General features: G+C 74.3%; 27 protein-coding genes and 2 pseudogenes (2 of these 29 cut by a window edge). 16 read left to right on the forward strand and 13 right to left on the reverse strand.

Annotated features, from left to right (window positions below; all coding sequences use genetic code 11):
• The 6 genes and pseudogenes from ABZW10_RS07415 to ABZW10_RS07440 form a co-directional block, all read right to left on the reverse strand.
• Positions 1-7,406 carry the start of a type I polyketide synthase gene (locus tag ABZW10_RS07415; protein WP_355361310.1) on the reverse strand. Its footprint begins 7,711 nt before the window's first position, so the window shows 7,406 of its 15,117 coding nt (coding positions 1-7,406); its start codon is at positions 7,404-7,406; the stop codon falls past the left edge of the window.
• A gap of 16 nt (positions 7,407-7,422) precedes the next feature.
• Positions 7,423-21,855 (reverse strand): type I polyketide synthase, encoded by a 14,433-nt coding sequence (locus tag ABZW10_RS07420; protein WP_355361312.1) that lies wholly within the window; start codon positions 21,853-21,855, stop codon positions 7,423-7,425.
• 208 nt (positions 21,856-22,063) lie between these two features.
• A pseudogene (locus tag ABZW10_RS07425) lies at positions 22,064-22,432 on the reverse strand (aminotransferase class I/II-fold pyridoxal phosphate-dependent enzyme); the annotation flags it as partial.
• Between the two features lie 341 nt (positions 22,433-22,773).
• A complete protein-coding gene (locus ABZW10_RS07430; RefSeq protein WP_355361314.1) occupies positions 22,774-23,865 on the reverse strand; it encodes a hypothetical protein in 1,092 nt (363 codons plus the stop codon).
• A gap of 15 nt (positions 23,866-23,880) precedes the next feature.
• The gene (locus tag ABZW10_RS07435; protein ID WP_355361316.1) at positions 23,881-28,746 is read right to left on the reverse strand and encodes an RHS repeat-associated core domain-containing protein; all 4,866 of its coding nucleotides are present in this window, start codon (positions 28,744-28,746) and stop codon (positions 23,881-23,883) included.
• A 225-nt stretch (positions 28,747-28,971) separates the two neighbouring features.
• Entirely contained in the window at positions 28,972-29,175 is a 204-nt protein-coding gene (locus ABZW10_RS07440; protein WP_355361318.1) for a hypothetical protein, read from the reverse strand.
• Between the two features lie 131 nt (positions 29,176-29,306).
• On the opposite strand from ABZW10_RS07440, the pseudogene ABZW10_RS07445 reads away from it, so the two are divergent.
• Positions 29,307-29,487: pseudogene (locus ABZW10_RS07445) on the forward strand (IS5/IS1182 family transposase); the annotation flags it as partial.
• A gap of 108 nt (positions 29,488-29,595) precedes the next feature.
• On the opposite strand, the gene ABZW10_RS07450 reads toward ABZW10_RS07445, so the two are convergent.
• On the reverse strand, positions 29,596-31,170 hold the full coding sequence (locus ABZW10_RS07450; protein ID WP_355361320.1) for an FAD-binding oxidoreductase: 1,575 nt from the start codon (positions 31,168-31,170) through the stop codon (positions 29,596-29,598).
• Positions 31,171-31,490: 320 nt separating this feature from the next.
• Here ABZW10_RS07450 and ABZW10_RS07455 point away from each other — a divergent pair, with 320 nt between their 5' ends.
• From ABZW10_RS07455 to ABZW10_RS07475, 5 genes are all read left to right on the forward strand, one after another.
• The gene (locus tag ABZW10_RS07455; RefSeq protein WP_355361322.1) at positions 31,491-32,012 is read left to right on the forward strand and encodes a MarR family transcriptional regulator; all 522 of its coding nucleotides are present in this window, start codon (positions 31,491-31,493) and stop codon (positions 32,010-32,012) included.
• A 129-nt stretch (positions 32,013-32,141) separates the two neighbouring features.
• Entirely contained in the window at positions 32,142-32,615 is a 474-nt protein-coding gene (locus tag ABZW10_RS07460) for a hypothetical protein (RefSeq protein WP_355361324.1), read from the forward strand.
• 88 nt (positions 32,616-32,703) lie between these two features.
• A complete protein-coding gene (locus tag ABZW10_RS07465; RefSeq protein WP_355361326.1) occupies positions 32,704-33,582 on the forward strand; it encodes an NmrA family NAD(P)-binding protein in 879 nt (292 codons plus the stop codon).
• Between the two features lie 370 nt (positions 33,583-33,952).
• Positions 33,953-38,005 carry a Pls/PosA family non-ribosomal peptide synthetase gene (locus tag ABZW10_RS07470; protein WP_355361328.1) on the forward strand — a complete coding sequence of 1,351 codons (4,053 nt, stop codon included), beginning with the start codon at positions 33,953-33,955 and terminating at the stop codon, positions 38,003-38,005.
• 131 nt (positions 38,006-38,136) lie between these two features.
• On the forward strand, positions 38,137-39,480 hold the full coding sequence (locus tag ABZW10_RS07475; RefSeq protein ID WP_355361330.1) for a M1 family metallopeptidase: 1,344 nt from the start codon (positions 38,137-38,139) through the stop codon (positions 39,478-39,480).
• Between the two features lie 55 nt (positions 39,481-39,535).
• Here the strand turns inward: ABZW10_RS07475 and ABZW10_RS07480 are convergent, their stop codons facing one another.
• The gene (locus ABZW10_RS07480) at positions 39,536-40,849 is read right to left on the reverse strand and encodes a DUF3533 domain-containing protein (RefSeq protein WP_355361332.1); all 1,314 of its coding nucleotides are present in this window, start codon (positions 40,847-40,849) and stop codon (positions 39,536-39,538) included.
• A gap of 157 nt (positions 40,850-41,006) precedes the next feature.
• Complete coding sequence (locus ABZW10_RS07485; protein ID WP_355361545.1) at positions 41,007-42,647, reverse strand: carbohydrate binding domain-containing protein; 1,641 nt, start codon at positions 42,645-42,647, stop codon at positions 41,007-41,009.
• 285 nt (positions 42,648-42,932) lie between these two features.
• Between ABZW10_RS07485 and ABZW10_RS07490 the strand changes: the two genes are divergently transcribed.
• Positions 42,933-44,312, forward strand: a complete 1,380-nt coding sequence (locus ABZW10_RS07490; protein WP_355361334.1) for a serine hydrolase domain-containing protein — start codon at positions 42,933-42,935, stop codon at positions 44,310-44,312.
• A gap of 67 nt (positions 44,313-44,379) precedes the next feature.
• Here the strand turns inward: ABZW10_RS07490 and ABZW10_RS07495 are convergent, their stop codons facing one another.
• Positions 44,380-44,838, reverse strand: a complete 459-nt coding sequence (locus ABZW10_RS07495; RefSeq protein ID WP_355361336.1) for a hypothetical protein — start codon at positions 44,836-44,838, stop codon at positions 44,380-44,382.
• A gap of 236 nt (positions 44,839-45,074) precedes the next feature.
• Here ABZW10_RS07495 and ABZW10_RS07500 point away from each other — a divergent pair, with 236 nt between their 5' ends.
• Positions 45,075-45,944 carry a GNAT family N-acyltransferase gene (locus ABZW10_RS07500; RefSeq protein ID WP_355361338.1) on the forward strand — a complete coding sequence of 290 codons (870 nt, stop codon included), beginning with the start codon at positions 45,075-45,077 and terminating at the stop codon, positions 45,942-45,944.
• Positions 45,941-46,765: a lysophospholipid acyltransferase family protein gene (locus tag ABZW10_RS07505; RefSeq protein WP_355361340.1), complete on the forward strand. Its 825-nt coding sequence runs from the start codon at positions 45,941-45,943 to the stop codon at positions 46,763-46,765. Before ABZW10_RS07500 ends, ABZW10_RS07505 begins: the two co-directional genes overlap by 4 nt.
• A 36-nt stretch (positions 46,766-46,801) precedes the next feature.
• Here the strand turns inward: ABZW10_RS07505 and ABZW10_RS07510 are convergent, their stop codons facing one another.
• Positions 46,802-48,424, reverse strand: coding sequence for an MFS transporter (locus tag ABZW10_RS07510; RefSeq protein WP_355361342.1), 1,623 nt, complete (start codon positions 48,422-48,424; stop codon positions 46,802-46,804).
• A gap of 160 nt (positions 48,425-48,584) precedes the next feature.
• Here ABZW10_RS07510 and ABZW10_RS07515 point away from each other — a divergent pair, with 160 nt between their 5' ends.
• From ABZW10_RS07515 to ABZW10_RS07525, 3 genes are all read left to right on the forward strand, one after another.
• Positions 48,585-49,268, forward strand: a complete 684-nt coding sequence (locus ABZW10_RS07515) for a TetR/AcrR family transcriptional regulator (protein WP_355361344.1) — start codon at positions 48,585-48,587, stop codon at positions 49,266-49,268.
• Positions 49,269-49,413: 145 nt separating this feature from the next.
• Positions 49,414-50,391 (forward strand): prolyl aminopeptidase, encoded by a 978-nt coding sequence (pip, locus tag ABZW10_RS07520; RefSeq protein WP_355361346.1) that lies wholly within the window; start codon positions 49,414-49,416, stop codon positions 50,389-50,391.
• Between the two features lie 130 nt (positions 50,392-50,521).
• Positions 50,522-52,075 (forward strand): alpha/beta fold hydrolase, encoded by a 1,554-nt coding sequence (locus ABZW10_RS07525; protein WP_355361348.1) that lies wholly within the window; start codon positions 50,522-50,524, stop codon positions 52,073-52,075.
• Positions 52,076-52,154: 79 nt separating this feature from the next.
• Here the strand turns inward: ABZW10_RS07525 and ABZW10_RS07530 are convergent, their stop codons facing one another.
• Complete coding sequence (locus ABZW10_RS07530; RefSeq protein WP_355361350.1) at positions 52,155-52,742, reverse strand: MarR family transcriptional regulator; 588 nt, start codon at positions 52,740-52,742, stop codon at positions 52,155-52,157.
• An 88-nt stretch (positions 52,743-52,830) separates the two neighbouring features.
• Between ABZW10_RS07530 and ABZW10_RS07535 the strand changes: the two genes are divergently transcribed.
• Positions 52,831-54,147, forward strand: coding sequence for an MFS transporter (locus ABZW10_RS07535; protein WP_355361352.1), 1,317 nt, complete (start codon positions 52,831-52,833; stop codon positions 54,145-54,147).
• The gene (locus ABZW10_RS07540) at positions 54,144-55,151 is read left to right on the forward strand and encodes a YdcF family protein (RefSeq protein WP_355361354.1); all 1,008 of its coding nucleotides are present in this window, start codon (positions 54,144-54,146) and stop codon (positions 55,149-55,151) included. The genes ABZW10_RS07535 and ABZW10_RS07540 overlap by 4 nt, the downstream gene beginning before the upstream one ends.
• 162 nt (positions 55,152-55,313) lie before the next feature.
• Here the strand turns inward: ABZW10_RS07540 and ABZW10_RS07545 are convergent, their stop codons facing one another.
• Positions 55,314-55,856, reverse strand: a complete 543-nt coding sequence (locus ABZW10_RS07545; protein WP_355361356.1) for a PaaI family thioesterase — start codon at positions 55,854-55,856, stop codon at positions 55,314-55,316.
• 140 nt (positions 55,857-55,996) lie between these two features.
• Here ABZW10_RS07545 and ABZW10_RS07550 point away from each other — a divergent pair, with 140 nt between their 5' ends.
• Together ABZW10_RS07550 and ABZW10_RS07555 are read left to right on the forward strand one after the other, a co-directional pair.
• Entirely contained in the window at positions 55,997-56,680 is a 684-nt protein-coding gene (locus tag ABZW10_RS07550; protein ID WP_355361358.1) for a DUF6445 family protein, read from the forward strand.
• Positions 56,681-56,730: 50 nt separating this feature from the next.
• A protein-coding gene (locus ABZW10_RS07555) for a hypothetical protein (protein ID WP_355361360.1) crosses the window boundary here: on the forward strand, positions 56,731-57,671 show its 5' portion. The gene runs 598 nt beyond the window's last position; 941 of the gene's 1,539 nt are visible here — the first part of the coding sequence; its start codon is at positions 56,731-56,733; its stop codon lies beyond the right edge, outside the window.

The raw sequence follows: 57,671 nt of genomic DNA on the forward strand, positions 1-57,671 counted from the left end.
GCGAGGAAGCGGCCGGGGCCGCCCTCGGCGCGGCGCAGGGTGCCGACGACGGCTCCGTCGCCGGCCCCGGCCGCTTCGACGGCCTGCTGGAGCCAGACGGTCAACGCGGGGTGGGTGCTGCACTCGACGAAGGTGTGGTGTCCGTCGGCGATGAGTGCGTCGACCGCCCGTCCGAACTCCACTGGCCGGCGCAGGTTCTCGTACCAGTACGCGGCGTCCAGGCCCAGGGTGTCCAGGGGGCCGCCGCTGACCGTGGAGTAGAACGGGATGTCGGACGTCCGCGGCACGGTGCCGCCGAGGAGGGTGAGCAGTTCCTCCCGCAGCTCCTCCACCTGGGGCGAGTGTCCGGCGAAGTCCACGCCGGGAACCGGCCAGGTCAGGACACCCTCCTCGGAGTACTGCTCGCGCAGTCGTTCCAGTGCCGCCGGGTCGCCGGAGACCGTCACCGACGTCGGCCCGTTGACCGCGGCGACGTCGAGTGCCCTGTAGTCGGCGGACAGTGTGTCGCGGACGGCCTCGACCGGCTGCGGCACGAACAGCATGCCGCCCCGTCCGGTCAGGGCCAGCAGGGCCCGGCTGCGCAGGGCGACGATCCGGGCCGCGTCGTCCAGCGAGAGCGCGCCGGCCACGCAGGCGGCGGCGATCTCCCCCTGGGAGTGGCCGACCACGGCGTCGGGGACGATCCCGTGCGCCCGCCACAGCGCGGCCAGCGACACCATGACGGCGAACAGCACCGGCTGCACCACGTCCACCCGGTCCAGCGGGGGCGCGTCGGGCTCCTCCCGCAGGACCGCGAGCAGCGACCAGTCCAGGTGCGGGGCGAGGGCGCGTTCACAGGCCGCGATCCGGTCGGCGAAGGCCGGGGCGTGGTCGAGCAGTTCCCTGGCCATGCCGGCCCACTGGGATCCCTGGCCGGGGAAGACGAAGACGGTCCTGGCCGATCGGGCGACGGTGCCTTCGACCAGGCCGGGTGCGCGGTCTCCCGCGGCCAGCGCGGCCAGGCCGCCCAGCAGGGTCGTGCGGTCGTCGCCGACGACGGCCGCGCGGTGCTCGAAGGCGGTCCTGGTGGTGGCCAGGGAGTAGCCGACGTCGACGGGCGACAGCTCCGGATGCTCCGTCAGGTACGCGTGCAGCCGCTCCGCCTGGGCCTTCACCGCCTCGGTGGTCCGCCCGGACAGGACCCACGGGACGGCGGCCTGCGGAGTGTCCGGATCCGTCGCACCGGACACGGCGGACGGCCCGGCGGTGGGGACGGATACGGATCCGGCAGGCGCATCGGATCCGGCGGCGGGTGCGGACCCGGCCGGCGAGGCGGGCAGCGGGAGTGCGGGCTCGGCGGGCGGCTGCTCGATGACGACATGGGCGTTGGTGCCGCTCAGGCCGAACGAGGACACTCCGGCCCGGCGCGGTCGGCCGGTCTCCGGCCAGGGTGTGGCCTCGGTCAGCAGCGCGACGGCGCCCGCCGTCCAGTCGACGTTCGGGGACGGCCGGTCGATGTGCAGGGTCCGCGGCAGCTCGCCGTGCCCCATGGCCAGCACCATCTTGATGATGCCGCCGACCCCGGCGGCGGCCTGGGTGTGCCCGATGTTCGACTTCAGCGACCCGAGCCACACCGGCCTGTCGGCCGGCCGGTCCTGGCCGTAGGTGGCCAGCAGCGCGTCGGCCTCGATCGGGTCGCCCAGCCGGGTACCGGTGCCGTGCGCCTCGACGGCGTCCACGTCGGCGGCCGTCAGCCGGGCGTTGGCCAGCGCGTCGCGGATCACCCGCTGCTGGGCCAGGCCGCTGGGCGCGGTCAGCCCGTTGCTCGCGCCGTCCTGGTTGATCGCCGAGCCGCGCAGCACCGCGAGCACCGGGTGGCCGTTGCGGCGGGCGTCCGAGAGGCGTTCCAGGAGCAGCAGGCCCACGCCCTCGGCCATGCCGAAGCCGTCCGCCGAGGCGGCGAAGGACTTGCAGCGCCCGTCCTCGGCGAGCCCGCGCTGCCGGCTGAAGCCGGTGAACGACAGCGGGGTGCCCATCACCGTGGCGCCGCCCGCCAGTGCCAGCGCGCACTCGCCCGAGCGCAACGACTGCGCGGCGAGGTGGACCGCCACCAGTGACGAGGAGCAGGCCGTGTCCACGGTCACGGCGGGCCCCTGGAGGCCGAGTTGGTAGGCGATCCTCCCGGACAGCACGCTGGTGGAGATGCCCGCGATGAACAGGCCCTCCAGTTCCTCGGGAAGGTCACGCAGGGTGCCGCCGTAGCCCTGGTAGGAGGCGCCGGCGAAGACCCCGGTCGGGGTGCCGTGCAGGGACGCCGGGTCGATGCCGGCGCGCTCGATCGCCTCCCAGGAGGTTTCGAGCAGCAGTCGCTGCTGCGGATCCATGGCCAGTGCCTCGCGCGGCGAGATCCCGAAGAACCCGGGGTCGAAACGGTCCGCGTCCCTGACGAACCCGCCCGCGGCGGTGTAGCTCCTGCCGGGCCGGTCAGGGTCCGCGTCGTACAGCGCGTCGAGGTCCCAGCCCCGGTCGGACGGCAGCCCGGAGACGGCGTCGCGCCCGTCGGCGACCAGGCGCCACAGGTCCTCGGGGGTGCGTACGCCGCCGGGGTAGCGGCAGCTCATGGCGACGATCACGATGGGGTCGTCGTCCGCGGCGGGTGCCACCGACGGCGGCTGCCGGACGGCGGCGGGTTCCTCGGCGGCGCCCAGCAGTCCGGTCTCCAGGCGCCGGGCGAGCGCGGTCGCCGACGAGTAGTCGAAGACGACGGTGACCGGGAGCCGCAGGCCGGTGGCGGTGTTGAGCCGGTTGCGCATGTCCACCGCGGTCAGGGAGTCGAAGCCCAGGTCGCGGAAGGCGCGGCCGGGGGCGACCGCGTCCGGCGAGTCGTGGCCGAGGACCGCGGCCGCGTGGGTCCGGACCAGGTCGACCAGCGCCCGGGTCCGCTCGGCCGCCGGGAGCGGCTCCAGCCGGTCACGCAGCGCCGAGGGCGTGCCCTCGGCCCCGGCCCCGCCGGTCTCCGGTTCGGCGGCCAGCGCGGTGCGTACCTCGGGGAGTTCCCCGATCAGTGGGCTGGGGCGCGCCGAGGTGAAGACCGTCGCGAAGCGGTCCCAGTCGATGTCGGCGACCACGACCACCGTCTCGTCGTGGTCCAGGACCTGCTGGAGCCCGGTGATCGCGACCGCGGGCGGCATGAAGAGCACGCCGTGGCCGCGCAGGGTCTCCTCCGCCAGTTCGGCCGCCATCCCGGCCCCGCCCTCGGGGTTCCAGATCCCCCACACCACGGAGGTCGCGGCGAGGCCGCGGCTCCTGCGGTCCTCGGCGAGGCCGTCGAGATAGGCGTTGGCGGCGGCGTAGGCGCCGTGGACGGCGCTGCCCCACACCCCGGAGATGGAGGAGAACAGCACGAACGCGTCGAGCGTGTCCCGGTCGAAGAGCAGGTCCAGGTTCCTGGCCCCGCCGACCTTGGCGTGGAGGGTGCCGGCGAACTCGTCCGCGTCGGTGGCGGGCAGTGGCACCAGCAGCCCGGCCCCCGCGGCGTGGAAGACGGTACTGATCCGGTGGCCGTCCTGTTCGAGGCCGTCCTTCAGTGCGCGCAGGGCCTCCAGGTCGGCGACGTCGCAGGAGGCCAGGGTGACCCGGGCGCCGAGGGCGGCCAGTTCCTCGGAGAGCTCCGGCGCACCCGGCGCGTCCACGCCGCGCCGGCTGACCAGCACCAGGTGCCCGGCTCCCCGCCGGGCCAGCCAGCGCGCGATCTGCGCGCCGATCCCGCCGGTACCGCCGGTGATCAGCACGGTGCCCCCGGGCTGCCACCTCCGCCGCGGCGCGGTGTCGCCCAGGGCGGACCGGACCAGCCGCCGGCCGTGGCAGCCGGTGGCCCGTACGGCCACCTGGTCCTCGTCCCCGGCCTCACCGGCCAGCACCCGGCACAGCCGCGATGCGGTGTCCGCGCCCAGGACCTCCGGGAGGTCGATCAGACCGCCCCAGCGCTGCGGGAACTCCAGCGCGGCGACCCGGCCCAGACCCCAGAGCAGGTTCTGCGCGGCGCTGACCGCGCTCCCGGTGTCCGTGCCCCCGACCGACACCGCACCCCGGGTCGCCCACCACAGGGGCGCGTCGATCCCGGCGTCGCCGAGGGACTGCACCAGGGCCAGGTTGAGCGCGGTGCCCAGCGGGACGGAGGGGTGCGCCGAGTGCGGGCGCTCGTCGAGGCCCAGCAGCGACAGCACTCCCGTCACCGGGCCGGGCAGCGCGTCGAGGGACGCGCGGACCCGGTCGGCCAGCACGGCGCGGTCGGCCTCCGCCTCGGTGATCCGTACGTGGACCACCGAGGCGCCGGCCTGTTCCATGACGTGGACGGCCGCCTCCGACCGGCGCACCCCGTCCTCGGGCTGACCGTCCGACGACAGGACGAGCCAGCTGCCGTCCAGTGGGACCGGAGGGCCCTCGGGCAGGGCTCGCCAGGTCACGCGGTAGCGCCAGGAGTCGAGCACCGAACGCTCGGTGCGCTCGTCGCGCCAGGTGGCGAGCGCGGGCAGCACCACGTTCAGCGGGTCCTCGGGCGCCACCCCGAGGGCCGTGGCGAACCGGTCCAGGTCACCCCCGCCCAAGGCCTCCCAGAAGTCGTCGCCCTCCGAGGACGTTCGGGAAGGACCGCCCGCCGCGGGGCCGGTGTCCTCCAGCCAGTACGGGCGACGCTGGAAGGGGTAGGTGGGCAGGGAGACGCCGTCCGGACGGTGTCCGGCGAACACCCGGTCCCAGTCGGGCATCAGACCGCCCGCGTGGGCCTCTCCCAGGGACGTCAGGAAGCGGTCGAGGCCGCTCTCGCCGCGCCGCAGCGTGCCCACGACCACGGCGGGGCCCTGCGCGGAGCCGGCGGTGTCGGCCTCGTCGGCGCTCTGCTGGACACCGAAGGTGAGCACGGGGTGCGGGCTGGCCTCGATGAAGAACCGGAAGCCCTCCCCCAACAGCGTCTCCGTGGCCCGCCCGAACTCGACGGTCCGACGGAGGTTGCGGTACCAGTACTCCGCGTCCAGCGCCTCCGTCTCCAGCCAGCCACCCGTCACCGTCGAGAAGAACGGCACCGAACCCGAGCCGGGAGCGACCCCGGCCAGATCGGAGAGCAGCCGCTCACGGACCTCCTCCACATGCGAGGAGTGCGACGCGTAGTCCACCTCGATCAGACGCGCCCGCACACCCTCCGCGACCAGTTCTTCCACCAGGGCCGTGACCGCGTCCGCGTCACCCGACACCACCGTCGACGACGGACCGTTCACCGCCGCCACCGACAACCCACCCGCCCACGGGGCGATCCGCTCCCGCACCGCATCCACCGGCAGAGGCAACGAGGCCATCCCACCCCGACCGGCCAGCACCTTGATCGCGCGGGAACGCAACGCCACCACCCGCGCCCCGTCCTCCAGACTCAGACCACCCGCCACACAAGCCGCAGCGATCTCACCCTGCGAATGACCCACCACCGCGTCCGGAACAACACCGAACGAACGCCACACCTCCGCCAACGACACCATCACCGCCCACAACACCGGCTGCACCACATCCACCCGCGCCAGCAACCGCTCCGAACCCAACGCCTCCGTCAACGACCAGTCGACATGAGCCGCCAGAGCCCGTTCGCACTCCGCCATCCGCCCCGCGAACACCTCCGACCCGGACAGCAACTCCGCAGCCATCCCCACCCACTGCGAACCCTGACCCGGGAACACCAACACCACACGACCCGACGACACCCCGTCGCCCCGCACCAGCCCCGGCACCGACCGGCCCTCGGCCAGCGCCTTCACGCCGTCGATCAGCCGGTCCGGGTCGGTGCCCACAACCACGGCCCGCCGCTCGAAGGCGGTACGCGTGAGGGCGAGGGCGCGGCCGGTGTCGGCGGCCCGCACGGGGCCGGGACCGGCGCTCAGGTGCGCCAGCAGCCGGGCCGCCTGGTCGCGCAGCGCCTCGTCGGTACGCCCGGACAACACCCAGGGCAGCGGGTGCGCATCGCCACCGGCCGCGGTGTCGGCCACCGGTTCGGCTTCCTTCGCCGGGGCCTGTTCCAGGATCAGGTGGGCGTTGGTGCCGCTGACGCCGAAGGCGGACACCCCGGCCCGGCGCGGGCGTCCCGTGTCGTCCCAGGCGCGGGCCTCGGAGAGGATTTCCACGGCTCCCGACGACCAGTCCACCATGGGCGTCGGCCGGTCCGCGTGCAGGGTCCTGGGCAGTTCGCCGTGCTCGATCGCCAGCACCATCTTGATGACGCCGCCCACGCCGGCCGCCGCCGAGGTGTGGCCGATGTTCGACTTCAACGAGCCCAGCCACAACGGCCGTTCGGCGGGCCGTCCCTGGCCGTAGGTGGCCAGCAGGGCCTGCGCCTCGATGGGGTCGCCGAGGGTGGTGCCGGTGCCGTGCGCCTCCACCACGTCCACCTCGGACGCCGTCAGGCGCGCGTCCGCCAGCGCCGCACGGATCACCCGCTGCTGCGCCGGGCCGCTGGGCGCCGTCAGTCCGTTGCTCGCACCGTCCTGGTTGGTGGCCGAACCGCGGATGACGGCCAGCACCGGGTGCCCGTTGCGCCGGGCGTCCGACAGCCGCTCCAGCAGCAGGACGCCGGCGCCCTCGGACCAGCCGGTTCCGTCCGCGTCGGCCCCGAACGCCTTGCAGCGGCCGTCGGCCGACAACGCGCGCTGGCGGCTGAACGCCACGAACGCGTCGGGGGTCGCCATCACCGACACCCCGCCGGCCAGGGCCAGCGTGCAGTCACCCGCCCGCAGCGCGCGGATCGCCAGGTGCAGGGCGACGAGCGAGGAGGAACAGGCCGTGTCCACGGTCACCGCGGGCCCTTCCAGGCCCAGGGTGTAGGCGATCCGGCCGGAGACCACACTGCTCGCGGTCCCGGTGTCCAGCAGGCCCTGGACATCGGGGAGGTGGCGCGAGCCCGCGCCGTAGCCGTTGCCGATCGCCCCGAGGAAGACACCCGTGCCGGTGCGCCGCAGCGTGCGGGGGTCGATCGCGGCCCGCTCGACCGCCTCCCAGGCGGTCTCCAGTGCCAGCCGCTGCTGGGGGTCCGTCGCCAGGGCCTCGCGCGGCGAGATGCCGAAGAACTCCGCGTCGAACTCGGCCGCGTCGTGCAGGAAGCCGCCGTTGCGGGTGTAGGAGGTGCCGGACCGCTCGGGGTCCGGGTCGTAGAGGCCCTCCAGGTCCCAGCCGCGGTTCACCGGCCAGGCGGAGATCGCGTCGGCGCCCTGGGAGACCAGGTCCCACAGTCGTTCGGGCGTGTCGGCGCCGCCGGGATAGCGGCAGGCCATCGAGACGACGGCGATCGGTTCGTGGCGGGCCTGCTCGGCCTCGCGCAGCTGCCTCCGGGCGTCACCGAGGTCAGCGGTGGCGCGCCTGAGGTAGTCGAGCAGCTTCTTGTCGTCGGACATCAGTGCCAGCTCTCTCTCAGGCGTTGCCGAAGTCGTTGTCGATCAGGGCGAACAGCTCGTCCGCTGTCGCCGTTTCCGTCGCCGTGGCGGTGTCGTGCACCGGTCCGGGTGGTGGTGCCTCGCCGCCCGGTGCGCCGGCTCGCCGGCGCCAGCCGCGCAGCAGTTCGTCCAGTCGTTCGCCGACCCCGTCGGTGTCGGCCGCTCCGGGCGGGACGGCCGCGAGGAGCGCGGCCAGCCGGTCCAGCTCGGCCGGCAGCGGCGAGGGGGGTTCGGGCGCGGCGGACAGCTCCGCGTCCAGGTAGGCGGCGAGCGCCTCGGGCGTCGGGTGGTCGAAGACGACCGTCGGCGGGACGGTCAGCCCGGTCGCCTCACACAGCGCGTTCCTGAACCGCACCGCGAGCATCGAGTCGAAGCCGACCTCGGAGAAGGAGCGTTCCGGGCGCACCGGACCGGCTCCGGGATGGCCGAGGACCGCGGCCGCGTGCCGGATGACCAGGTCGGTCACCGCTTGACGGCGTGCCTGCCGGTCCAGCGGGGCCAGCCGGGCGGCCAGTCGTACGGCGGGGGTGCCCTCGTCGTCACCCGCGGCCTCCGGAGTGTCCTCGGCCGGCACCCCGGTGGCGGCCGCGACGGCCGTCCGGCCCGGTGTGGGCAGCCAGTACCGGTCGCGTTGGAAGGGGTAGGTCGGCAGCAGGACGGGTGCCGGGCCGCCCGGCCCGGGGGTCCCCGTCCAGGGCGACCAGTCCACCGGACCGCCGCCGGCCGCCCACGCCTCGGTCAGTGAGGCCAGCAGCCGGTCCCGGCCACCGTCGCCGCGCCGCAGCGTGCCGACCGCCGCCACCTCCCGCCCGGCCTCCGCGGCCACCGCCTCGATCCCGGCGAGCAGCACGGGATGCGGGCTGACCTCGACGAACAGGGTGTGACCCACGTCCAGCAGGGCGCGGGTCGCTCCGACGAAGTCGACCGGCTCGCGCAGGTTGCGGTACCAGTAGGCGGCGTCGAGCGATTCTCCGGCGACGGGTTCGCCGGTCACCGTCGAGTAGAGCGGGACGGCCGAGGCGCGGGGGCGTATCCCGGTGAGGGCTTCGCGCAGTTCGTCCTCGATCTCGGCGACCTGGGCCGAGTGGGCCGCGTAGTCCACCGGGATCGTCCTGGCCCGTACGCCTTCCCGGTCGCAGGCCGCGAGCAGGGCGGCCAGCTCCTGGGGCTCCCCGGCGACGACCACGGCTGCGGGGCCGTTCACCGCGGCCACGCACGCGCGTCCGCCGGCGGGCAGCAGGCTCGTGGTCCGCTCGGCGGAGGCGGCGACCGACACCATGCCGCCGCGTCCCGCCAGCCTCAGCAGCGCCCGGCTGCGCAGCGCCACCACGAGGGCCGCGTCGTCGAGCGACAGCGCTCCGGCGACGCAGGCGGCGGCGATCTCGCCCTGGCTGTGCCCGACGACCGCGTCCGGGGTGACCCCGGTGTCGCGCCAGTGCGCGGCCAGCGCGACCATCACCGCGAAGAGCACCGGCTGGACGACGTCCACGCGGTCGAGCGTCGGTGCGCCGGGCGCACCGCGCAGCACCTCGGTCAGGGACCAGTCGGTGTGCGGGGCGAGCGCCCGTTCGCAGGCGGCGATGGCGGCGGCGAACGCCCGGGAGGAGTCGAGCGCCGCCACGGCCATGCCGGCCCACTGCGAGCCCTGGCCGGGGAAGACGAAGACCGTACGGCCGCCGCGCGCCCGGTCCTGCACGGCGTCGGGCGCGGGTTCTCCCGCCGCGAGGGCGTCCAGCCAGCCGAGGAGCGCGTCGCGGTCGCGGCCGGTGGCGGCTGCCCGGAAGGGCAGGGCGGGGCGGGTGGTGGCGAGCGCGCGGGCCAGTCCGGCGGCGCCCCCGTCGGGGTCGGCCCGCAGGTGCTCGCCCAGTCGGCGCGCCTGTCGGCGCAGGGCCGCGGGGGTCATGGCGGAGAGCAGCCACGGAACCGTGGTCCCGGTGCCCTCGGACGGTTCGCCGTGCGTGCCTTCGGGCAGCGGGGCGTCGGCGTCGGCGGGTGCCTCCTCCAGAACGGCGTGGGCGTTGGTGCCGCTCATGCCGAACGCGGAGACGCCGGCCCGGCGCGGCCGGTCCCCGTCCGGGGCGTCCCAGGGGCGGGCGTTCGCGAGCAGCCGGACCGCGCCGGCCGACCAGTCCACCCGGCTGGACGCCTCCTGTGCGTGCAGGGTGCCGGGGAGCACGCCGTTCCGCAGTGCGAGCACCGTCTTGATGACCCCGGCGACCCCGGCGGCGGCCTGGGTGTGCCCGATGTTGGACTTCAGCGACCCCAGCCACAGCGGGCGGTCGGCGGGCCGGTCCTGGCCGTAGGTGGCCAGGAGGGCCTGCGCCTCGATGGGGTCGCCCAGCACGGTGCCGGTTCCGTGCGCCTCGACCAGGTCGATGTCGGCGCCGGACAGTCCCGCCGTGGCCAGCGCGCTCCTGATCACCCGCTGCTGCGCGGGGCCGCTCGGGGCGGTGAGGCCGTTGCTGGCACCGTCCTGGTTCACCGCGGTGCCCCGTACCAGGGCGAGGACCGGATGCCCGAGGCGGCGGGCGTCGGAGAGGCGTTCCACGAGCAGGACGCCCACCCCTTCGCCCCAGCCCGTACCGTTCGCCCCTTCGGCGAAGGAGCGGCAGCGGCCGTCGGGTGACAGGCCCTGCTGGCGGCTGAACTCGACGAAGACGTCCGGGCTCGCCATCACCGCGGCGCCGCCGACCAGGGCGAACGAGCAGTCGCCGGCGCGCAGTGCCTGGCCGGCCAGGTGCAGTGCCACCAGGGAGGACGAGCAGGCCGTTTCCACGGTCACGGCGGGGCCGCCGAGTCCGAGGGTGTAGGCGACGCGGCCGGAGGCGACGCTGGTGACCGTGCCGCTGAGGAGGTGCCCCTCGACCTCGTCGGACGGGTTCTGCGGGCCGGTGCCGTAGCCCTGGGCGGCGACGCCGACGTAGACGCCGCCCTCGCTGCCGCGTACCGACGCGGGATCGAGTCCGGCCCGCTCCAGTGCCTCCCAGCTGGTTTCGAGCAGCAGTCGCTGCTGTGGGTCCATGGCCAGTGCTTCGCGCGGGGAGATGCCGAAGAACTCCGCGTCGAACTCGGCCGCCCCGTCCAGGAATCCGCCGCCGGTGGTGTAGAAGGTGCCCGGGTGCAGGGGGTCCGGGTCGTAGAGGGTGTCCAGCGGCCAGCCGCGGTCGGCGGGCAGCGCGGCGACCGCGTCCACCCCGTCGGCCACCAGTCGCCACAGGTCCTCGGGCGAGCGGACGCCGCCCGGGAATCGGCAGGCCATCGAGACGATCGCCAGGGGTTCGTCGGCCGCCCCGGGCCCGGCCGCGCCGTCGACGGAGGCTGCGGAGTCCGTCGCGGCCATGCCGGTCGTGCCGTCGGCGTCCGGTTCCGTGCCGCTCAGCGCGGCGAAGAGGTGCGCGGCGAGGGCGGCTGCCGTCGGGTGGTCGAAGACGGAGGTGAGCGCGAGCGGCAGAGCGGTGGCCTCGGCCAGCCGGTTGCGGAGTTCCACGGCGGTGAGCGAGTCGAAGCCCACCTCGCGGAACGGGCGGTCGGCCGCGAAGCCGGCGGCCGACTCGTGGCCCAGCACGGCGGCCGCTTCGCTCCGGACCAGCTCCGTCAGCAGTTTGCGGCCCTCCGGCTCGGACAGCCGATGCAGCCGGTGCAGCCACGACGGGTCGCCGCCCGTACCGGGTCCGGACCCGGCGGAGGTGTCCGCGGCTACGGGGCCGCCGTCCGCCGCCCGGGGCTCCGGGGCGGTCGGCAGGCCGCGCAGCAGCGCACTGTCCCGCACCGAACCGAAGGTGGGCGCGAAGCGGCTCCAGTCCAGCTCGGCGACGACCGGTTCGCCCTCGTCCAGGGCCAGCGCCAGGCCGAGCGCGGAGAGCGCCGCGGCGGGGGCCATCGGCACCAGCCCGTGGCGGCGCAGGCCGTCGCCCACGGCGCCGTCGGCCATGCCCGCTCCGGCCCAGGGGCCCCAGGCCACCGAGGTCGCCGGCAGGCCCCGGCCGCGCCTTGCCGCGGCGAGGCCGTCCAGGTAGGCGTTGGCCGCCGCGTACGCGCCCTGGCCGCCGCTGCCCCAGGTGCCCGAGATCGAGGAGAACAGCACGAAGGCGTCCAGCGGGCGGCCTTCGAACAGGGCGTCGAGGTGGGCCGCGCCGCGTGTCTTGGCCGCCGTCCGCCGGGCCAGTTCCTCCGGCGTGCAGTCCATCAGCGCGGTGTCCGAGGTGAGTCCCGCGGTGTGCACCACAGCCCGTACGGTGTCGCCCTCCTCGCGCAGCCGCTCCAGGACCCGTTCCAGCGCGGTGCGGTCGGCGACGTCGCAGGCCACGAGGGTGCTCCGGGCGCCGAGCGCCGCCAGAGCGTCGACCAGCGCGTCGGCTCCGGGGGCCTCGGGGCCCCGTCGGCTGAGGAGGACGAGGTGTTCCGCGCCGCGCTCCGCGAGCCAGCGCGCCACCTGGGCACCGAGGCCTCCGGTGCCGCCGGTGACGAGGACCGTGCCGCGCGGCGTCCACGGTGCGGGCGCGGGTGTCGCGGGCTCCGGCGCGGGGACGAGCCGGCGGCCCAACGGCACCGGCGCGCGTACGGCCACCTGGTCCTCGCCGTCCCGTCCGGCCAGCACCGCGCACAGCCCGTCCAGCGCGGGCCCGTCCAGCAGCTCCGGCAGGTCGACCAGGCCGCCCCAGCGCCGCGGGTGCTCCAGTGCCGCCACCCGGCCCAGGCCCCACACCTGGGCCTGTTCGGGGCGGACCTCCTCCGTGCCGTGAGCCGCCACCGCGCCGCGGGTGGCGCACCACAGGGGTGCGTCGATGCCGCTTTCACCCAGTGCCTGGAGCAGCAGCAGAGTACCGGTCAGGCAGGCGTCGAGGGTCCGCAGGCCCGGGTGGGGTCCCTCGGCCAGGGCCAGCAGGGACAGGACGCCCTCCAAGGCGCCGAACTCCGGGAGCAGCAAGGCCAGCTCAGCGCGCTCGACGGCGGCCCCGACCCGGATCACGACCACGTCGGCGCCGTGTCCGGCGAGCGCCTGTTCGCAGGCGAGTGCGGTGTCCTCGGCGCCGGGTCCGTCCGGGGTGACGAGCAGCCAGCGACCGGAGAGACGGGGCTCCGCGGGCGCGGTGAGCGGCTCCCATGCGATGCGGTAGCGGTGGGGGCCGGCGGGGACCACGGTCCCCCGGCGGGAGCGCCAGGCGGCGGGGGCCGGGTCCAGCGCGGCTTCCGGCCAGAAGCGCCTGCGCTGGAAGGCGTAGGTGGGCAGGTCGACCCGCCGCACGTCGGTTCCGCTCCAGCCCGCCGACCAGTCCACCGCTACGCCGCGCAGGTGCAGCGAGGCGAGTGCGGTGCGGACGGCGTCCGGCTCGCCGCGGCCACCGCGCAGCAGCGGTACCGTCCCGGGGCCGCCGGGGGCGGGGCCGGAGGTGGGGGTGGAGGTGGGGTCGGGGAGGCAGGCCTGGAGCATGCCGGACAGCACGCCGCCCGGTCCGAGTTCGAGGTAGGTCGTCGCACCCTCGGCCCGCAGCCGGCGGGCCCCTTCCAGGAAGCGCACGGTGCCCCGGACGTGGCGTACCCAGTGGTCGGGGGAGCGGAGTTCCGCGGCCGTGGCCGTACGCCCGGTCAGGTTGGAGACGATCTCGATGCCGGGCGCGTGGTAGGTCAGCGACTCGGCCACCTCCCGGAACGCGTCGAGCATCCCGTCCATCCGGGCGGAGTGGAACGCGTGGCTCACGCTCAGGCGCCGGGTGCGCCGTCCGCGGGAGCGGAACGCCCCGGCCAGGCGCCGTACCGCGTCCGCGTCACCGGACAGGACCACGGAGGTGGGCCCGTTGACGGCGGCGATGTCCACCGCGTCCCGGCCCGGGTCGTGGTCCGCTTCGCGCTCCGGGACGGGGTGCCCGGTGCGGTCGTCCAGCAGGGCCCGGCGCACTTCCTCCTCGGTGGCCTCCACCGCCACCATCGCCCCGCCCTCGGGCAGTTCGTCCATCAGCCGTCCCCGGGCCGTCACCAGTGCGCAGGCGTCGGGCAGGTCCAGTACGCCCGCCGCGTGGGCGGCGGCGAGTTCGCCGACGGAGTGCCCCATCAGCAGGTCCGGCCGCACACCCCAGTGCCGTACGAGCCGGAACAGCGCCGTCTCCAGGGCGAACAACGCGGGCTGGGTGTACCGGGTGCGGTCGAGCAGATCCGCACCGGGGGTTCCGGGCTCGGCGAACAGGATGTCGCGCAGGCGCAGGTCGAGGTGCGGGTCCAAGCCGGTCAGCACCTCGTCGAGGGCGTCGGCGAACACCGGGTCGTCGCGGTAGAGCTCCGCACCGGCTCCGGCCCGCTGGCTGCCCTGTCCCGGGAAGAGGAAGGCGGTCCGGCCGGAGCGTACGGCGCCGCCGGTGAGCAGTCGGCCCGCTGCCGTGCCGCGCGCGAGCGCGGTGAGCGAGCGCCGGACGGATGCCCGGTCCCGTCCCAGGACGGCGGCCCGGTGTTCGAGCGGGGCTCGTCCCGTGGCGAGCGAGTAGGCGACGTCCGCCAGTTCGACGTCCGGGTCGGCGTCGAGCCGGGTCACCAGCCGGCCCGCCTGTGCCCGCAGTGCCTCCGGTGTCCTGGCCGAGAGCAGCAGCGGCACGGGCGGGCCGGTACGGCGGGCGGTGGGGGTGGCGGTGACCGCCGCGACGGCCATCGTGGCGGTCGCGGCGGTGTCCGAGGTGGGCACGGCCGGGGTGTCGGTCCGGTCCGGGGTGTCGGTCCGGTCCGGGGCGGGCACGACCGCGATGGCAGGCGCCTGCTCGATGATCGCGTGCGCGTTGGTGCCGCTGATGCCGAACGACGACACGCCCGCCCGACGCGGGCTCCCGGTCTCCGGCCACGGGGTGTGCTCGGTCAGCAGGCGGATGCCGCCGCCGGACCAGTCGACGTGCGGGTTCGGCGTCCCGGCGTGGAGGGTTCCCGGCAGTTCGCCGTGGCGGATGGCCAGCACCATCTTCATCACCCCGGCCACCCCGGCCGCCGCCTGGGTGTGCCCGATGTTCGACTTCACCGAGCCGAGCCACAGCGGACGGTCCGCCGTGCGCGCCGGTCCGTGAACGGCCTGGAGCGCCTGCGCTTCGATGGGGTCGCCGAGCCTCGTGCCGGTGCCGTGGGCCTCGACCGCGTCGATCTGGTCGGCGCGCAGCGCGGCGTCGGCCAGGGCGGCGCGGATGACCTGCTGCTGGGACGGGCCGTTGGGAGCGGTGAGCCCGTTGCTGGCGCCGTCCTGGTTCACGGCGGTGCCGCTGATCAGCGCGAGTACGGGGTGGCCGTGGCGCAGGGCGTCGCTGTGGCGCTCCAGCAGCAGCACTCCGGCGCCTTCGCCCCAGCCCGTGCCGTCCGCCTCCGCCGAGAACGCCTTGCACCGTCCGTCGGCGGCGAGCCCGCGCTGACGGCTGAACTCCACGAAGAGCCGCGGGGTGCTCATCACCGTCACCCCGCCCGCGAGGGCCTGCTCGCAGTCGCCGCGCCGCAGTGCCTGCACGGCCAGGTGGAGCGCCACCAGCGACGAGGAGCACGCGGTGTCGACGGTGAGTGAGGGCCCCTGGAGGCCGAGGACGTAGGACAGCCGCCCCGAGAGCACGCTGGCCGTGTTCCCGGTCAGCAGATGACCCTCGGACACTCCCTCGGCGCCCTCCAGCAGCGCGGAGTAGTCCTGGCCGTTGGTACCGATGTAGACGCCGACCTGCCGGTCCTTCAGCGCGGTCGGATCCTGCCCGGCGCCCTCGACCGCCTCCCAGGCGGTTTCCAGGAGCAGCCGCTGCTGCGGGTCCATGGCCAGGGCCTCGCGCGGCGAGATGCCGAAGAACTCCGCGTCGAACTCGGGGACATCGTGCAGGAAGCCGCCCTGCCTGCTGTACGTGGTGCCGGCACGGTCGGGGTCCGGGTCGTACAGCCCCTCGGTGTCCCAGCCCCGGTTCGACGGCCAGTCGCCGACGGCGTCGGTGCCCTTGGAGAGCAGGTGCCAGAAGTCCTCGGGCCGTGTGACCCCGCCGGGGAAGCGGCAGCCCATGCCGACGATCGCGATCGGCTCGTTGCTGCCGGGCTCCGCCGCCCGGCTCGGCTCGGCGCCGACGGGGCCGGCGGGGCCGGCGGTACCGCTCGCCGTGTCCGGCAGGTCCAGGTCCGCGAGCAGCCGGCCGGCCAGGGCCGACGGTGTGGGATGGTCGAACAGGACGGTCGCGGGCAGGGCCAGTCCGGTGACGGCAGCGAGCCGGTTGCGCAGTTCCACCGCCGTCAGCGAGTCGAAGCCGAGCGCGGAGAACGCCCTTCCGGGCTGGACCGTGTCGACGTCGGGGTGGCGCAGGACCGTCGCCGCGTGGGTGCGCACCAGTTCGGTGAGGGTCCCGACCCGGTCCTCGTGGCGCGGCAGTACGGCGATCCGCTGCCGCAGGCCGTCGGCGGAGCCGCCGCCTTCGCGGGCCGCCGACGGTGCGGTGGTGTCCGGGGCGGGCCTCGCGGCGGCCGGGTCCGGTATCCCGTCGAGCAGGGCGGCGGACCGCAGGCCCATGCCCGTGGTGAAGCGCCTCCAGTCGACATCGGCGACCACGACCAGCGCGTCGTCCTCCGCGAGGGCTCGGCCGATCGCGGTGACGGCCGTTTCGGGCTCCATCACCGGCATGCCGAGGTCCCGCAGCCGCGCGGCGACGTCGTCCGCCAGCATGCCCGGCCCGGCCCAGGCGCCCCAGGCCACGGACGTGCCGGGCAGCCCGGCGGCCCGGCGGGCGGCGACGAGCGCGTCGACAGCCGCGTTGGCGGCCGCGTAGTTGCCCTGTCCGGCGTTGCCCACGACGCCCATCACCGACGAGAACACCACGAAGGCCGACAGGTCGAGACCCGCGGTGGCCTCGTGCAGGTTCCGTGCGGCGGTCAGCTTGGCGCGCAGCACCACGGCGAGCCGCGCGGGGTCCAGCGCGTCGAGCACACCGTCGTCGAGGACGCCCGCTGCGTGGATGACGGCGGACAGCGGGTACCGCGCCGGGATGCCGGCGACCAGCGCCGCCAGTGCGTCCGGGTCGGCGACGTCGCAGGCCGCGAAGGTCACTTCGGCGCCCAGCGCCGTCAGTTCCGCCCGCAGCGCGTCCGTACCGGGTGCGTCGGCACCGCGACGGCTGACCAGCAGCAGCCGTTCCGCGCCCTGGCCCGCGAGCCAGCGCGCCGTGTGCGAGCCGACGCCACCGGTGCCACCGGTGACGAGGACGGTGCCCTGCCATCGCGGTCGCGTCCGCCCCCGGACGGCCGCGCCACCGTTGCGGGCCTTCGGCGGCACGGACGACGCGGGCCGGAGGCGGCGTCCGTGGACCCCGGTGGAGCGCACCGCCACCTGCTCCTCATCGGCCACGGCTCCCGCGAGCACCGCGCACAAGCGGCGGGCCGCCCGTACGTCCAGCGCCTCGGGCAGGTCGATCAGACCGCCCCGGCGGTGCGGGTGCTCCAGCGCCAGCGTCCGGCCCAGAGCCGCGGACGCGGCCTGACCGACGTGTCCGGGCCGCTCCGCGCCGCCCAGGACCGCCGTTCCCTTCGTCAGCGTCCAGAGCCGGGCGTGGATGCCCGCGTCCTCCAGCGCCTGGGCCAGCGCGAGGGTCAGCGCCGGACCACCGGGCAGGTCGGGGTGTTCGGGATGGGGGCGCTCCTCCCAGGACAGCAGGGACAGCACGCCGGCGATCGGCTGCTCCCCGGCGGTCTTCGTGAGCAGAGCGGCCAGTTGTTCGCGGGTCGTGCCCGGATCGGCGACGACGCACGGGAGGAGGTCGGCTCCGGCCTCGCCGAGGGTGTCCAGGACGGCCGCCGCGTCGTCGCCCTCGGGACGCAGGGCGAGCCAGCGACCGGGGAGGCCGTCCGCCGGCGCGACCGACAGGGGCGCCCAGGCAACGTGGTAGCGCCAGGACTCCGCCCTCCGTTCACGGTTCCTGGCGGAGCGCCAGGTCGTCAGGGCGGGCAGGACTTCGTCCAGGGCCGCACGGCCGACCCCGAGGGTTTCGGCGAGCCGGGCGGGGTCCTCGAGTTCCAGGTCGTCCCAGCGGTCTTCGGCGGGGGCGGCCGGAACGGCGACGGGGGCCGTCAGCCAGTAGCGCCGCCGCTGGAAGGCGTACGTCGGCAGGTCCACCCGCCGCCCCTCCGGGAACGCCGCCGACCAGTCCACCTCCAAGCCGCACTCCCACCCGCGGCCCACCGCGCGCAACACCTGCTCCAGGCCGCCTTCTTCACGCCGCAACGTCCCCAGCACCGCAGCGTCCGCACCGGCGGCCTCCACCGACTCCCCCACCGCCACGCCCAGCACCGGGTGCGGGCTGGACTCGATGAAGACGCGGTGCCCGGCCGCGAGGAGCGCGCGGGTCGCCTGCTCGAACTCGACGGTCTCCCGCAGATTCCGGTACCAGTACCCGGCATCAAGGGACTTCGTGTCCAACAGGCCAGCCGTCACGCTCGAATAGAACGGCACCGCACCGGAAAGAGGCACGATGTCTCCCAGGTCGGAGAGCAGCCGCTCACGGATCTCCTCCACGTGCGAGGAATGCGACGCGTAATCGACCTCGATCAGACGCGCCCGCACACCCTCGCCGACAAGCCCGTCGACCAGTTCCGCCACCGCGTCCGCGTCACCCGCCACCACCGTCGACGACGGACCGTTCACCGCCGCCACCGACAACCCACCTGCCCACGGGGCGATCCGCTCCCGCACCGCATCCACCGGCAGAGGCAACGAGGCCATCCCACCCCGACCCGCCAGCACCCTGATCGCGTGGGAACGCAACGCCACCACCCGCGCCCCGTCCTCCAGACTCAGACCACCCGCCACACAAGCCGCAGCGATCTCACCCTGCGAATGACCCACCACCGCGTCCGGAACAACACCGAACGAACGCCACACCTCCGCCAGCGACACCATCACCGCCCACAACACCGGCTGCACCACATCCACCCGCGCCAGCAGCACCTCCGAACCCAGCACCTCCGTCAACGACCAGTCGACATAAGGCGCCAGAGCCCGACCGCACTCCGCCATCCGCCCCGCGAACACCTCCGACTCACCCAACAACTCCGCAGCCATCCCCACCCACTGCGAACCCTGACCCGGAAACACCAGCACCACACGACCCGACGACACCCCGGCACCGCCGGCCACCGATCCCGGTGCCAAACGCCCCTCCGCCAGCGCCTTCACCCCACCGAGCAACTCACTCCGGTCCCCGCCCACCACCACCGCACGGTGCTCGAAGCACGCACGCCCCACCGCCAGCGAGTAGCCCACGTCCGCCATGTCGAGCCCGGGCTCCGCCACCACCCGTGCCGCCAACGCCTCCGCCTGCGCCCGCAGAGCCTCCGCACTGCGCGCCGACACCGGCCACACCACCGTCCCAGGACGCCGGGCACCCTCCACCGCCCCGACCGGAGCCTCGGCCGGCGCAGACTCCAAGATCACGTGAGCGTTGGTCCCGCTGATACCGAAGGAGGACACACCCGCCCGGCGCGGACGGCCCGTGTCGTCCCACGCACGGGCCTGCGTCAGCAGTCGGCCGGCCCCCGCCGACCAGTCCACCTCGGGCGTCGGACCGTCCACGTGCAGCGTCTTCGGCATCACACCGTGCCGCATCGCCAGCACCGACTTGATGACACCGCCCACACCCGCCGCGGCCTGGGCATGGCCGATGTTGGACTTCAGCGAACCGATCCACACCGGACGGTCCACCGGACGGTCCTGCCCGTACGTCGCCAGCAGCGCCTGCGCCTCGATCGGGTCGCCCAACCGCGTCCCCGTACCGTGCGCCTCCACCACATCCACCTCGGACGCCGTCAGACCCGCGTCCGCCAGCGCCGCACGGATCACCCGCTGCTGCGACGGACCGTTCGGCGCCGTCAGACCATTGCTCGCACCGTCCTGATTCACCGCCGAACCACGGATCACCGCCAGCACCGGATGCCCGTTGCGCCGCGCGTCCGACAACCGCTCCACCAGCACCATGCCCACGCCCTCGGCCAGGCCGAAGCCGTCGGCGGCTGCCGCGAAGGCCTTGCAGCGGCCGTCCGGGGCCAGACCGCCCTGACGGCTGAACTCCACGAGCATGCCGACCGTGGACATCACGGTCACGCCGCCGGCCAGCGCAAGCGAGCACTCGCCCGACCGCAGCGCCCGTACCGCGAGGTGAAGGGCCACCAGCGAGGAGGAGCACGCCGTGTCCACGGTGACCGCCGCTCCCTCCAGACCGAGGGTGTAGGCCAGTCGGCCCGACGCGACGCTTCCGGTGTTGCCGGTCAGCAGGTGGCCGCCCTCGTCGGCGCCCTGTTCGAGAGAGGGCCCGTAGTCCATGGTCATCGCCCCGACGTAGACGCCCGTCGGGGTCCGCCGCAGGGTGGCCGGGTCGATCCCGGCCCGTTCCAGCACCTCCCAGGTGGTCTCCAGCAGCAGCCGCTGCTGCGGGTCCATCGCCGCCGCCTCGCGCGGCGAGATGCCGAAGAACTCCGCGTCGAACTCGGCCGCACCGGCGAGCGAACCCGCCTCTCGCTGGTAGTACCGGCCCGGCGTCCCTGGTGCGGGGTCGTACCGTCCGGCGGTGTCCCAGCCGCGGTCGTCGGGCAGCGCGGAGACCGCGTCGGCACCTGCCGCCACCAGCTCCCAGAGTTCGTCGGGGCTGCCGACACCGCCGGGGTAGCGGCAGCCCATGCCGACGATCACCACGGGGTCGTCGTCCTCGGCCCGCCGCACCGGCTCGTCCGCGTCCGTGTTCCCGTCGGGCCGGTCGCCGCTGATCCCGGCGCAGAGGTACGCGGTCAGGGCCGCCGGTGTCGGGCAGTCGAAGACCACCGTCGCCGGGATGCGCAGCGCCGTCGCCGCACTCAGCCGGTTGCGCAGTTCCACGGCGGTGACGGAGTCGAATCCCAGGTCGAGGAAGGCCAGGTCGGCGGGGACCGGATCGGACCGCCCGGTCAGCGCGGCGATCTCCTCGCCCACCAGCCGTGCCACCGCGGCACGCCGCTCCGGTACGTCCAGTCCGGCCAGCTCCGCGCGGAACGCGGTGCCGGCATCCCGGTGACCGCCCGCGCCGCCCGCGCCGCCCGCGCCGCCCGGCCCGTTCGCGTCCCCCGGACCGGGCTCCGCGAGCGCCGCCAGGGCAGCCGCCGGCAGTTCCCGTACCCGGGCGTGCTGCCCGGCGAACAGCACGTCCCGTTCCGGGGTGACACCGCGCACGTACAGGTCACCGAGCGAGGTCAGGAACCGGCCCGGACCGCCCTGGTCCCGGCGCAGCGTCCCGAGGACGGCGGCCTGCGCACCGTGTTCCTCCGCGCAGTCCGTGAGGGCGGAGGTCAGCACGGTGTGCGGGCTGACCTCCAGCAGGACGCCGTACCCGTCCCGCAGCAGGGCCCCGGCCGCCTGGTGGAACCTGACCGTGTTGCGCAGGTTGCGGCACCAGTAGTCGGCGTCCAGGGCCGGGACGTCCAGTCGTTCCCCGGTCAGTCCGGAGTAGTAGGGCAGATGCGGTGTGCGGGGCCGGATCGGTGCGAGGTCGGCGCGCATCCGGGGGACGATCGCGTCGATGTGGGGGGAATGGGCGGCCAGGCCCACCGCGATCCGCCGTGCGTGCACCGCGTCCGAGGCCAGGTCGGCGAGGAGTTCGGCCGCGGCGTCGCGGTCGCCGGAGACGATCACGGACCGCGGGCCGTTGTACGCGGCGACGACGAGGCGGCCGTCCCAGCGGCGCAGCCGCGGCTCGACCTCGCCGGCCGGGGCCATGACGGAGACCATGTCGCCCTGCCCGGCCAGGGTCGCCTGGGCCTGGCTCCACAGCGCCACCACCCGCGCGGAGTCGTCCAGGGACAGCGCGCCGCAGACCGCGGCGGCGGTGACCTCGCCGACGCTGTGCCCGAGCACGGCGGCCGGTTCCACACCGTGGGACCGCCACAGCGCGGCGAGCGACACCGTCACGGCGAACAGCAGGGGCTGCACCACGTCGGCCCGGTCCCCGGCGGGTGCGCCCGGCGCGTCCGGGTCGCGGAGCACGTCGATCGGCGACCAGTCGACGAACGGTTCCAGGGCCTGCGCGCAGGCGTCCATCCGGTCGCGGAACACCGTGGAGGTGTCCAGCAGGTCGACCGCCATCCGGGGCCATTGCGCGCCCTGTCCGGGAAACACGAAGGCGACCCGGCGGCCTGCCCCTGCGGCGCCCTCCACCAGGCCGGGCATGCTCCTGCCGTCGGCGAGCGCGTCCAGCCGCTGCAGGAATCCGTCACGGCCGTCCGCCACCAGTGCCGCCCGCCGGCTCCCCTCGGACGCGGTGCGGGCGAGGGTGAACGCGATGTCCTGGGGACTCCAGTCGTCACGACCGGCCAGGTACGCGTGCAGGCCGCGCGCGCCGGCCGCCAGCGACTCCTTGCCACTGCCGGCCAGTGTCCACAGCAGCGGTGCTTCCGTACCGTCGGGGTGCGCCATCGTGTGTTCGGACTCCTTCACGCGAGCAGGACCATCAGTCGCCGGATCGTGGCGGGGCGCCCGCTCCCACGGGTCGCGCGGCGACCGGGACGCCTTCGTCATGCCCGGCGTGTACCGCCACCGGACCTGCGACGTCGATCTTGCCCAAGCCGCATAGCGGCCCGATAGCGCAGGCCGCGACACGACGCGGATACGGGGAGCGGGCGGGTCACGGAGCCGCGGGAGAGCCGCGCGCACCCCGTGGGGCGGGTCGGCCGTGCGTTCCGGCGGACCGCTGCGGGCCCGGGGTCCGGGTCATCCCCGGCTCCCGCCGGATCCCGTCCAGCGCCGCGACGAACTCCTCGACCTCCGAGGGCTGGTGGACGGCGCCGGGCGCGCTCCTGAGGATCTCCTGGCCCGCGCGCACGCTCGGCGCGTTGACGGCCTGTCCGTAGATGCCGTGGCGTTCCAGCAGCAGGGCGGAGATCCGGCGGGCGAGTGCGTCGTCCCCGACGAAGGTCGAGACGATGTGGGACTCGTCGGAGACGAAGGGGAATCGGTGTTCGGTGAGCAGCCGGTGTGTCAGTCGCGCGTTCTCGCGGAGCGCGCGGGTCGGCGCGGGTCGGCGCGGGTCGGCGCGAGCCGCGTCGAGGAGATCGTCATCCAGGGGCGGGGAGCGGATGGCGCCGTACAGGTACCCGCGGCGGGTGGAGTTCGTCGACGCCTTCCCCCTCGGCCCCAGCGGCAAGGTGCTCGAACGGGAGCTGGTCGCCCGTTTGAGCGCCGCGGATCCGGACGAGCCGCCGGGCGACCGGCCGCGCCCGCACTGAGCCCGAGCCCAGGCGGTCGAACGGGGTGCGGCCCGATCGGGCCGCACCCCCGCCGCCTCCCGTGCCTACGGATGCTCCGTCCGGCGTGCGCACCCCGGTCCGGGGCGGGCTACGGCCTGGTGTCGTAGAGGTTGAGCCCGCCGATGATGTCCGAGCCGTCGACCCAGAACTCGCTCCTGTTGCCGTACCGGTCGTAGGCGGCGATCTCCAGCGTGTACCACTCCCCCCAGTCCGTCAGCGGCCCGTTCGGGAGGTGCCAGCCGTCGCCGCCGGTGGTGGAGTGCACCCAGGTGAAGCACAGGTAGCGCTCGGGGTAGCTCCGGTCGTAGATCCTCGCGTAGTCCCACCACTTGTTCCCGTCGGGGAAGTTGACGACCTCCCCCAGGCTGTGGCCGTCCGACGGGACGTAGTACGCGGAGTCGTGCGGCTCCTGGTTCCAGACGTAGCCGCCGTAGAAGTTCTTGCGGTGGTTGTCGGACGGGATGTGGCTGGAGAAGAACCCCTGGTAGCCGGACTGGCTGAAGCAGTTCCACACCTTGAAGGTGACGAAGTGGTTGTCCCTGGAGTCCAGCGACAGGTAGTAGTTCCAGGCGTCCGTCGTCACGTACTTGGTGTTGCCGCCGTACTTGGTCGTCGTGCGCGCGTACTCCCAGCTGACGTCCCCCCGCCGGTACACCACGGCCGACCTCGGCTTGAGCGTGACCTTGTCGTGGAACGTGCCGTTGAGGGAGCTCGTGACGCTGTCGTCGGTATCGGTCCTGACCAGAACACCGATCGACTTCGGGTTCGCCACCCCGGACCCGCAGTAGACGTAGAAGGTGATCTGCTGGATCCCGTTCTCCGCGGTGGAGACCACGGCGCGTTCCTCGGAAACGGAGGCGGAGGCGGAGGCGGAGGCGGAGGCGGAGGCGGAGGCGGAGTCCGTGGACCCGGGAATCGCGGTGAACTGGTTCGCGCTGTCCGTGTAGGACCAGCTCGAGCCGCTCTTCCAGGAGAGCGTCGACTCGTCGACGTAGTCGATGAGCCACATCCGGGAGAGCAGGTGCCCGGGGTCGACCCAGATGACCTCCGCGTCCTCGTCGGTCGGCTGGATGCTGACCGTGACGGCGATCCTGTTCTGTCCGTTCGCGTAGATGTCGCAGTTCTGATAACCGCTCTCGAGTACGACCGAGAGCGTCGACACACCTGTCCAGGTCGGCATGCGCTGTCTCCTTCGTCAGAGGGCCGTGTGGTACCAGTCCACCCAGGGCGAGTACGAATAGGTCGGCTCCAGCCCCAGGAAGTGCAGGACCGCGTCGTCGTTGCGGCTGTGGCAGAAGGCCGCGATGACCTCGCGGCCGACCTCGCCCTGGAGGATCTCCCCGATCCGGTCGAACGACAGGTCGGGCGTGCTGTACACCTGGACCCGCGGCTCCCAGAAGCTTCGCTTCGGCCCCCGCCGCATCCCCCTGGTCATCACCATCCGCTGGCCGAGGTCCTCGAAGTAGAAGTCCTCCTCCCGGAAGTCCAGGGTCCGTTCGCCGTCCGGGCCGCCGTGGGTGCCGCTGAGGATGTCGACCTTCTTGCCGCGCCTCAGCGCGTCCTCGGCGACCGTCCTGACCAGGCCGCCGTGCACCTCGTCCTGACTGACCCAGACCCGCTCACCGTTGGCGTTCAGCACGGAGTCGAACTCATTGAGGTTCCGCTCCGGCAGGACGATCGGCCGGCCGTGGACCTCGGGCCTGGTCCTGGCGAGGTTCCCTTCGAAGCGAGGGGCCAGGCTCACCTGCTCGCCGATGCCGCGCGCGGTCTCCCCGCCGAGGCGCGCGCCGCGACCGGCCGCGGTGCGGGCGAGGGCCGCTCCGCCCTCGGCCAACCCGGCCAGCCCGGTGCCGAGCGAGACCCAGCCGAGGATGCCCGAGGCCTTGGGCGAGGCGGTTTCCAGGGCGCCGCCGACGATGGCGGTGACGTCGGAGGCGACGCCCAGCCCGCCGACGACCAGGGTGGTGGCGGAGGCGGCGCTGATCGCGGCCATCACCCCGCCGGCGGCGACGATCGCCATCCCGCCGGTGACGGCGGCCAGGGCCAGGCCCGCGATGCCCAGACCGATGCCGAGCCAGGCCATCCAGCTCAGATGGCCGGAGGGGTCGATCCGGTTGACGGGGTCGCCCGCGCAGTACGTGTAGGGGTTGACGCCGCCCGCGCCGAAGGGGCTCAGGGTGTCGGGGGTGGTGAACCTCAGGAGGACGGGATCGTAGGCGCGGGCCCCGTTGCCGAGGTGGTACCAGCCGGTCACCGGGTCGCCGCGCCGGCCGGTGAAGCCGAGGACGCTGTCGGCGCCGTCGACCGGCCGCTCGCCGTACGGGGTCCGGGCGTACGGCTCCTGGCCCTCGGCGCCGGCCGCCAGGTGGACGGTACCGGCGCCGTCCGTCGTGAGCAGCCGGGTGCGTCCGTCGCGGGACTGGGCCACGTAGGCGCCGTTGCCGAGTTGCAGCAGGCGGGCGGGGCGGCCGTCCTCGGTGACCGCCGCGAGGGATTCGCCCCGGTAGTGCAGGACGGTGGTGCTCCCGTCGGTCCGCTGGGTGAGCAGCCGGTTGAGCGGGTCGTAGCCGTACTGGTTCGCCGGGCCGGTCGACCGCAGGCGGCCAAGGGTGTCGTAGGCGAGGGTGCGACCGGCGGCGTCGGTGGTCAGCCGCCCGGCCGCGTCGTAGGCCAGCGCGATCCGCGGCGGGTGGCCCCCGCCGGTGTGGGTGACGGCGGTGAGCTGGCACGGGTCGGCCGGGTTCTCGTACAGGTAGGTGGCGGTGTCGGAGCCGTCGGTGAACCGGGACCGGCACGAGGTGACGTTGCCGAAGGCGTCGTACGCGAAGGTCTGCGCGGTGACCCGGTTGCCGCGGACGTCCGTCGGAGCGGCCGGTCCGTCGCAGGTGTAGGTGGTGAGCCGGCCCAGGCTGTCGTAGCCGAAGGTCTCGTCGCGCAGCAGCGTCGCGCCGGAGGTGGACGTCCGGCGGCCGAGGAGGCCGTTGTCCCGCCACTCCTGGCCGAGCGACCAGGTGCGGCCCTGGCTGTCGCGGGTCGAGCGGGTCACCTCGCGGCCGAAGTCGTCCAGGGTCAGCGTGGTGGTGAGGGTGTACCCGGACCGCGGGTCCCTGGCGGTCCACGACGTCGGACGGCCCCCGGCGTCGTAGGCCAGCGAAACCCCCATCGCCGGGTCGGTGATGCCGGTGGTCCGGCCGAAGGCGTCCCGCACGGTCTGCCGGGTGGCGCCGTCCACTCCGGTGTAGGCGCTCTCCAGGCCGCCTGGGGTGAAGGTCCACCGCGCGGTGGTGTCGGACGCCTCGGACCGGGTGGTGGTCTCGGTGCTCGGCAGACCGGCCGGGGTGTAGCCACGCGTCACCGTGACGTCGTCCTCCTGCGCGCTCGTCAGGAAGCCGGAGACCGGGTCGTGGCCGAACGACCGGGTGAGGGGGCCGGCCTGGACCGACGAGACGGCGTTGCCGAGCTGGGGGACGTAGGTGTACACGATCTGCCGCTGGTCGGGCGTGGTGACCCGGGCGGGGAGCGGATCACCGTCCTGGGCGTAGCGGTACGACCAGGTGCGCCCGCCGGCGCTGCTGGTGGTCAGCCGGCCCAGGCCGTCGAACGCCTGCGTGCCGTAGGCGGTGCCGTCCACGGTCAGCGCCGTCGGCAGGCCGTCGGCGGAGAACGGCGCGAACGCCCGGGTGGTGATCGTGCCGTCCGGCAGGGTGGTGCGAGCGAGCCGGCCGCGCGCGTCGTAGTCGTACCGCGTGGTGTTCCCGGCCTCGTCGGTCTCCCGGCGCACCCGCCCCCAGCCGTCGCGTTCCAGCACCCGGCGGCCGGCGGCCTGCCCCTTGAGGTCGAACCGTTCGGTGGCCACCGGCTCGCCCCGGGTGTTGAAGGTGGTCACCTCCGTGCCGCTGACCGGGCCTCCGCCGCCCAGCCGCTGGACGGTGGTCGTCAGCCCGACCGGATCGGTCCGGGTGAGCCGGCCGGTGCCGTCGCTCCAGGTGGTGGCCGAGACCTGGCCCCAGTCGTCGTACTCCGGGGTCCCGGTCAGTTCGGCCGACCGGCCGCCGGTGTCGGGCACGTGGTGCGACACCGTGGCCGTGCGGCCCTGCTCGTCGTAGCCCAGCCGCTGGACGACGTACCAGGTGCCGTCCCCGGCGTACCGGCGTTCGCCGAGGACCGGCCGCCCGGCACCGTCGTGGCTCGCGCGGCGCTGGTTGCCCAGCGTGTCGGTGGAGATGGTCACGAACGGCGTGGAGGTGCCCACCTCGTAGGCGTGGGTCTCGGTCGCCTCGTACGCGGTGCCCGGATTGACGGTGCGCGAGAGCGTGCGGCCCAGGCCGTCGTAGGCCAGGGCCACGGCGCTGCCCTGCGGATCGGTGGCGGACCAGAGCCGCCCGGTGAACCGCGAACGCCGCTGCGATCGCGTCGTCGTCAGTCCGTCGTGGGTCGTCAGCCGGTGGGTCTGGACCAGCGCCTCGCCGTCCGACTGGAAGGTGAAGGCGTGGGACGCGGTGTACGAGGCGCCGCCCTCGCCGTCCGGGTACTCGACCTCGGCCAGCCCGGTGATCCGGCCGAACTCCGGGCCCGAGGTGCCGTACGCGACCTCCTCCCGCCGCAGGAGGAGGGCGTCGGCGTACCTCCGCTCGGTGGCTTTCACGACCACGGTGGGCACGCGCGGGTCCGGTGTCGGGTACGCGGTGTAGGTGTAGGACGTCCGGTGGACGGGGGCGTCGAAGGCGGTGGCCGGCGGGGTGTGGGTGACGGACTTGAGCCGGCGGGTGAACCCGTGCGGATCGGGCGGGCAGTCCCCGCCGCTGCCGCCCGCCGGGTAGTACTCCCAGTCGGTCCGGGTTCCGTCGGGAGCGGTGCGGCCGCGCGGGTTGCCCGCGTCGTCGAAGTCGGTGGTGGTGACCTCGCCGCGCGGACGGCCCTGCGCATCGGTCCAGGTGACCGTCCGCGTGGTCGGGAGCTGGAAGCGGTCGTCCTGCTGGTCGAACGTCCGGCCGACCACCGCGTAGTACTCGGTGCGCAGGTGCCGGGAGCAGCCGTTGCGGCTGGTCGTCTCGTCCGTCTGCAGGTGGTAGTTGTTGTAGGCGCGGGTGGTCCGTGTGGTCCCGTCCCCGCCGGTCACCGACTCCGTGGACCCGTACGAGTAGGTCGTCAGGACGCCGTAGAGGCTGTCGCGGTCGGGGTCCCAGGCGGCGCCGGAGTGGCCGCCGAGGAAGTTGTTGTCGGTGTAGTCGTAGTCCACCTGGACCGGCGGCTGCCCGCCGCCCGGCTTCCGGACGTGCCGGGTCACATAGGGCAGGGCCGGCAGCCGGGCGGAGTCCGGGAAGCGGTGGCCCGTCCCGCCCTGGGAGTAGGTGACCGTCTCGGACATCCCGCCCGGCATGCTCACACCGGTGATCCAGGAACCCCAGAACCCCTGCTGTCCGACCGGGCTCGGGGTGAGGTCCCACACCAGCGGCGCATCCGCGCCGAGGCCGAAGTGGTGCACGCTCGTCAGCAGGCCGTTCTGGAAGCGCAGTTCCACGGTGTAGCCCTCGGAGCGCCCGGGCAGCACGGTGAGGGTGGCCTTGGCGGTGCCGGAGTAGTCGACGGTCAGCAGGGTGTCGCCCCCGTCCGCGACCGTCCTGAGGCGCGGCACCGGGCCGGCGTTGAAGTCCCAGGTCAGCGCCAGCGCATGGCCGGCGGGCGTCAGCAGCGCGACGGGCACCTTGAGGCCGGACCCGTTCCGGGGGCCGGTCAGGACCTCCACGTCGCCGGACTTGTGCACCAGGCGGTAGGCGTCCGGGTCCTTGGTGAAGCGGAGCGTGTCGAGCTTCTTCTGCAGCGGGGTGACGCCGGCGGAGGTCTCCTGGACCTTGTACTGCTCGCCGGAGGACAGGGCGAGGAGGCGATTGTCCCTGTCATAGGTGGTCAGTCCCAGCGAGACGCCCCGGCCGAGTCCCGCGTTGACGCCGCTGAGCGGCGAGTACCTCAGGACCAGTGGCAGCGCCGGTCCGAGATTCCGGTTCCCGACCAGGTTCCCCAGATCGATCCGGACGTTGAACAGGCCGGTTCTGGGATCCACGCCTCCCGCCACCGCGCTCCCGAAATTACCGGCCTGCGTGAAGAACGACGGCGTTGAACCCATCCTGAGACTCCCGTGACGGGCGGACAGTGGGTTGGGACACGAGCAGCCTGCCACCAGCCTGACGCCCCGTCACCCTTCCCGCTGCGGGAGCGCCGGAGATTGGCCGGTTCCCGTCGTGGCCCGCCGGAGCGGAGGTGGTGAGGCCTCCACCGGCGCCGCGTCTCACTCCTTCCTCTCGGCCTCCCCGCCCTCCGCCTCGGGCAGCGCGGGCCGCTCCGCGTCCTCGATCCCGGCCGCCTCGCGCAGGTGCTGCATCCGGTCCATCAGCGCCTCGAGACGGCTGATCGGCAGCGTGTCGAGGAACGCGGAGAGATCACCCCCGCTGATGACCTGCGGCACGGGTGCCTGGGAGATCTCCCTGAGCATCTTGAGCACCATGACGTTCGGCCGATGAGATCACAATGGGCAAGTGCCCCAGGGCCGTTGACCGGGCTGTCCGACGTCTCGATCACGCTGTTCGGGGGCGTTCGCCGGTTGTCCGTCCTGCCGCGCTCGACCTGCCCCACCCGTTCGTGGAGCGGGTCGCCGTACTCATCGTCACCCGTGAGGGCGAGCGGCACCGCAGGCTCCGCCGCTCTCGGCGCGCGATGGTGGCACCGGTGCACCTGCGCGAAACACGTCACCCTGGCGAAGGCCGCTGTCGGGTTCGGGGTCAGCGAGTCCACTGCCCCCGCTCACAGAGGCCGCCCTCGCGAACACCGCATAGCCGCCCAACCACCTTTGCCCGCAACCTTGGCACCGACATCATCCGCTGACCTGATGGTCGACATACCTCTGCGTGATCGGTCAGGACGGCAGGGTGATCGACTGGGCGTGGTGGAACACGTTGTCGGGGTCCCAGAGCTGCTTGGCGTGTTGCAGGCGGGCGTAGTTCTGTTTGTAGTACAGGCGTTGGTAGGGGGGCGTCCGGTCGGCGGTGGTGCCGAGGTCGGTGTCGGGGTAGTTGACGTAGGCGCCGTCGGTGTCGGTGCCGGTCTCCGGGATGCCGCCGGTGGTGCGGTAGGTCTCCTGGTAGAGGCCGCGGAGGTAGGCGAGGTGGGCGGCGTCCTGGGCGGGGTCGGTCCAGTAGGTCTGGTACTGGAGCTTCATCACCGAGTCGCGCTGCGGGACGGCGGTGTCGGTGGTGGCGCGGTCGTTCACCCGGCAGCCGTAGGAGTCGATCTGGACCAGCGTCTGGGTGAGGTCGGCGCCCTCGACGTCCTTGGTGAGCCAGGTCCACCAGGTGTCGATCTGGGCGGGCGTGAAGGCCCTGCGGTGGTAGGCGGACTTGTACTTGCCGCGCTGGTTGGCGCCGGAGCCGCTGACCGTCATGGTCGCCTGGAACCAGGGAAGTTGGCGCCGCTTGTCGGGATAGGGCAGGTAGAACAGACCCGCCGGACCGCTCTGGACGGTGGCGCCGGTGCGCATGCCGGCCTCCACCTGGGCGAGGAACGCGTCCAGCGGTGCCGGGTCCTCCTCGTCCCACTGGCTGAACAGGACGACGTTCCCGTTCGAGTGGTGGGTGAGGTGGAGGATCGAGAACAAGCCCCGGTAGACCGTCTCCGCCGTCCCACTGTGGGCGGCGAAGAAGGCACCGAAATTGGTGAGCAGGGTGCGGAAGTCCTCGGGGTGCCGGCGCAGTTCCTCCCACTTCCAGGCGACGCTGCTGAGCCAGACCCGGGGCGGCGGCGCGGGCAGGCGCTGGGCGAAGTGGTAGCGCAGGACGACGCCGAAGTTGCCGCCGCCTCCTCCGGTGTGGGCCCAGAACAGCTCGCGCTCGGGTGAACCCTCGGGGTCCGCGCGGTTCGCCCGGGTCACCTCGACCCGACCGCCGCGGACGGTGACCACGTCGACCTGGACCAGGTGGTCGACGGTCAGCCCGTGCCGCCGGGAGAGCAGGCCGTACCCGCCGCCGCAGATGTGCCCGCCGGCACCGACCGAGTAGCAGGAGCCGGCGGGGATCGTCACGCCGTAGCGGCGGAACAGGCCGGTGTAGACGTCCCAGTTGGTGGCGCCGCCCTCGACGACGTAGGTGGCGGCGCCGAACTTGTCGGTCGCGGCGCACACGCCGCGCAGGGTGCTGAGGTCGAGGATGACCCCCTCGTCGTTGTCGACGAACCCCTCGTAGCAGTGGCCGCCGCCGCGCACCGTCGGCCGCAGCCCGTGGTCGAGCGCCGACCGCAGTTCGGCGACGGCGTCGGCCTCGTTGCCCACCAGCCGGATGTAGGCCGGCCGGCTCCGCCAGCGTTGGTTGAAGCCCTGGCCGAGCGTCTCGTAGCGGAGGTCGGAGGGGCGGACGGTCACCCCCTCGGGCTGTGCGGCCGACGCGGCATCGGCGGTCAGGCCCGGGGAGGCGGCGGCGGACGCTCCGACAGCGGCCATTCCGGTGCTGCCGAGAAACCCGCGGCGGGAGAATTCATGAGGCATTCCGGGGACCCTCTTTCCCGACTCCGAGAAGCTGGCGGCGGCGCACGCTAGCACGGACTACGGGGAGCCGCAGATCTTGCATAAATCAATGTGAAAGTATGCAAGCGAATTTCAGCCATCCCCGATGGTGCGCCAACAGCGACGGCCGGGCCGGGGTCTTCGGCCGCCGGGAGAGCGAGCGGACGGGCAGGCGACGGTGCGGGCGGGCGAGCGGGCGGACAGGCCGGCGAGGGGGCGACTTGACCACGCATCTGATTAGCCGCCATATTACTTCCATGGCTCAGCAGCACGAGGCCGGAAACGGCGCACCCACGCTCGACCAGGCCCGTCGGCAGCTCTCCCGGTACGGCCTGTCGGCCGACCCGCAGGCGGTTCTGGTCGCGGCGCGGCTGATGGCCGCCGGCTCCCGGCTCGGCCAGGCCGGCGAGGCGCACTTCGCGCGCTTCGGCCTGTCCACCGGCCGCTATCGGCTGCTGGCCGAACTGGAGGACCACGGCGGCGAGAAGTCGCCCTCGCAGCTGGCGGCCTCGCTCGGGGTGTCCCGCGCGACCGTGACCGGCCTGGTCGACGGGCTGGAACGGGACGGCCTGGTCGCCCGGCGCCCGTCCACCGAGGACGGACGGGGCAACGTCGTGGTGCTGACCACGCACGGTGCCCTGCGGCTGCGCGAGATGGCACCCGAGCACTTCGAGCGGATGCAGGCGATGGTCGGCGGCCTCACGGTCGAGGAGCGCACGGTCTTCCTCGACCTGCTGGCCCGGCTGGTCGAGGGCATGTCCGCCCTGACCGACGACTGACCGCTCCCCACCCCACCCCGCTCCACTCCCCCGGGAGGCCGGCCACAGCCACCGGCGGAGCCCTTCACACCCAGATAGTTAGCCTCCTTAGCACTTATAGTTAGCCGCCTAATCACTCTGGAGCCATCCATGCCCAGCACCGTCCACCAACAGCCGGCCGCTCCGGCCACCGCGGCCCCGCCGCCCTTCGTCCTCTGGCGCGAGGTGCTGGTCTCCTATGCGGCACCCGCCGTCATGGCCGGGATCGGCGGCTTCGCCACCGGCCAGACGGAGCTCAAGATCGCGGCCGTCACCACCATCGCCGGCACCTCCGCCCTGGTCGCCGCCCTGCTCGGCGCCCGGCACCGCCGCCGCGCGCCCGGCTCCTGGGTGGAGCGCGGGCCGCGCCCGCTGCTCGCCGTCGCGTTCGGCCTCGGCGCCGCCGCCCTGGCGCTGGCCGTCGGCCTGGCGGGCGCGCAGTGGCTGCCGCGGATCCCGGCCCTGGCCGACAGCCCGTGGCCGGGTCGGCTCCGGTTCGACCTGCCGGTCTCCGCCGCCATCGCGGGGACCGCGATCACCTGGCGCTGGCGCGGCAGCCGCCCCCGGCGCCGCCGGGCGCGCTGACCCGGCCCGACCTCGACCCCACCCCGACACCCAGTAACACCGAGCACACCGAGCACACCGAGCATCCTCCCGAGAAGAGAGACCCGGAATGATCACCATCATGGGCGCGTCCGGCGCCACCGGCGGCGCCACCCTGCGCAGCCTCACCGCCCAGGGCGTCCCCGTCCGCGCGCTGAGCCGTGACCCCGGCCGGCTGTCGGCCGGCCTCGACGAGCGCACCCGCCCCCTCGTCGAGCCGGTCGCCGCCGACGCCGAGGACCCGGACTCGCTGCGTTCCGCCCTCCAGGGGACCCGACAGCTCTTCCTGACCATGGCCAACGGCCCGCGCCAGGTCGACCACGAGCTGCTCGCCGTCGACCTCGCCGCGCAGGCCGGGGTCGAGCACATCGTCAAGGTCTCCGCACCCGCCGCCGAGCCGGACTCCCCGGTCGCGGTCTCCCGCGGCCACCACCTGATCGAGCAGCGGCTGCGCGCCCACGGCGTCACCGCCACCGTGCTGCGGCCCTACGCGTTCATGCAGAAGCTGCTGCTGCTCGCCCCCGGCATCGCGGCGGCCGGGCTGATCCACGGCACGATGGGCACGGCCCGCTGCAACTACGTCGACTGCCGGGACATCGGCGACGTCGCCGCCGCCGCGCTCACCCGTCCGGAGGCGGCCGGCGGCAGCATCCCGCTCACCGGCGGGCGCGCCTACAGCTACCCGGAGCTCGCCGGACTGCTGGGCGCCCTGCTCGGCCGGCCGGTGGCCTACGTGGACCTGCCGCCCGGGGAACTGCGCGCCCACCTGGTCGCCCGGGCCGGGATGCCGGACTGGCTGGCCGCCCATGTGGTGGAGATCCAGCGGCTCGCCGTCGAGCGCCCGGAGGCCCCGGACGACGCCGCCACCCGGCTGATCGGACGGCCCCCACGTACCCTGGAGGCGTTCCTCCAGGAGCACCTCGACCGGTTCCGCCACCCCCACCACTGAGCGCCCGCACCACCCGCAGGGCCCGCCGCACCCCCGCGCGGCGGGCCCGTCACCCCGAAGGAGCAGCATCCGGTGTGGCATGGGTCACGGTCGGAAAATTGACCTGACGGACCGTCAAAACGACTGACAGGTCGTCACATGCAACCCACGAAGCCTCAGTTGTGAGCTGACACTCCGTCAGATTCGGCCACTTGCGGGCCAGTTGGGCGGAGGATCGGTCGAACCTTCGTTCATCACCCGGGGCTACCATCAGTCGGGTTGTCCGCTCCGGCCCCGGAGTGGGGTCACCCGGACAGGCGAGTGCTCCCACAGCCCCCAAGGGTCGGACATCGATCGGGACGGGGCGAGGACAAAGGAGCACACGGCAGCCATGACAGCCGAACCCAGCCGGGAACCGCGCCCGGACGCCACGACCGAGCAGACCCCGGCCGCCACCCCGACGTCGCCCGCCGAGCCGCCTCAGCAGCCCGCGCAGGCCGACCGACGTGAGCAGGCCGAGCTGCGCAAGCAGGCCGCGGAGCCCGAGCAGCCTCAGCAGGCCGAGCAGGCCGCGGAGCCCGAGCAGGACGAGAAGCAGGCCCGCTACCCGGGCCGCCCCGCCGCCGCCCCGCGCACCCTGGTCGACATCCTCGACGCGACCGCCCGGCAGTACCCCACCGAGCCCGCCCTCGACGACGGCCGCACCGTGCTCGGCTACCGGGCACTGGCCGCCGAGGTCGACCAGCTGCGCCGCCGCCTCGCCGCCGCCGGCATCGGCCGCGGCGACCGGGTCGGCGTGCGCGTGCCCTCCGGTACCAACGACCTCTACATCTCCGTCCTCGCGGTGCTCGCCGCCGGCGCCGCCTACGTCCCCGTCGACTTCGAGGACCCGGACGAGCGCGCCCAGCTGGTCTTCGAGGAGGCCGCCGTCGCCGCCGTCCTCGGCGCCGAGCGCGTGCTCACCCCCGTCGGAGCGGCCCGCGAGCCGCTCGCCGACCAGACCCCGGCCGCCCAGCGCCCCACCCCGGCGGACGACGCCTGGATCATCTTCACCTCCGGCTCGACCGGCCGCCCCAAGGGCGTCGCCGTCACCCACCGCAACGCCGCCGCCTTCGTCGACGCCGAGGCCGCGCTCTTCCTCCAGGACGAGCCGATCGGCCCCGGCGACCGGGTGATGGCCGGCCTGTCCGTCGCCTTCGACGCCTCCTGCGAGGAGATGTGGCTGGCCTGGCGGCACGGCGCCTGCCTGGTGCCGGTCCCCCGTTCCCAGGTGCGCTCCGGCGCCGACCTCGGCCCCTGGCTGGCCGAGCAGGAGATCACCGTGGTCTCCACCGTGCCGACGCTGGCCGCGCTCTGGCCGGCCGAGGCGCTGAACGAGGTCCGGCTGCTGATCTTCGGCGGCGAGGCCTGCCCGCCCGAGCTGGTGCAGCGGGTGGTCACCGAGGGCCGCGAGGTGTGGAACACCTACGGCCCCACCGAGGCCACCGTGGTCGCCTGCGGGGCGCTGCTGACCGGCGAGGGCCCGGTGCGGATCGGCCTGCCGCTGGACGGCTGGGACCTCGTCGTGGTCGACGAGGCCGGCGAGCCGGTCGCGCCCGGCGGCACCGGCCAGCTGGTGATCGGCGGCGTCGGCCTGGCCCGCTACCTGGACCCGGAGAAGGACGCCGAGAAGTACGCCCCGCTGCCCTCGATGGGCTGGGAGCGCGCCTACCGCAGCGGCGACCTCGTCCAGGCCGACCCGGAGGGCCTGCTCTTCCTGGGCCGCGCCGACGAGCAGATCAAGCTCGGCGGCCGGCGGATCGAGCTCGGCGAGGTGGACGCGGCGCTGCAGGCGCTGCCCGGTGTCGCCGGCGCGGCCGCGGCCGTGCGCACCGCGCGCGGCGGCAACCAGTTGCTGGTCGGCTACCTGGTGACCGGCGAGGGCTGGGACCGCGAGCAGGCCGTGCAGCGGCTGCGCGCCGAGCTGCCGGCCGCGCTGGTCCCGCTGCTCGCGCCGGTCGACACCCTGCCCACCCGCACCTCCGGCAAGGTGGACCGCAACGCGCTGCCCTGGCCGCTGCCCGACCTGGAGACCGCCGGGCCGACCGAGCAGCTCTACGGCACCGAGGCCTGGCTGGCCGAGCAGTGGACGGAGATCCTCGGGGTGCCGGTGAGCGGCCCCCGGGAGGACTTCTTCGCGATCGGCGGCGGCAGCCTCGCCGCCGCCCGGCTGACCACCCTGCTGCGCACCCGCTACCCGAACGCGGCGGTGCTGGACATCTACCAGCAGCCGACGCTGCGCAAGCTCGCCCGCCACCTGGAGCGCACCGCGGTCGGCACCGGCGAGGCCCGGACGGTCGACCCGGTGCCGACCCGCGCCAAGCTGCTGCAGCTGCTCCTGCTGATCCCGCTGTTCACCGTGGTCGGCCTGCGCTGGACGGTCGCCCTGCTGGCGCTCGGCAACCTGCTCTCCCACCTGGACGGCTTCGGCTGGGCGCCGACCGCCTCCTGGTGGGCGGTCGGCGCGGGCGCGGCCGTGCTGTTCACCCCGGCGGGCCGGCTGGCGATCGCGGCCGGCGGCGCCCGGCTGCTGCTGCGCGGCCTGCGGCCGGGCAGCTACCCGCGCGGCGGCGGCGTCCACCTGCGGCTGTGGACCGCCGAGCGGCTGGCCGAGGTGAGCGGCGCGACCGCGCTCTCCGGCTCCTGGCTGGTCCGCTACGCGCGGGCGCTGGGCGCCAAGGTCGGCGAGGAGGTGGACCTGCACTCGCTGCCGCCGGTGACCGGCATGCTCAAGCTGGGCCGGGGCTGCGCGGTGGAGGCCGAAGTGGACCTCAACGGCTACTGGCTGGACGGCGACCGGCTGGAGGTCGGGCAGCTCAAGGTCGGTTCGGGCGCCGTGGTCGGCACCCGTTCGACGCTGCTGCCGGGCGCCCGGGTCGGCAAGCGGGCCCAGGTGGTGGCCGGCTCCAGCGTCACCGGGCACGTCCCGACCGGCCAGCGCTGGGGCGGCGCGCCCGCCGTCAAGCTGGGCCGCGCCGAGCGGACCTGGCCCAAGGAGCGCCCGGTCCGCCGGGCCCGCTGGTCCGCGCTGTACGGGCTGAGCGGTACCGCCCTGAGCCTGCTGCCGCTGCTGCCGGCAGTGGCCGGCCTGGCGGTGCTCGCCCCGTTCGTCGACCCGGCCGACGGCCTGGGCGGCGCGCTCGGCGGCGCCCTGCTCGGTCTGCTGCCGGCCACCCTGGCGTTCGGGGTGGTGTACGCGGCGCAGCTGGTCGCGGCGGTGCGGCTGCTGTCGATCGGCCTGAAGCCGGGTGTCCACCCGCTGCACGGCCGGGTCGGCTGGCAGGCGTGGACGGTCATGCAGCTGATGGACCAGGCCCGGGAGGTCCTCTTCCCGCTGTACGCGGGTCTGGTGACCCCGCTGTGGCTGCGGGCGCTGGGCATGCGGGTCGGCAAGCACGCCGAGGTGTCGACGGTGCTGGCGCTGCCGAGCCTGACCACGGTCGGGGACGGCGCGTTCCTGGCCGACGACACCCTGATGGCGCCGTACGAGCTGGGCGGCGGCTGGGTGCGGCTCGGTGAGGCGAAGGTCGGCGAGCGGGCGTTCCTGGGCAACTCGGGGATGACCGCGCCGGGCCGTTCGGTGCCCAAGCGCGGCCTGGTGGGTGTGCTGTCGGCGACGCCGGAGAAGGCCAAGAAGGGCGGCTCGTACCTGGGCATGCCGCCGGTGCGGCTGCCGCGCTCGGCCGACCGGGCGGACCAGAGCCTGACCTACGAGCCGCCGGCGCGGCTGCTGTGGGCGCGCGGGCTGGTCGAGGTGGCCCGGCTGCTGCCGGTGGTGGCCTCGGGGGCGCTGGGCGCGCTGACGCTGGCGGCGCTGTCCTGGCTCTCCACCGCGTGGTCGCCGCTCGCGGCGGCGCTGCTGTCCGGCGCGGTGCTGCTCACAGCGGGCACGGCGGCGTGCGCGGTCGCGGTGGCCGCGAAGTGGCTGCTGGTCGGCCGGTTCCGGGCCGTGGAGCACCCGCTGTGGAGCTCCTTCGTGTGGCGCAACGAGCTGGCGGACACCTTCGTGGAGGTGCTGGCGGTGCCGTGGCTGGTGGGCGCGGTGCCGGGCACGCCGGTGCTGAGCCTGTGGCTGCGGGCGCTCGGCGCCAAGGTCGGGCACGGCGTGTGGTGCGAGAGCTACTGGCTGCCGGAGGCGGACCTGGTGACGCTCGGGGACGGGGTGTCGGTCAACCGCGGCTGCGTGGTGCAGACCCACCTCTTCCACGACCGGATCATGCGGATGGATACTGTCGTCCTCCGCGAGGGCGCCACCCTGGGGCCCGGCGGCATCGTGCTGCCCGGCAGTACGGTGGGCGCGCGCAGCACGCTGGGCCCGGCCTCGCTGGTGATGCGCGCCGAGTCCGTGCCCGCCGACAGCCGGTGGCTCGGCAACCCGATCGAGGTGTGGCAGACCACCTCCTGACCGCCGTCCCCCGGGGGCCGGCCGGGGTTCGCCCCGTCCGGCCCCCGGGTGTCCCCGTCCCTGCCCACGTCCGGCCCCGTCCCTGTTCCCGTCCCCTGCCCAGTCCCGTGTTTCCAGGAGCGTACGACCCGGTGAACCCCCGCCCGGCGCAGTCCCCGCAGCCCCCGCAGCCCGCCGCCCCGCCGGACCCCTACTTCCCGAACAGCGGTGACCCGCGCTACCGGGTCCACCGGTACGAGCTGGCGCTGGACTACCGGCCCGGCCCGAACCGGCTGGGCGGCACCGCCCGGCTGAGTGCCGTCTCGGTGAGCGCCCTGACGGAGTTCGCGCTGGACCTCGCCGACTTCCGGATCGGCCGGGTGCTGGTGGACGGCAAGGCGGCCCGCTACACCCACCGGGCCGGCAAACTGCGGATCCGCCCGCCCAAGCCGCTGGCGGCGGGGGCGGCGTTCACCGTCGACGTGCACTACACCGGCAACCCGCGGCCGGTGCGCAGTCCCTGGGGCGGCCTGGGCTGGGAGGAGCTGACCGACGGCGCCCTGGTGGCCAGCCAGCCGATCGGCGCGCCGTCCTGGTTCCCGTGCAACGACCGGCCGGCGGACAAGGCGACCTACCAGATAGCGGTCACCACGCCGTCCCCGTACACGGTGGTGGTGGGCGGCCGGCTGCTGACCCGGACCACCGGTTCGTCCAGCACCACCTGGGTGTACGAGCAGTCCGCGCCGACGTCGACGTACCTGGTGACGGTCTCGATCGGCCAGTACCGGCCGGTGGTGCTGGCCGAGCACCCGCAGGTGCCGCAGACCGGGTACGTGCCGGAGCGGCTGGCGGGCGCGTTCGCCGGGGACTTCGGGCGCCAGCCGAAGATGATGGCCTACTTCGGGGAGGTGTTCGGTCCGTACCCGTTCGGCGAGTACACGGTGGTGGTCGCCGACGAGGAGCTGGACGTCCCGGTGGAGGCGCAAGGGGTGGCGACCTTCGGCACCAACCACCTGGGCGGCGGCTGGGAGCGGGAGCGGCTGGTGGCCCACGAGCTGGCGCACCAGTGGTTCGGCAACAGCGTGTCGATCGGCGACTGGAGCCACATCTGGCTGAACGAGGGGCTGGCGAAGTACGCGGAGTGGCTCTGGTCGGAGCGCTCCGGCGGGCCGACGGCGGGCGCCCGGGCGGCGTTCGCGCACCGGCTGCTGGCCGGGCTGCCGCAGGACCTGCGGCTGGCCGATCCGGGCCGCAAGCTGATGTTCGACGACCGGCTGTACCAGCGCGGCGGCCTGGTGGTGCACGCGCTGCGGCTGGCCCTCGGGGACACCGCCTTCTTCCGGATGCTCAAGGACTGGGCGTCGTTCCACCGGCACGGGGTGGTGACCACGGCGGACTTCCGCGCCCATGCCGCCCGGTACGCGCGGGGGCCGCTGGACGAGCTGTTCGAGGCCTGGCTGCAGCGGCCGGAGCTGCCGCCGCTGCCGGCGGGCTGACCCGGCCCTCCGCGGTCCGCCGCACCGTGCCCGGGCCCGGTGCGGCGGACCGCGCTCAGGCGAGCTCGGGCACGGTGCGGTGCAGGCCCTTGCGGTCGTAGTAGCGGGTCATCGCGAAGCCGAAGAGCAGGGCCGCGACGGTGCCGATGCCGATCCAGATCCAGGCCCGGGTGAGGCCGGCGTCGGCCTGGGCGTCGAAGAACAGGATGGCCCGCACGCCGTCGGTGAGCTGGCGCATCGGTTCGAACAGCGCGAGGAACCGGTAGAAGGCCGGCAGGGCGTCCAGGGGCACGGTGGCGCCGGAGGACGGCAGGCCGAGCACGATGAAGACGAACATGCTGACCAGCAGGCCGAGACCGCCGAAGGCCGCGTTGATGGCCTGGACGCCGAGGCCGACCGCGCTGCTGGCGCAGACCGAGAAGATCCACAGCAGCGGCAGGTGCGCGGCGTCCATGTCCAGGATCACCACCCCGGCCAGCATGATGAGCGAGGAGGTGAGCAGCGACAGACCCACCGACATCACGCTCTTCACGGCGAGGGTGCTGGTGCGGCTGATCGGCACCACCGGGTGGCGGGCCCGCCAGGGGCCGATCTCGTTGTCGGCGTAGCCGAGTGCGACGTCGACGCCGTTGCCGATGATGTTGGCGCCGAAGAAGCCCGCCAGGACGAGCAGCAGGGTGTAGTAGAAGGCGGAGAGCCCGAGTCCGCTGCGGTTGCCGATCGGGTGGCCGACGGTGGTGCTGAGGGCGATCGGGTCGGCGATCAGCAGCCGGGCTGCGTCGTCCAGGCCCTGGGCCTGCGGGAGGGCGCTGAGCCGGGTGCCGAGGGCCAGCGAGGCCTGGTGCACGGCCTGCTGGCCGATCTGGGCGGCGATCGAGGAGCCGAGGCTGCCGACGCCCGGGTTGGTGTACTGGATCACGGTGGGGCGTGCGGGCTTGGCGCTCGCGCCGCCGAGGGCGACGACGGTGGCGGTGAACTCGGGCGGCACCTGGAGCGCCCCGTAGAGCTTGCCGGAGGCCAGTTGCCGCTTCGCCTCGGCCTCGTCGAGCCGCCGCCAGGAGACGGTGTCCCCCTGGCCGGGGGCGGTGGCGATGCCGGTGACGAGCAGTTCGCCGAGGTTCTGCGGCTGCCCGCCGGCCTCGGCCCCGCGGTCGCTGTTCACCAGGGCGATCGGCAGGTGGTGCAGATCGCCGCGGGGGTCGAGGATGCCGCCGAGGTAGAGCAGCGACATCAGCAGGCTGAGCAGGCCGACCAGCACGGCCGGGACGGCCCAGACCTTGGGGTTGCGGAGCACCCGGCGGGCCTTGACGCCGGCGGGCGGCTCTGGCCGGCGCGGCTCGGGAAGGGTCGGCTCGCGGTGGGAGGGCATGACGCTCCGTGGGGTGGTCGGCGGTCAGACGGACCCTAGGAGCGCGGCGCTCATGCGGGTCGGCGCCACGCCGCCGGGGTCACCCGCCCGCACGGCGGCAGCGGTACGGCCCGGCCCCTCCGCCGAGGGGCCGGGCCGGGTCCGTGCCGTGGGTGCGTCAGCCGGTGAAGCCGGCCGTCACGGAGGTGAACTGCCAGTCGTTCTGGGCGATGCCGGAGCAGGTCTCCTGCTGGCCGCCGCCCGGGCAGCCGCGGTCGCGGTTGACCGACCAGAAGGCCATCCGGGCCAGGTGGTGGCTGTTGGCCCAGTCGCGGATCGCCGTCCAGTTCTGGACGGTGGTGATCTCACCGGTGTCGCTGAGGCCGTTCATGCCGGAGATGCCCATGTGCGCGTAGGCGGTGGCGTCGTCCCAGCCGAAGACGGACTTCAGCTTGCTCTTCAGTCCCTCGGAGGCGCTGACGGTCGCGGCGTACATGTCGGTGGACGCGTTGCCGAAGTCGAACGGCATGATGGTGAAGACGTCGATGTCCGCGCCGAGCGCCTTGGCCTGCTCGATCAGCCGGTTGCCGTAGTAGGTCGGGCCGGTGGTGGCGGTGCCGAAGGTCACGATGGTGCGCAGACCGGGGTTGTTCTGCTTGACGATCTTGAGCGCGCCGAGGATCCGGTCCTGGACGGCGGTGTTCTCGAACTCGTCGGTGTTCTCGATGTCGACGTCGATCGCCTTGAGGCCGTACGCGTCGATCACCTTCTGGTAGGCGGCCGCGAGGTCGGCGGTGGTGGCGCAGTTGGGGCCGAGCTTGTTGCCGCTCCAGCCGCCGATCGACGGGACGACGTCGCCGCCGGCCGCGCGCACCGCGTTGATCGTGGCCTGGTCGACGCCGTTCAGCAGCGGCCGCTGGCTGTCCCAGGTGGGGTTGCAGCCGTTCTGGGCCAGGACGAACGCCAGGGTGAACCACTTGATGCCGGTGGCGTTCATGACGGTGGTGGCGGCCGGCGGGTTGCCCCAGCCGTTGTAGAGGTAGGGCGCGGCCTGCTTGAAGCCGCTCGGGGCGGGGCCGCCGCCGTTGGCGTCGGTGGTGACGGTCAGGGCGGTGGAGCCGGCGGAGGTGTTGCCGGCCGCGTCGCGGGCCCTGACGGTGAAGGTGTAGGCGGTGGACGCGCTCAGACCGGGCACGGTGGCGGTGGTGCTGGTGGCGGTCGCGACCTTGGCGGCGCCCTGGTACACGTCGTAGCCGGTGACGCCGACGTTGTCGGTGGCGGCGTCCCAGGCCAGGGTGACGCTGGTGGCGGACTTGCCGGTGGCGCGCAGGTTGCCGGGCACGGTGGGGGCCTGGGTGTCGGCCGGCGGGGTGGTGCCGCCGCCGGGGCCGTCGAGGACGATGTCGTCGGCGTAGTAGGTGCCCTGGCCGTACCAGCCGTTGACGTAGACCTCGGCGCTGGTCTGGGTGGCTCCGGTGGTGAAGGAGACGCTCAGTCTGCTGTAGTCGGCGGCGGAGGTCCAGGCGGAGCCGCCGCCGGTGACGCCGAGGTAGACGTAGCTGCCGCGGACCCAGCCGGAGAGCGTGTAGGTGGTGGAGGGCTTGACCGCGACGGTCTGCACGCACTTGGCGGTGTCGCCCGCGGTGGCGGCGCCGGCGAGCGCCTTGCCGCCGCTGTGCACGGGGGTGGTGACGACCGAGCCGAGGCCGCCGGAGCAGCTCCAGCCGGACAGTGTGCCGGTCTCGAAGCCGCCGTTGGTGAGCTGGTCGGCCGCGTGGGCGGCGGTGGGCGCGGTGAACGCCGCGGCGGCCGCGAGCAGCGCGGCGGCGCCGGCGGCGGGCAGTCGGGTGCGCTTGTGCACCGATGACCTCCAGTGGGGGTGTGGGGGTGGAGGTGCGGGGAGGGCCCCAAAATGGACTGGACCAATTGCTCATGTCAAGTGATGTCCGCCGGACGGACGGTGCCGGAGTGTCGGACGGGGAATCGGCGATCGGGAGAAAATGGGTGGAACCACGCGCCCGGAGCGAACTAGGTTGGGGCCGCTGTGCCATGGCACCGCGGAACGAACCCGACCGAAGCCGACCGCACCATGTCAGAGGATCAGATGACCGACCTGTCCGACGAACTGCTCCCCACCACCCGCCGCGCGCTGCTGCACCGCCTGGCCGTCGCCCAGAGCGAGGGCCGCGCCCCCTCGATGGTGGCCGCCGTGGTCCGGGACGGGCGGCCGGTCTGGAACGGCGCCCGCAGCATGGTCGACGGCCACGCGCCCACCGCCGACGTGCAGTACCGGATCGGCTCGATCACCAAGACCTTCGTCGCCGTGCTCGTCCTGCGGCTGCGCGACGAGGGCCTGCTCGACCTCGCCGACCCGGTCGAGCGCCACCTGCCCGGCACCCCCGCCGACGGCGCCACCGTCGCCCAGCTGCTCTCGCACTCGGCCGGCCTCGCCTCCGAGACCCCCGGCCCCTGGTGGGAGCGGACCGAGGGCGCGCTGCGGCCCGCCCTCGCCGACCTGCTGGAGGAGGAGCGGCCCCGGCGCCATCCCGCCGGGCGGCTGCACCACTACTCCAACCCCACCTACGCGCTGCTCGGCGCGCTGGTCGAGCGGCTGCGCGGCGAGCACTGGGGCGAGGTGCTGCGCCGCGAGGTGCTCGAACCCCTCGGCATGGACCGCACCACCCTGCTCCCGGAGCACCCGCACGCCGGCGGCTTCGCCGTCCACCCCTGGGCCGACGTCCTGCTGCCCGAACCGCTCAACGACACCGGACTGATGGCCCCGGCCGGCCAGCTCTGGTCCACCACCGCCGACCTCGCCCGGTGGGCCGCCTTCCTCGCCGACGGCGACCCGAAGGTGCTGTCCGCCGACACCGTGGCCGAGATGCGCCGTCCCGCCGTCGCCCCGGACACCGACGACTGGACCGAGACCTACGGCCTGGGCCTGCAGCTGATCCGGCACGACGGCCGCACCCTGTTCGGGCACAGCGGCTCGATGCCCGGCTTCACCGCCGGACTGTGGGTCAGCGAGGCCGACGGCCTGGCCGCGATCGCCTTCGCCAACGCCACCCACGGCTCCCGCACCCCGCTGGTCGCCGCCGAGCTGATCGCGATCACCGCGCAGCACGAGCCCCGCCTCCCCGAGCCGTGGCGCCCGCTGTCCGAGGTCGACGAGCAGCTCCTCGCCCTCACCGGCCCCTGGTACTGGGGCGCCGCTCCGCACGTCCTGCGGCTGGCGGCCGGGCGCGCGCTGGAGCTCTCGGTGCTCGGCCGCGGCGGCCGCGGCTCCCGGTTCCGCCCCGAGGAGGACGGCACCTGGACCGGGCTCGACGACTACTACGCGGGTGAGACGCTGCGCGTGGTGCGGGCCGCCGACGGCTCGGTCAGCCATCTGGACATCGGCTCCTTCGTCCTCACCCGCGAGCCCTACGGGCCGGCCGAGGTCATCCCGGGCGGCCTCGACCCGCAGGGCTGGCAGGCGTACTGACCCGACCCGACCGCCCCTCGGCCCCGCCGAGACCCCGGCGCCCACCCGCCCGGCCCCGTCCGCCCCGCTACCCGCCCGTGCCCCGGCCGGGTGCCGGGGCGACGGCGGGGCCGGGCGGGTGGGCGCCGCTGCGCAGCGCGTGCACGGCGCGCACCACGTACCCGGCGAGCAGCAGCCCGCCCGCCATCGCGCCCGAGGCATAGGTGTCCGCCGCCTGCGCCTCCGCCCAGCCGGCCGCCACCCCGATCAGCAGGTACGGCGCCACCGCGACCAGCAGCGCCACGGCCAGCGCCACCAGCGCGGCCCGCGGTCGGCGGTCGTCCTCCCAGCAGCGCTCGCCGACCAGGTGCAGGGCGAGCGCCATCGCCACCACCAGGCACCACCACGGCGAAGGTGCCAGTCCCACCGCTCTGGCCAGCAGATAGACGACGGCGAGCCCCGCCGTCGCCGTCGCCTGGCACCGCAGTACGCCGGTCATGTCGCTGGCGAGTCCCCGCCAGAATCCCGCCCCCGGAATCCACCCCATGCAGCGGAGGATAGGGCGGCGCGCCGGTGCCCAACAGGTGTCCCGCACACGTCGAGTGACCGCATTCAGCAGGTGCACATCTGCGCTCCGCCGAACGGCAACGTGGATGCCAGCCGACTTGGAGAGACATACGGGTGCCGGTTCGCAGACCCGTCGACCGTACGGGCCTGGCCGGGCCGGTGCCACGGGAACCCCGTGGCCGCCGCCGTCGTCCGTGCTGCCCTGGAGGGTCCGCCATGACCACCGCCCCCACGTACGCTCCGCCCGCAGTCACCCCCGGCCGGGCCGCCGACGCGGTGCCCGCCGCGCGCCAGGACGGCGCCGCCGGCTCCGCCTCGGCCGTCTACACCGTAGCGCTGGCCCGCGACGAGGCCGACGTCCGGGCCGCCCAGCGGCTGCGCCACCAGGTCTTCGCCGACGAACTCGGCGCCACCCTGCACAGCACCGTCCCCGGGCTGGACGTCGACCCGTTCGACGAGTTCTGCGACCACCTGCTCGTCCGCGAGGGCGAGGACGGCGCGGTCGTCGGCACCTACCGGCTGCTGCGCCCCGAGGCCGCCCGCCGGGCCGGGCGGCTCTACTCCGACGGCGAGTTCGACCTCTCCGGCCTCGCCCCGCTGCGCGAGGGGCTGGTGGAGCTCGGCCGCTCCTGCATCGCCGCCGAGCACCGCGGCAACGGCGCGGTCATCAACCTGATGTGGGGCGGCATCGCCCGCTACCTCGCCGACACCGGCAACACCTGGGTGGGCGGCTGCTGCTCGATCTCGCTGGAGGACGGCGGCGCCACCGCCGCCCGGGTGTGGGACACCGTCGCCGCCAAGCACCTCGCCCCCGAGCAGTACCGGGTGACCCCGCACCGCCCGTGGGACGCCACCGGTGTGGAGCGGGCCGCCAAGGCGCCGCTGCCGGCCCTGCTCCGCGGCTACCTGCGGCTCGGCGCCTGGGTCTGCGGCCGGCCCGCGCACGACCCGGACTTCGACTGCGCCGACCTCTACGTGCTGCTGTCGCTGGAGCGCACCGACCCGCGCTACCTGCGGCACTTCCTCTCCGGTGTGGGCGGCGTCGGCACGGCGGCCCCGGCCCCGGCCCCGGAACAGGTCTCATGAGTGTCTGGCTGCCGACGGCCTCCTGCACCCCGGAGGCCTGCCTGACCGACCCGGCGCCCACCGTCGCCCTCCCCCGCCGGGTCCTGCGGCTGGCCGCCTGTCTGACGGTGCTCACGGTGGGGCTCGCGCTCACCGTGCCGGCCCGGGCCCTGCCGCGCGGGCCGCACGACCGGCTCGCCCGGTTCTGGGCGCGCGCCCTGCTCGGCTCGTTGGGGGTCGCGGTGCGGATCGAACCCGGCCCCCAGGCGGAACCGGGGGGCGGGAGCGGGATGCTGCTGGTGGCCAACCACGTCTCCTGGCTGGACATCCCGCTGATCGCCGCCGCCAGCCCGGGCCGCTCGCTGGCCAAGACCGAGGTGCGGCGCTGGCCGGTGCTCGGTCCGCTGGTCGCCCTGGGCGGGACCGTCTTCCTCGACCGCGACCGGCTGCGCTCGCTGCCGACGACCGTCTCCGAGGTGGCCGCCGCGCTGCGGGCCGGTCACCCGATGATCGTCTTTCCGGAGGGTTCCACCTGGTGCGGCCGGGAGAGCGGCCGCTTCCGTCCGGCCTTCTTCGAGGCCGCCGTCCAAGCCGCAGCCCCCGTCCAGCCGGTGGCGATCCGCTACCGGCTGGCCGACGGCCGCCCCACCAGCGCGCCCGCCTTCGTCGGCGAGGACGGTCTGCTCACCTCGCTGGCACGCGTCGTCGCCGTCCGGGGCCTGGTCGCCGAGCTGGCCTTCCGCCCGGCGATCCCGGCCCCGGACCGCGACCCGTCCCGCCGCTGGGAGGCCCGCAAGTCCCTGGCCCGCGCCGCCCAGTGCGCGGTGGAGGGCATCCGCTGAGCGGGCTCCAGGTCGGCGGGTGAGCGGGCGCGGGCGCTACGGCGCGGTCCCGGCTCCGGCTCCGGCTCCGGTCCCGGCCTCGGCCCCCGCTTCGGCCTCGGCGGCGAGGTCGTGCTCCGCGGGGCCGGGGGCCGCGGCGGCCGGCGGACGCCGACCCGCGCGCAGCAGCAGGGCAACCAGCACGGCGGCCACCGCCAGGGCCGCCGCGCCGCAGCGCAGGGCGAGGTGGATGCCGTCGGTGAAGGCGTGCTCGACGGCGTACCCGACCGGGGCGGGCAACGACTCGGCCGGGGCGGTGGTGGCGGTGGCCAGGGTGTCGGCGGCGTGGCCGAGCGTCCCGGACGGGAGGCCGAGGCCGGCCAGCGAGGCGGTCAGCACGGTCGTCAGGCGGTGGGTCAGCACGGCGCCGAGGACGGCGATGCCGAGGACACCACCGAGCTCGCGCAGGGTGTTGACGGTGGCCGACGCGGTCCCCATCCGCTCGGGGGCGACCCGGTGGAGAACGGCGATCGACACCGGCGTGAAGGTCATCCCCATGCCCAGGCCGAGCACGAACAGCGTCCACAGGTACTCGGCGTAGCGGGCCTGCTCGCCGTACAGCGACAGGCCGGCCAGGCCGAGCGCGCACAGGGCGATGCCCAGGACCAGCGGCAACCGGGGCCCGTGGCGGCCGGTCAGCCGGGCCGAGAGGGGGCCGGCGACGACGATCATCGCCGTCATCGGCAGTCCGGCGAGGCCGGCCGCCGTCGGTGACCAGTCCAGCACGCCCTGCATCAGGAGCGGCAGGAAGAACAGCGCACCGAACATCCCGAAGCTCACCATGAACCCGCCGAGCAGCGCGCCGCCGAGCACGCCGTCCCGGAACAGCCGAAGGTCCAGCATCGGCTCGGCGATCCGCCGTTCGAGCAGCACGAAGGCGACCAGCAGCAGCACCGCGAGCACCGCGGTGGTGATCACCCGGGTGTCCGTCCAGCCGCGCCCGGGGCCCTCGACGAGGGTGTGGACGGCGGCGGCGAGGCCCGTCGCGGACAGCACGAGGCCGCCGAGGTCGACGCGGCGGGCGCGGCCCGGGATCGCGGGCAGCACCCGGCCGGAGAGGACGAGCGCGGCGACGCCGATCGGCACGTTGATCCAGAACACGCTCGCCCAGCCGAAGGCCTCCACCATCGGGCCGCCGACCACCGGGCCGACCGAGAGGCCGAGCGCGGAGACGCCGGACCACGTCCCGATCGCCTTGGTGCGCTCGCGCTCGTCGGTGAACACCTGCCGCAGGATCGCGAGGCTGCCCGGGGTCAGCAGGGCGGCGCCGACGCCCTGGAGCATCCGCGCGGCGACCAGCGTCCCGACGGTTCCGGCGAGCGCGGCGGCGGCCGAGCCGGCCGTGAACAGCGCGAGCCCGAGCCGGAAGACGGCGGTGCGGCCGTAGCGGTCGCCGAGCGCGCCGCCGGTGAGCAGCAGGGCGGCGAAGACCAGGCTGTAGCCCTCGGCCACCCACTGGAGGCCGGTGATGCCCGCGTCGAGGTCCCGGCCGATGCGGGGCAGGGCGTTGTTGACGATGACATTGTCCAGCATGGACATGAACATGGTGATGCAGAGCGTCGCGAGCGCGAGCCGGCGGCGCCGGGCGCCCGGCGCCGCGATTCCCTCGGTCTCCCCCATCGGGTGGCCCTCCTGATTCGGTTGATTCGGTCGCACGAAGTGCTTCGACCCACAGAGTCCCTAACGGCGTTAGGGACTCGTTCGACGGAGGACAGCGTGCACCTAACGGTGTTAGATTGCAAGTGCGATCGCCGCCCGCCCGACGAACAGCGAGGACCACATGCCGGCCGACGAGCAGGACGCCGCCCAGCCCGCACTCACCCGCGAGGCACTCGCCCAGGCCGCGCTGCGGGTGCTGGAGCGCGACGGCCTGGCCGGCCTGTCGATGCGCAAGGTGGCCGCCGAGGTCGGCGTCAAGGCCGCCTCGCTGTACTGGCACGTCCGCAACAAGGAGGAGCTGCTGGACCTCCTCAACGACGCCCTGATGGCCGGTGTCGAGGCCCCGCCGCGCACCGGCGACTGGCGCGTCCAGCTGCGCGGCTACTGCGATCGGCACCGCGCCCACCTGCTCGGCAGGCGGGACGCGGCCAAGGTGGTGGCGGGCCGCCTCGCACCCGGTCCGAACCTGCTGCACCTGATGGAGGACCAGCTCGACCGGCTGCGCGGGGCCGGCTTCTCCGCCGCCGACGCCGCGATGGTGTCCTACCTGCTCGGCGCGTACGTGCAGGGCTTCGTGCTCCAGGAGCAGTCCCCGATGGCGGCGGCCGAGACCACCGGCACCGGCCGGCGCGCGGTCGCCGACGCCGCCGCCGAGCGGTTCCGGGCACTGCCGGCCGACGAGTTCCCGCGGCTGGTCGCGATGGCCGACGAGCTCACGGGGCCGGACCTCGACGCCCGGTTCGCCTTCGGCCTCGAACGCATCCTCGACGGGCTGGCGGCGCTGCTCCCCGCCGAGCGCCGCTGACCGTCCGGGCGCGGGACCCTCGGCGCCGTCCGCCTCACGATGGCGCCGGCATCGGGCGGGTGCCGTCCGAAATCGTTCGACCACCGTCCGTCAGACCGCTAGTCTCGCGGGCGCGCACGATCCGTCCCAACGAGGAGGCACCCGCATGACCGCTTTCCACCCCGTCGGCGAGCCCTACGCGGAAGGCCTGCTGGACGTCGGCGACGGCCAGCGGATCCACTGGGAGGTGTCCGGCAACCCGGACGGCAAGCCCGCCGTCGTGGTGCACGGCGGACCGGGCTCCGGACTGAACACCGGAAACCGGCGGTACTTCGACCCCGAGCGCTACCGGCTGGTGCTGTTCTCCCAGCGCAACTGCGGCCGCAGCGAGCCGCACGCCGCCGACCCGGCGACCGGCCTGGAGCACAACACCACCGCGCACCTCGTCGCCGACCTGGAGCGGCTGCGCGAACACCTGGGCGTCGAGCGGTGGCTGATGTTCGGCGGCTCCTGGGGCTCCACGCTGATCCTCGCCTACGCGCAGGCGCACCCCGAACGGGTGTCGGAGATCGTGATCAGCGCCGTCACGACGACCAGGCCCGAGGAGATCGACTGGCTCTACCGGGGCGTCGGGCGGCTGTTCCCGCGCCCCTGGGAGGCCTTCCGCGACGCGCTGCCGCCCGAGGACCGCGACGGCGACCTGCTCGTCGCGTACGACCGGCTGCTCAACGACCCGGACGAGTCCGTGCGCCGCGCGGCCACCCTCGCCTGGGCGACCTGGGAGGACGCGGTCATCTCCCACGAGACCCAGGGCTCCCCGAACGCCTACACGAACCGGCCCTCCGAGGCGCTGACGGCCTTCGTGCGGATCACCGCGCACTACTTCTCCCGCCAGGCCTTCCTGGAGCCCGGCCAACTGCTGCGCGACGCCCACCGGCTGGCCGGCATCCCGGGCGTGCTGATCCACGGCGCCCTCGACCTCGACAGTCCGCTGGACACCGCCTGGGCGCTCGCCAAGGCCTGGCCGGACGCCGAGCTGACGGTGATCCAGAACGCCGGACACACCGGCTCCCCCGCCACCCGCGAGACCGTCCTGGCGGCGATGGAGCGATTCGCGGGCCGACGGCCCCCACACGTTCAGTGACGGGTCATCAACGGTCCGGAGCAGGGGGGTGACAGGCCGGCGCCGGCCGCCGACACTGGGAGGAGAAGCTCCCCAGTCAACGGGTCGGCCGGTGCCGGCCGGTACCGGCCGCGGAGAGGGCAGGCCGGCCATGAGCACGCCGTCCGCCGGGCTCCCGATCATCTACGTCCGGGGATACGCCGGAGGCACCCCCGGGATCGAGAAGGCCGTCACGGATCCGTTCTACGGATTCAACCAGGGCTCGACGCACATCCGCGTCGGCCGCCAGGACAACCCCGTTCTCTACCAGTTCGAAAGTCCGTTGCTGCGACTGCACCTCGACGAGGGCTACCACATCGTCGTCGAGGGCGGACCGCGGCCGGAGAAGGAGGAGGACCCTCCCCCCGAGAGCATCTGGATCCACCGCTTCTACGACCTCTGCTCCGGCAGTTGGGGCAGCCAGGCACAGTCGTTCGACCTGGAGACGGCCGCCCGTGACCTACTGCGGCTGATCGACCACGTACGGGAGCGGACCGGTGCGCGCCGGGTGAACCTGGTCGCCCACTCGATGGGCGGGCTGATCTGCCGCTGCCTGCTGCAGAAGATCATCCCGGCCGAGCGCAACGAACGCGCCACCGACTACGTCGCGAAGCTGTTCACCTACGGAACGCCGCACGGCGGCATCACCTTCGCCGTCGGCTTCGGGGTCCCGGAGGCGCTGCGCGACCTCTTCGACATCAACGGCGCCGACATCTTCGGCCCGGACCGGATGTACCAGTACCTGACCCCGGCTCCGGACCCGGACGGACCGCCGGACGGCTGGCGCGCGGTGGACATCGGCGACGACAACGGCAGCGGGCCGGCCGCGAACGCCGCCGGCCGCTTCCCGCTCGACCGGGTGTTCTGCATGGTCGGCACCGACGCCCGGGACTACGACGTCGGCCACGGCATCTCGGCCGAGGCGGTCGGCCCGCGCAGCGACGGGCTGGTGCAGATCGAGAACGCCCAGGTCACCGGCGCCAACCGGGCGTTCGCCTACCGCAGCCACAGCGGCGCCTACGGGCTGGTCAACTCCGAGGAGGGCTACCAGAACCTGCGCCGCTTCCTGTTCGGCGACGTGCGCGCCGACACCGACCTTGTCGACGTCCGGCTGCCCGGGGACCCGGAGGTCACCTGGCAGGCCGAGGTGCGGGTCACGGCGCGCGGGCTGCCGGTGCTGATGCACGAACGGGCCGCGCCGCACTGGTGCCCGATCCAGCTGTCCGATCCGACCGAGGCGAGCCTGCGCGCACGGGCCGCCACCGCCGGGGACGGCGCCGTCCCGCTGGCGACCACCTTCCTCTCCAGCCGGCTCCGCCCGCAGGACTCGGGCGCGCTGCGGTTCGTGCTCGACCTGAACCTGCTCTCGCTGCGCGAGACGCACGGGCTCTTCGGCTTCGGCGACCACCTGGAGCAGACCGCCGACTTCTCGGACACCCTGATCGTCGACGTGGCCGCCGACGGTGAACGGCCGGCGGCCTGGGCGCACTGGAACTCCGAGGTGCCCGGGGCGATCCGGGACCTGAGCCCGACCGGCGACCCGCTGCCCGACGAGGCCCCGCAGGGCGACGGCTCCTGGCTCGCCCATGTGCCGCTGCCGGCCACCACCCGGCCGATCCTCGGACCGGACGCCCGGATCCGCCTCACGGTCGGGCCCTGGAACTGACGGCCCGCCGCCTCGGGACGGTCTCCGGCGTGCCGACTCGGCCGTGTCGGATCAGCCGCGCCGGATCAGCCGCGCCGGATCAGCCGTGCCAGCCGGTCTCCGCGCGGTCGGTCCGCGGCCGCGGGCGGTCGGCCGGGGCCTCCGGCACCGGCTGCTCGGCGGCCAGCAGGACGCGGCGCAGCAGGTCGGAGAGCTGACGCCGTTCGACCGGGGTGAGGACGCCGAGCAGGCGCTGCTCCTCGTGGCCGACCACGTCCAGCGCCCGCCGCCAGGCCAGCCGGCCCGCCTCGGTGAGTTCGACGTCGACCCGGCGGCGGTCGTCGCTGGAGGGGGTGCGGACGACGAATCCGCGCCGCTCCAGCGCCTCCAGACGGCCGGTCACCGAGGCCGGCGCCAGGTTGAGGTCGGCGCGCAGGTCGGAGGGGGTGGCCCGGCCGCCGCGGCCGGCCAGCCCGTGCAGGGTGTCGAACTCGTGCTTCTGCAGGCCGTAGTCGGCCACCCCCTGCTCGCGGACCCGCCCGAGGTGGCGGGTGAGCTTGCTCATCCGGGTGACGGCGCCCTCGACGTCCGGGTCGAGGTGCGGCAGCACCGGCCGCCAGCGTTCGACGTGGCCGTCGGTCCAGTCGCGGGGCCGCTCGGCCGCCGTCCGGTGGGTCGCGCGTGTCATGCCCCGAGTGTAGGCGCCCGTGAGCTGCGGGTTTCGGGCCGCCGATATTTCGTTGCCGAAACTTCGGCAACGAAATACAGTGCTTCCCGTGACCCTGCTTCAGCACCCGCTGCGCCTGCCCGACTTCCGGCTGCTCTTCCTCGGCCGGACGATCTCCACCCTGGGCGACGCCGTCGTGCCCGCCGCCCTGGCCATCGCCGTCACCCGGGCGACCGGCTCCTCCGGCGCGCTCGCCCTCGTGCTCGGCTGCGCGATGGTCCCGCGTCTGCTGCTGCTCCCGCTGGGCGGCGTGGTCGGGGACCGGGTCAACCCTCGGCTGGTCGCGCTCGTCACCGACCTGGTCCGGGCCGCCGCCCAGCTGGCCGTCGGCCTCGAACTCTTCGCCGACCAGCCCCGGCTGGCACCGATCGCGGCGGCCGAGGCGGTCGGCGGGATCGCCTCCGCGTTCGCCATACCGACGGCGACGCCGCTGGTCGCCGCCACCGTGGCGGGGCCGCACCGGATGCGGGCCAACGCGCTGCTCGCCTCGGCCGCGAACGCCGCACGGCTCGGCGGCCCGGCACTCGCCGGACTGCTGATCTGGACGGCCGGCCCCGGCTGGGCGTTCCTGCTGGACGGCCTCTCCTTCCTGGTCAGCGCGGCACTGCTGACGCGGCTGCGGGTGCGGCACACCCCCGGCGAACGCCGCTCGCTGCGCACCGACCTGGTGCGCGGGTGGAGCGAGGTGCGCTCGCGCGACTGGTACTGGACGAGCCTGATCGGCCACGGCGTGTGGAACGGCGCCGCCGCCGTGCTGCTCACCCTCGGCCCGCTGATCGCCACCCGGCAGCTGGGCGGGGACGGCGTCTGGATCGCCATGACCCAGGCCGCCGCGGGCGGCGTGCTGGTCGGTTCGCTGCTCGCCGGCCGGTACCGGCCGCCGCGGCCGGTGCTGGTCGCCAACCTGGGCCTGGCCCTGTACGCCCTGCCGCTGACCTCCCTCGCCCTGGCGGCGCCGGCCCCGGTCACGGTGGCCGCGTACGCGCTGGCGATGACGGGGCTGGGCTTCCTCAGCCCGGTGTGGCAGACGGTCGTGCAGCAGGAGTTCCCGCCGCAGGTACTGGCCCGGGTGACGTCCTACGACTGGCTGCTGTCGCTCGCCGCCGCCCCGCTCGGGTACGCGCTCGCACCGCTGGCCGCGGACGCCTGGGGCAGCACCGGGCCGCTGCTGGTCACCGCCGTCCTGGTCGCGCTCGCCTGCGCCGGCACCGCGGCCGTCCCCGGCGTCCGCCGGGTCGGCCGGCCGGTGGAATCGGACCGGGACGGCGCGGGAAAGGCGGTCGAAACGGATACGACCGGTGGGTATCCCGCGGACCGGGAGGCCCGCGCCGGAGCCGTCCGGCCGGACCCTACGATACGGACATGATCGCCTATGCCCCAGCGGCCTTGTTCTTCCTCCTGTGTGGGATCGGAGTCCTTCGCGACCGCCGCCGGTTCAGCAACGCCGTCCTGCTCGGCATCGCGGTCTCGCTGCTCGCCCTCGCACTGATCGCCGAGCTCCGCCGGGCACCCAGCCTGGTCGCCGAGCTGGCGGTCGCCCTGATCGCGCTGCTCCCGACCGTCGGCACCATCGCCCTGGTCTGGTTCCTGCTCTCCAACGGGCTGACGATGATCCGCAAGGAGGGGCGGCGGCCGGCGAACCTGCTGTCCCTGCTCGCCGGACTCGGCATCCTGGGCCTGATCGGGCTGTTCATCGTGGCGCTGCTCACCAAGTCCCCGAGCATCGGCATCCTTGCCGCGACCGCGCTGCTGGTGGTCGGCTACGTCTCCTTCCTGTTCGTCTGCTTCGTCGGCTACGCCTTCCTCTACCAGCTCCACCGGCCGCGCGGCGACGTCGACTTCGTCGTGGTGCTGGGCTCCGGGCTGATCGGCGGCGAGCGGGTGCCGCCGCTGCTCGCCAGCCGGCTCGAACGCGGCCGCGACCTCTACGAGAAGCAGGCCGCGCGCGGCAATCCGCCGGTGCTGATCACCTCGGGCGGCCAGGGTCCGGACGAGAAGCTGCCGGAGTCCCACGCGATGGCGAACTACCTGACCGAGCGCGGCTTCCCGGCCGAGCGGCTGGAGCGCGAGGACCGCTCGCGCACCACCGAGGAGAACCTGCTGTTCAGCAAGGTGATCATGGAGCAGGCCAAGGCCGACTACCGCGCCGTCGTCGTCACCAACAACTTCCACGCCTTCCGTGCCGCCCTGACGGCCCGCAAGACCGGTGTCACCGGCCAGGTCTGCGGCTCGCCCACCGCCCGGTACTACTGGCCGAGCGCGACCATCCGCGAGTTCGCCGCCGTCTTCCTCTCCCACAAGGTGATCAACCTCGGGATCTGCGGCTTCGTCGCCGTCTGCGGGCTGGTCGCCGCGGCCCTCGGGGCGTAGTGGCGTCCGGGGCACGGTGACGGCGCCGCGCACCGGCCGCCGCCCACCGGCCACCACCCGTCGGCCGCCCCGTCACGGCCGACGGGCCCCGGCGGTCGGCAACCGCGCCGACGCGCGCGGGCGAACCGCCGGGGGCCCGGAGCCCTGGCCCGTTCGGGTGCGTCAGCCGGCCCGACGCGGGGCCAGGACGGCACAGGTGGTGGTCGCGTGCGCGAAGAGCCGGCCGTCCTCGCAACCGATGATCCGCGCCTCCGCGGTGGCGATCGTCCGGCCGACGTGCAGGGCGACCCCCTCGCAGCGCACCTGGCCCGAGTCCGCGAACAACGGCCGCACCATGTGCACGTTCAGCTGGGTGGTGGTGTAGCCGATGCCGGCCGGCAGCCGGCTCAGCACGGCGCAGCCGAGCGCCGAGTCCAGCAGGGTGGCCAGGTACCCGCCGTGGACGGTGTTCATCGGATTGAAGAGGTGGTCGCCGAGCTCGCCGTCGAAGACGGCCGTCCCGGGACCGGCCTCCACCAGCCGGAAGCCCATGGTGCTCCCGATCGGCGGCTGCGGGATCCGGCCGGCGATGATCTCCTGGAGGATCTCCTCGCCGGTGAGGTGCGGGAACGCGGAGATAGGCGGACCGGACTGCCAGTGATGGGTGCGGGTGCGCGGCGCCCCGGCGGCCGACGGGTCGGCCGGATCGATCTCGAAGGTGGTCATGGCACCACCCTTCCGGTCCCCCGCCGCGCGCTCAAGCGTGACCCCGCCCACACACAACCGGTCATGGTCATGGCGACCTTGACGAAAGGTTGACCTGCTCACGGCAGAACGTTGGGGGCGACAAATCCTATGGTCGGCCCATGCCTCCACTGCCCGCCGGACGGACGGCTCCCCTTCCCGTCCTGCCCTACCGCAAGCCCACTCCCGGCCGCGACTACTGGGTGTTCGACGACGTCCTGCCCGACCCGGACACCGTCCGGCGCCGTTGCCTGGAACGCAACGACTGGGCCGAGGGCTACCCCTACCGCCCGGAGACCTGGCCCGGCCTGCGGACCATGCCCGGCCTCGAACCGGACGAACTGGTCCGCGTCGAGGCACTGGTCCGCAAGGCCACCGGAGCACCGCGGCTCTGGGTACAGACCGCTCCCGGCGGCGGCACCCTGAACCACAACTGCGTCCAGCTCGTCGGCGCCGCCGAATCGGAGCCGCGCCCGCACACCGATTCCCGCGCCCTCTGCCGCTACGCGGCCGTCCTCTACCTGACCCCCGGCGCCCCCAAGGGCGCCGGCACCGGCTTCTACCGCCAGCAGTTCCCCGGCGGCCGGCTCGGCGGCAACCTGGTCACGGCACCGCACAACAACCTCGTCGAGGCCCTCGGCACCCGCCGGGTCCCCGCCGACGCCTTCACCGAGGACGTCCGTGTCCCCAACCGCTTCAACCGCCTGCTCGTCTACCACGCCAACCTCATCCACAGCGCCACCGCCTACCACGGCCTGTCCCTGGAGGACCGGCGGATGACGGCGGTCTTCTTCTGGATGGCCTGACCCAGCACAGGCGCACACGCGTGCCACTGTGGACCTGGCAGGATGCCGGCGTGATCCACGTCGTGCTCCACCCCGACCGCGTCCTGTGCGGCCTCGCCGCCAACCCCGCCCTGCCCGCCGACCTGGTCGACCGGCTGATCACCCTCGCCGCGACCACCCCCGACCGGACTCTCGCCGACGACCTCGCCGCCGAGCTCACCGACCGGGACGACCTCACCCCGTCCCAGGTGCGCGCGCTCTTCGCCGACGTCGACGACGCGAGCCGGCCCGAGTCCGCGCTCACCCTGCTGGAGCGCGGCGAGGGCCGGCCGGACCTGGCACGACGGCTCGCGGCCGACCCCGACCCCTGGCTGCGCGGCCGGCTCGCCGCCTGCCCCGACCTGCCGGACGACGTCGTACGACGCCTCGCCGAGGACCGGGATCCCGAGGTCGTCGCGGAACTCGCCCTCGCCGCACCACCCGATCTCGCGGCGGCCCTCGCCCACCACCCGCACACCACCGTCCGCCGCGCGGTGGCCGCCAACGACCGGACACCGCCGGACGTCCTGCTCGCCCTGCTCGCCGGCGACGCCCTGCCGACCGGCGACACGCTGCCACCGGCCGGTGCCTGCCCGGTCTGCGAGCGGCACACCATGCCCTACGAGCACGGCCAGGACTGCGAGTTCCCGGACTGCCCGGCGCTGCCCGGCACCGTCTGCTCCGGCGAGCACGAGACCGCCCGGCACCACATCACGGCCAACGCCCTCGCCCACCCCGCGACGCCCGCTGCCCTCGCCGCCCGGTTCGCCGACCACCCCGCGGTGCCGCCACGCGCCGAGCTGGCGGCCCGCACCGACCTGCCGCCGGAGGTCTACCGCCGGCTCGCCACCGACCCGGTGCGGTGGGTCCGCAGCACGCTCGCCGAGAACCCGGCGATCGACGAGGACGTGATCCGCATCCTGGCCGAGGACGAGAGCAGCGACGTCACCGGGCCCCTGACCGACCACCCACG

Source organism: Kitasatospora sp. NPDC004723 (assembly GCF_040609255.1).
In the GTDB taxonomy this organism is placed as follows: Bacteria; Actinomycetota; Actinomycetes; order Streptomycetales; family Streptomycetaceae; genus Kitasatospora.

Bases quoted from the DNA above. Each gene is read 5' to 3' on its own strand.
- ABZW10_RS07550 (WP_355361358.1), top strand. From the start codon at position 55,997: ATGCCTCCACTGCCCGCCGGACGGACGGCTCCCCTTCCCGTCCTGCCC.
- ABZW10_RS07540 (WP_355361354.1), top strand. From the start codon at position 54,144: ATGATCGCCTATGCCCCAGCGGCCTTGTTCTTCCTCCTGTGTGGGATC.
- ABZW10_RS07500 (WP_355361338.1), top strand. From the start codon at position 45,075: ATGACCACCGCCCCCACGTACGCTCCGCCCGCAGTCACCCCCGGCCGG.
- ABZW10_RS07420 (WP_355361312.1), bottom strand. From the start codon at position 21,855: ATGGCGCACCCCGACGGTACGGAAGCACCGCTGCTGTGGACACTGGCC.
- ABZW10_RS07545 (WP_355361356.1), bottom strand. From the start codon at position 55,856: ATGACCACCTTCGAGATCGATCCGGCCGACCCGTCGGCCGCCGGGGCG.
- ABZW10_RS07455 (WP_355361322.1), top strand. From the start codon at position 31,491: ATGGCTCAGCAGCACGAGGCCGGAAACGGCGCACCCACGCTCGACCAG.
- ABZW10_RS07460 (WP_355361324.1), top strand. From the start codon at position 32,142: ATGCCCAGCACCGTCCACCAACAGCCGGCCGCTCCGGCCACCGCGGCC.
- ABZW10_RS07510 (WP_355361342.1), bottom strand. From the start codon at position 48,424: ATGGGGGAGACCGAGGGAATCGCGGCGCCGGGCGCCCGGCGCCGCCGG.
- ABZW10_RS07515 (WP_355361344.1), top strand. From the start codon at position 48,585: ATGCCGGCCGACGAGCAGGACGCCGCCCAGCCCGCACTCACCCGCGAG.
- ABZW10_RS07465 (WP_355361326.1), top strand. From the start codon at position 32,704: ATGATCACCATCATGGGCGCGTCCGGCGCCACCGGCGGCGCCACCCTG.
- ABZW10_RS07505 (WP_355361340.1), top strand. From the start codon at position 45,941: ATGAGTGTCTGGCTGCCGACGGCCTCCTGCACCCCGGAGGCCTGCCTG.
- ABZW10_RS07495 (WP_355361336.1), bottom strand. From the start codon at position 44,838: ATGGGGTGGATTCCGGGGGCGGGATTCTGGCGGGGACTCGCCAGCGAC.
- ABZW10_RS07480 (WP_355361332.1), bottom strand. From the start codon at position 40,849: ATGCCCTCCCACCGCGAGCCGACCCTTCCCGAGCCGCGCCGGCCAGAG.
- ABZW10_RS07450 (WP_355361320.1), bottom strand. From the start codon at position 31,170: ATGGCCGCTGTCGGAGCGTCCGCCGCCGCCTCCCCGGGCCTGACCGCC.
- ABZW10_RS07440 (WP_355361318.1), bottom strand. From the start codon at position 29,175: ATGCTCAGGGAGATCTCCCAGGCACCCGTGCCGCAGGTCATCAGCGGG.
- pip (WP_355361346.1), top strand. From the start codon at position 49,414: ATGACCGCTTTCCACCCCGTCGGCGAGCCCTACGCGGAAGGCCTGCTG.
- ABZW10_RS07530 (WP_355361350.1), bottom strand. From the start codon at position 52,742: ATGACACGCGCGACCCACCGGACGGCGGCCGAGCGGCCCCGCGACTGG.
- ABZW10_RS07490 (WP_355361334.1), top strand. From the start codon at position 42,933: ATGACCGACCTGTCCGACGAACTGCTCCCCACCACCCGCCGCGCGCTG.
- ABZW10_RS07470 (WP_355361328.1), top strand. From the start codon at position 33,953: ATGACAGCCGAACCCAGCCGGGAACCGCGCCCGGACGCCACGACCGAG.
- ABZW10_RS07430 (WP_355361314.1), bottom strand. From the start codon at position 23,865: ATGCCGACCTGGACAGGTGTGTCGACGCTCTCGGTCGTACTCGAGAGC.
- ABZW10_RS07525 (WP_355361348.1), top strand. From the start codon at position 50,522: ATGAGCACGCCGTCCGCCGGGCTCCCGATCATCTACGTCCGGGGATAC.